Source organism: Amycolatopsis vastitatis, from assembly GCF_002234595.1.
GTDB lineage: Bacteria > Actinomycetota > Actinomycetes > Mycobacteriales > Pseudonocardiaceae > Amycolatopsis > Amycolatopsis vastitatis.
This window is the reverse complement of record NZ_NMUL01000078.1, coordinates 1-57,671: the sequence shown is the minus strand read 5'-3', so window position 1 is coordinate 57,671 and position 57,671 is coordinate 1. Positions and strand designations below refer to the sequence as shown.

41 protein-coding genes and 1 tRNA gene (1 of these 42 running past the window's edge) are annotated in these 57,671 nt (G+C 71.6%); 29 read left to right on the top strand and 13 right to left on the bottom strand.

Annotation, left to right across the window (positions count from 1 at the left end):
* Together CF165_RS46890 and CF165_RS46885 are read right to left on the bottom strand one after the other, a co-directional pair.
* Nucleotides 1–435, bottom strand: partial view of a DUF6423 family protein gene (locus CF165_RS46890; RefSeq protein WP_167441776.1) — the 5' portion only. 51 nt of this gene lie to the left of the window's left edge; the window shows 435 of its 486 coding nt (coding positions 1–435); it begins with the start codon at nt 433–435; the stop codon falls past the left edge of the window.
* Between the two features lie 232 nt (nt 436–667).
* Complete coding sequence (locus CF165_RS46885; protein WP_093954082.1) at nt 668–994, bottom strand: DUF6235 family protein; 327 nt, start codon at nt 992–994, stop codon at nt 668–670.
* 263 nt (nt 995–1,257) lie between these two features.
* On the opposite strand from CF165_RS46885, the gene CF165_RS46880 reads away from it, so the two are divergent.
* A complete protein-coding gene (locus tag CF165_RS46880; protein WP_240522155.1) occupies nt 1,258–1,515 on the top strand; it encodes a hypothetical protein in 258 nt (85 codons plus the stop codon).
* Nucleotides 1,516–1,553: 38 nt separating this feature from the next.
* Here the strand turns inward: CF165_RS46880 and CF165_RS46875 are convergent, their stop codons facing one another.
* Nucleotides 1,554–3,188, bottom strand: coding sequence for a (2,3-dihydroxybenzoyl)adenylate synthase (locus CF165_RS46875; protein ID WP_093954081.1), 1,635 nt, complete (start codon nt 3,186–3,188; stop codon nt 1,554–1,556).
* Nucleotides 3,189–3,502: 314 nt separating this feature from the next.
* On the opposite strand from CF165_RS46875, the gene CF165_RS46870 reads away from it, so the two are divergent.
* A complete protein-coding gene (locus CF165_RS46870; protein WP_093954080.1) occupies nt 3,503–8,821 on the top strand; it encodes a type I polyketide synthase in 5,319 nt (1,772 codons plus the stop codon).
* A 194-nt stretch (nt 8,822–9,015) separates the two neighbouring features.
* On the opposite strand, the gene CF165_RS46865 is transcribed toward CF165_RS46870, so the two are convergent.
* Nucleotides 9,016–10,251, bottom strand: coding sequence for a cytochrome P450 family protein (locus CF165_RS46865; protein ID WP_093954079.1), 1,236 nt, complete (start codon nt 10,249–10,251; stop codon nt 9,016–9,018).
* 175 nt (nt 10,252–10,426) lie between these two features.
* Between CF165_RS46865 and CF165_RS46860 the strand changes: the two genes are divergently transcribed.
* Both CF165_RS46860 and CF165_RS46855 read left to right on the top strand, forming a co-directional pair.
* Nucleotides 10,427–11,983, top strand: a complete 1,557-nt coding sequence (locus tag CF165_RS46860) for a GMC family oxidoreductase (protein ID WP_093954078.1) — start codon at nt 10,427–10,429, stop codon at nt 11,981–11,983.
* 133 nt (nt 11,984–12,116) lie between these two features.
* The gene (locus CF165_RS46855; RefSeq protein ID WP_093954077.1) at nt 12,117–13,385 is read left to right on the top strand and encodes a class I SAM-dependent methyltransferase; all 1,269 of its coding nucleotides are present in this window, start codon (nt 12,117–12,119) and stop codon (nt 13,383–13,385) included.
* 57 nt (nt 13,386–13,442) lie between these two features.
* Here CF165_RS46855 and CF165_RS46850 read toward each other — a convergent pair whose 3' ends face one another.
* Nucleotides 13,443–13,949 (bottom strand): pyridoxamine 5'-phosphate oxidase family protein, encoded by a 507-nt coding sequence (locus tag CF165_RS46850; RefSeq protein ID WP_093954076.1) that lies wholly within the window; start codon nt 13,947–13,949, stop codon nt 13,443–13,445.
* A 138-nt stretch (nt 13,950–14,087) separates the two neighbouring features.
* On the opposite strand from CF165_RS46850, the gene rfbD reads away from it, so the two are divergent.
* The 4 genes from rfbD to CF165_RS46830 all read left to right on the top strand — a co-directional run bounded on the left by rfbD (nt 14,088) and on the right by CF165_RS46830 (nt 18,223).
* Nucleotides 14,088–15,107, top strand: a complete 1,020-nt coding sequence (gene rfbD / locus CF165_RS46845; protein ID WP_093954075.1) for a dTDP-4-dehydrorhamnose reductase — start codon at nt 14,088–14,090, stop codon at nt 15,105–15,107.
* 60 nt (nt 15,108–15,167) lie between these two features.
* Nucleotides 15,168–15,953, top strand: coding sequence for a DUF2306 domain-containing protein (locus CF165_RS46840; RefSeq protein ID WP_143268873.1), 786 nt, complete (start codon nt 15,168–15,170; stop codon nt 15,951–15,953).
* 24 nt (nt 15,954–15,977) lie between these two features.
* A complete protein-coding gene (locus CF165_RS46835; RefSeq protein ID WP_093954073.1) occupies nt 15,978–17,117 on the top strand; it encodes a serine hydrolase domain-containing protein in 1,140 nt (379 codons plus the stop codon).
* Between the two features lie 185 nt (nt 17,118–17,302).
* Nucleotides 17,303–18,223 carry a putative sugar O-methyltransferase gene (locus CF165_RS46830; RefSeq protein WP_093954072.1) on the top strand — a complete coding sequence of 307 codons (921 nt, stop codon included), beginning with the start codon at nt 17,303–17,305 and terminating at the stop codon, nt 18,221–18,223.
* A 74-nt stretch (nt 18,224–18,297) separates the two neighbouring features.
* On the opposite strand, the gene CF165_RS46825 is transcribed toward CF165_RS46830, so the two are convergent.
* A complete protein-coding gene (locus tag CF165_RS46825) occupies nt 18,298–19,536 on the bottom strand; it encodes a class I SAM-dependent methyltransferase (RefSeq protein WP_143268872.1) in 1,239 nt (412 codons plus the stop codon).
* A 258-nt stretch (nt 19,537–19,794) separates the two neighbouring features.
* On the opposite strand from CF165_RS46825, the gene CF165_RS46820 reads away from it, so the two are divergent.
* From CF165_RS46820 to CF165_RS46800, 5 genes are all read left to right on the top strand, one after another.
* On the top strand, nt 19,795–19,974 hold the full coding sequence (locus tag CF165_RS46820) for a hypothetical protein (RefSeq protein WP_093954070.1): 180 nt from the start codon (nt 19,795–19,797) through the stop codon (nt 19,972–19,974).
* Between the two features lie 36 nt (nt 19,975–20,010).
* Entirely contained in the window at nt 20,011–21,999 is a 1,989-nt protein-coding gene (locus tag CF165_RS46815) for an acyltransferase family protein (RefSeq protein WP_093954069.1), read from the top strand.
* 152 nt (nt 22,000–22,151) lie between these two features.
* The gene (locus CF165_RS46810; RefSeq protein ID WP_240522154.1) at nt 22,152–23,336 is read left to right on the top strand and encodes an acyl-CoA dehydrogenase family protein; all 1,185 of its coding nucleotides are present in this window, start codon (nt 22,152–22,154) and stop codon (nt 23,334–23,336) included.
* A gap of 477 nt (nt 23,337–23,813) precedes the next feature.
* Nucleotides 23,814–25,277 carry an MDR family MFS transporter gene (locus CF165_RS46805; RefSeq protein WP_158226949.1) on the top strand — a complete coding sequence of 488 codons (1,464 nt, stop codon included), beginning with the start codon at nt 23,814–23,816 and terminating at the stop codon, nt 25,275–25,277.
* 96 nt (nt 25,278–25,373) lie between these two features.
* Nucleotides 25,374–27,677 (top strand): ATP-binding cassette domain-containing protein, encoded by a 2,304-nt coding sequence (locus tag CF165_RS46800; protein WP_093954066.1) that lies wholly within the window; start codon nt 25,374–25,376, stop codon nt 27,675–27,677.
* A gap of 57 nt (nt 27,678–27,734) precedes the next feature.
* On the opposite strand, the gene CF165_RS46795 is transcribed toward CF165_RS46800, so the two are convergent.
* Complete coding sequence (locus CF165_RS46795) at nt 27,735–28,607, bottom strand: class I SAM-dependent methyltransferase (protein ID WP_158226948.1); 873 nt, start codon at nt 28,605–28,607, stop codon at nt 27,735–27,737.
* A gap of 272 nt (nt 28,608–28,879) precedes the next feature.
* Here CF165_RS46795 and CF165_RS46790 point away from each other — a divergent pair, with 272 nt between their 5' ends.
* Genes CF165_RS46790 through CF165_RS46780 form a run of 3 tightly spaced genes read left to right on the top strand, consistent with a single transcriptional unit; the run spans nt 28,880 to nt 33,170 of the window.
* Nucleotides 28,880–30,433 (top strand): class I adenylate-forming enzyme family protein, encoded by a 1,554-nt coding sequence (locus tag CF165_RS46790; RefSeq protein WP_093954064.1) that lies wholly within the window; start codon nt 28,880–28,882, stop codon nt 30,431–30,433.
* Between the two features lie 8 nt (nt 30,434–30,441).
* A complete protein-coding gene (hemA, locus tag CF165_RS46785) occupies nt 30,442–31,662 on the top strand; it encodes a 5-aminolevulinate synthase (RefSeq protein ID WP_093954063.1) in 1,221 nt (406 codons plus the stop codon).
* The gene (locus CF165_RS46780; RefSeq protein ID WP_093954062.1) at nt 31,662–33,170 is read left to right on the top strand and encodes a long-chain-fatty-acid--CoA ligase; all 1,509 of its coding nucleotides are present in this window, start codon (nt 31,662–31,664) and stop codon (nt 33,168–33,170) included. Before hemA ends, CF165_RS46780 begins: the two co-directional genes overlap by 1 nt.
* Nucleotides 33,171–33,238: 68 nt before the next feature.
* Here CF165_RS46780 and CF165_RS46775 read toward each other — a convergent pair whose 3' ends face one another.
* Entirely contained in the window at nt 33,239–34,483 is a 1,245-nt protein-coding gene (locus CF165_RS46775) for a cytochrome P450 (protein ID WP_093954061.1), read from the bottom strand.
* Nucleotides 34,484–34,825: 342 nt separating this feature from the next.
* Here CF165_RS46775 and CF165_RS46770 point away from each other — a divergent pair, with 342 nt between their 5' ends.
* The 4 genes from CF165_RS46770 to CF165_RS46755 all read left to right on the top strand — a co-directional run bounded on the left by CF165_RS46770 (nt 34,826) and on the right by CF165_RS46755 (nt 38,364).
* Nucleotides 34,826–35,419, top strand: a complete 594-nt coding sequence (locus CF165_RS46770; RefSeq protein WP_093954060.1) for a dihydrofolate reductase family protein — start codon at nt 34,826–34,828, stop codon at nt 35,417–35,419.
* 116 nt (nt 35,420–35,535) lie between these two features.
* Nucleotides 35,536–36,741, top strand: a complete 1,206-nt coding sequence (locus tag CF165_RS46765; protein WP_093954059.1) for a cytochrome P450 — start codon at nt 35,536–35,538, stop codon at nt 36,739–36,741.
* Nucleotides 36,742–36,804: 63 nt separating this feature from the next.
* Nucleotides 36,805–37,917, top strand: coding sequence for a nucleotide disphospho-sugar-binding domain-containing protein (locus tag CF165_RS46760; protein WP_093954058.1), 1,113 nt, complete (start codon nt 36,805–36,807; stop codon nt 37,915–37,917).
* 27 nt (nt 37,918–37,944) lie between these two features.
* Nucleotides 37,945–38,364, top strand: a complete 420-nt coding sequence (locus CF165_RS46755) for a VOC family protein (RefSeq protein ID WP_093954057.1) — start codon at nt 37,945–37,947, stop codon at nt 38,362–38,364.
* Between the two features lie 39 nt (nt 38,365–38,403).
* On the opposite strand, the gene CF165_RS46750 is transcribed toward CF165_RS46755, so the two are convergent.
* From CF165_RS46750 to CF165_RS46735, 4 genes are all read right to left on the bottom strand, one after another.
* On the bottom strand, nt 38,404–39,501 hold the full coding sequence (locus CF165_RS46750) for a glycosyltransferase (protein WP_143268871.1): 1,098 nt from the start codon (nt 39,499–39,501) through the stop codon (nt 38,404–38,406).
* A 243-nt stretch (nt 39,502–39,744) separates the two neighbouring features.
* Nucleotides 39,745–40,023 (bottom strand): hypothetical protein, encoded by a 279-nt coding sequence (locus CF165_RS46745; RefSeq protein WP_093954055.1) that lies wholly within the window; start codon nt 40,021–40,023, stop codon nt 39,745–39,747.
* Between the two features lie 349 nt (nt 40,024–40,372).
* Nucleotides 40,373–40,449 (bottom strand) — tRNA-Arg (locus CF165_RS46740).
* Between the two features lie 322 nt (nt 40,450–40,771).
* On the bottom strand, nt 40,772–41,155 hold the full coding sequence (locus CF165_RS46735) for a peptidase inhibitor family I36 protein (RefSeq protein ID WP_093954054.1): 384 nt from the start codon (nt 41,153–41,155) through the stop codon (nt 40,772–40,774).
* Between the two features lie 218 nt (nt 41,156–41,373).
* Between CF165_RS46735 and CF165_RS46730 the strand changes: the two genes are divergently transcribed.
* Nucleotides 41,374–42,555, top strand: coding sequence for an MFS transporter (locus CF165_RS46730; RefSeq protein ID WP_093954053.1), 1,182 nt, complete (start codon nt 41,374–41,376; stop codon nt 42,553–42,555).
* 159 nt (nt 42,556–42,714) lie between these two features.
* Nucleotides 42,715–43,878 (top strand): sensor histidine kinase, encoded by a 1,164-nt coding sequence (locus CF165_RS46725; protein WP_205661197.1) that lies wholly within the window; start codon nt 42,715–42,717, stop codon nt 43,876–43,878.
* Here the strand turns inward: CF165_RS46725 and CF165_RS46720 are convergent.
* Nucleotides 43,852–44,490 (bottom strand): phosphoglycerate mutase family protein, encoded by a 639-nt coding sequence (locus CF165_RS46720; protein ID WP_093954052.1) that lies wholly within the window; start codon nt 44,488–44,490, stop codon nt 43,852–43,854. The two genes, CF165_RS46725 and CF165_RS46720, sit on opposite strands and share 27 nt — an antisense overlap.
* Before the next feature lie 56 nt (nt 44,491–44,546).
* Between CF165_RS46720 and CF165_RS46715 the strand changes: the two genes are divergently transcribed.
* The 7 genes from CF165_RS46715 to CF165_RS46685 all read left to right on the top strand — a co-directional run bounded on the left by CF165_RS46715 (nt 44,547) and on the right by CF165_RS46685 (nt 57,659).
* Entirely contained in the window at nt 44,547–46,556 is a 2,010-nt protein-coding gene (locus tag CF165_RS46715; protein WP_093954051.1) for a bifunctional copper resistance protein CopD/cytochrome c oxidase assembly protein, read from the top strand.
* A 148-nt stretch (nt 46,557–46,704) separates the two neighbouring features.
* Nucleotides 46,705–48,381, top strand: coding sequence for an energy-dependent translational throttle protein EttA (gene ettA / locus CF165_RS46710; RefSeq protein ID WP_093954050.1), 1,677 nt, complete (start codon nt 46,705–46,707; stop codon nt 48,379–48,381).
* A gap of 16 nt (nt 48,382–48,397) precedes the next feature.
* Entirely contained in the window at nt 48,398–50,842 is a 2,445-nt protein-coding gene (locus CF165_RS46705; RefSeq protein WP_093954049.1) for a hypothetical protein, read from the top strand.
* Between the two features lie 476 nt (nt 50,843–51,318).
* The gene (locus CF165_RS46700) at nt 51,319–56,307 is read left to right on the top strand and encodes an NAD-glutamate dehydrogenase (protein WP_093954048.1); all 4,989 of its coding nucleotides are present in this window, start codon (nt 51,319–51,321) and stop codon (nt 56,305–56,307) included.
* Nucleotides 56,304–56,723, top strand: a complete 420-nt coding sequence (locus CF165_RS46695; protein WP_093954047.1) for an acyl-CoA thioesterase — start codon at nt 56,304–56,306, stop codon at nt 56,721–56,723. The genes CF165_RS46700 and CF165_RS46695 overlap by 4 nt, the downstream gene beginning before the upstream one ends.
* A complete protein-coding gene (locus tag CF165_RS46690) occupies nt 56,716–57,351 on the top strand; it encodes a DUF8010 domain-containing protein (protein ID WP_093954046.1) in 636 nt (211 codons plus the stop codon). The genes CF165_RS46695 and CF165_RS46690 overlap by 8 nt, the downstream gene beginning before the upstream one ends.
* 53 nt (nt 57,352–57,404) lie before the next feature.
* Nucleotides 57,405–57,659, top strand: coding sequence for a hypothetical protein (locus tag CF165_RS46685; protein ID WP_093954045.1), 255 nt, complete (start codon nt 57,405–57,407; stop codon nt 57,657–57,659).
* Nucleotides 57,660–57,671: the final 12 nt, after the last annotated feature.

Here is a 57,671-nt window from a genome sequence, read left to right as displayed (position 1 = left end):
CATCCCGTTCGCCACCAGCTCTTCGAGCGTCTGCTCGGACTTCTCCAGGCTGTCGGTGGCGATGGGGCTGTAGCGTGAGTAGGAGTAGGCCGGCTTCCGGCCGGTGGTCTCCATCTCGTACACCTTGAGGACCGCTTCGCCCGGCCGCACCTCACCGCCGTAGAACGTCAGGCGGCGCTGGTCGGGGGTCATGAACGACTTCGAGAACTGCCGCGACATCACGAGCGATTCGGGATCGTTCACGAAGGTCGACTCCTCGTCCATGACCACCTGCATCGCGACCCACGTCTGCTCGGTCAGGTTCGTTTCGGACTTGATGACCTGCCAGCGCCCGGGTTCCGGCAGGTTCACCGTCACCGAGACGTCGTGGTCGGTCGTGTCGATCGCGCCGGAAATCATCAGTACCCGCCGCCGGAGATCGGCGACTCCCGCCATCTGGATGTCCTTCGCGCGCACGCGGCCGGAGACGTCCAGCCCGGCGAAATCCGGTGAAGACATGGTGCGTGGCCTCCTAGTTCCCCCGAGAACCCCCATTTGCCCACCCAGTACGGCCCGAGGATTCCAGAGCGGCCGGGGCACCGCAAGATGACGAATACATGATCACGACGGGTGTCCGGTCCGTGCGGCCGGGCCGCCGGTGCGGCATCCGGGCGGTGCGGACCCCCGCTCAAAGATCTTCGGAGTCGACGTCGACTTCGGCCGGCCTCGCCGGAGCGTCCGGAAGCGGCGTCTCGTCGTCGAGCACGCCGATGTCGCAGATCTCGAAGGACTCGCCGCGGTGGATGCACACCTTGATCATCAGGTCGGCCTTCACCAGAATGGCGAAGTTGTGGATCTGCTGGGGGTCGCCGAACACGTCGTAAATGAGGAAAGCCGAACCGTCGCCGATCGCGAAAAGCGCTTCGTAGACGATGTTCCGTTCGGCCTGGCTCGCGGCGGCCGACCATTCTTCGAGCACCTCGAGTCCCGCGCTGAGCTGGAGGCGCATAGCCATCCGCTGGCCTCCCAACGAGCGCACGCCGATGTCTGGAGCGGGCCCGGGCGTGCGCGTGACGGCCCGCCGATGGACGGCCGGAGGCTCCTCGTCCTCCCGGAGCGGTATCACTTCAAGTCTGGGGGCGGGCGCGACCCGCGGTCATCTTCGAAACTGCCATCGCCGCCGCGGGAGTCCGCAGCGCACGAGACGCGGAGCCGCCGGGCGGTGCGGTGAGCTGGAGAGGTGTGACGAACCCACGGACGACCCCACCGAGGTGCCCGATGAGCGAACACCTTGACTCCCGGCGGATCCGCTCCGGACGCCGGTGGCCGCCCCGGCGTGCTCGCGCGAGCAGGCCCCTGAGCGCGGCCGAGCGCCAGCGGACGTGCGCCGCCTGCGGCGGAGAGTTCGGCGCCGGTGAGCGGACGGACATCGAGGCCCTGCTGGACGGTGTCGTCCGTTACGTCGCCGTGCACGCGGGGCACAGCACGTTCCCGCCGCGCCCGTCCGATGCGGGCATGCGGAAGAACGCGGCCTGACGCGCACTCGCCCGGTGAGCGCGAAATCCCGTTCCCCATCAGCCCGCCCGTCGCTGCTCGGCCGCCAGGCGGGCGGCGATGTCGGCGCGCAGTGCCTTCTTGTCGACCTTGCCGACCGCGGTGAACGGCAGCGCGTCGACGTGGACGAGCCGCTCCGGCAGCTTGAACGTCGCGGCTCCCGCCTCGCGCATGGCCGCGCGCAGCCGCGGCAGCTCGAGCCGCGTTCCCGTGACGTACAGGCAGATCCGTTCACCGAGCTCCGCGTCCGGCATCGCCACCGCGGCCGCCTCCCGGGCACCGGCCGCGCGGCCGAAGGTTTCGATCTCCTCGGCGGAGATCTTTTCCCCGCCGCGGTTGATCACGTCCTTTTCGCGGCCCTCGACCACGAGGTTGCCGTCCGGGCGCAGCCGGACGACGTCCCCGGTGTTGTACCAGCCGTCGACGAAGGCCTGCGCGTTCTTCTCCGGTGCGCGGTAGTAGCCGCGCGGCGTGTAAGGACCGCGCGTCAGCAGGATTCCCGGTTCGCCGTCCGGGACCGGCCGGCCCCGGTCGTCGACCAGCCGCAGCTCGTCGGCGGGGGAGATGGGCCTGCCCTGCGTGCGGCAGACGACTTCGGCGGGGTCGTCCGGGCGGGTGAGGCAGAACAGGCCTTCGCCCATGCCGTACCCGTTCTGCAGGACGCCGCCGAGCACGGGCGTGACCCGCGCGGCGACGTCTTCGGGCAGCTTCGAGCCCGCGACCTGGATCAGGCGCAGCGAGCCGAGGTCGTGGCGGCGGTCGGCCGCACGGTGGTCGAGCCAGCGCTGGACGACCGCCGGGACGAGCGAGGTCATGGTCACGCGCTCGGCGTCGATGAGGGCGAACGCGCCCTCCGGCGCGGGCGAGCCGGCCAGCACCACCCGGCCACCGGCCAGCACCGTGCCGAGCGCCGCGGTCATCGGGAAGCCGTGGCCCAGCGGCAGCACCGCGAGGTAGGTGCTGTCCGGGCCGAGGCCGCAGATCTCGGCCGCCCGCCGCACCATGTACGCGAAGTCGTTGTGGGTGCGGGCGATCAGCTTCGGGGCGCCGGTGGTTCCGCCGGACAGCAGGAACAGCGCGACCGCCGTGCCGTCCGGTTCGGGCACCGGCGGCAGCGGCCCGGTGGCCGGCCGGCAGAGCGCCCGCAGGTCCAGGCTGCCCGCGGCGAGCTCGTCGGCGGTGACGAGCACGTGTTCGACGGTCGCCGACCCGGCGGCGACTTCGTGCGCCAGCGCCTCGTGGTCGAAGCCGCGGACCGTGCCCGCGGTGACGATCGCCCGCGCTTCGGCGTGCCCGGCGACGGCCGCGAGCTCCTGCTTCCGGTGTCCCTGCAGGGCCAGGACGGGAACGATCCCGAGGCGCAGGCAGGCCATCGTCACGACCAGGAACTCCCACCGGTTCGGCAGCTGGAGCACGACGCGGTCGTCGGGGCGCAGGCCGAGCGCGTGCAGCCGGGCGGCGGCGCCGTCCGCGCGGCACAGCAGCTCGCGGTGGCTGAGCCGCAGGCCGCGGTCGACGAGGCAGGGCGCGTCCGAGCCGGCCACCTCGCCCAGCAGCGCGCCGAGGGACCGGCCCGCCCAGTAGCCCTCGGCGGTGTACCGGGTGGCGAACTCCGGCGGCCACGGCGTGGTGCCCGCGCTCGTCCTCTCCGGCATCCCGGACCTCCTCTGGTGGTGGTGTTCCGGTTCGGAGGGTAGGCAGCGGGCCCCGCCGCCGCGTCTCTTCGGATGCGCCGCCGCGGAATCCCGCACGGGGTATGCGATTTCCATCCCGCCGGGTGTGAAATGCACGATCCTTCCACTTCGCACCGACGACGGGCAACCGAAGAGATGCCCGCGGCCGCACCGGTTCCGAAGAATGGCATCCGTTGGCGCCGCCCGCCCACGGGTCATGCGCGGAATCGAGAAGACCAGCGGACGACCGGACGCCGGTGCCGCTGCCGAGTCGTGATTTGCAGAGGAGCCGGGACTTGAGCCAGGACGTGGAATTCACAGAATCAGTGGCCGTCGTCGGCATGAGCTGCCGCTTCGCCCCGGATCTCGACTCGTTGGACAAGTTCTGGGAGTTCCTGGTCGACGGGCGTGATTCGGTGCGCGAAATGCCGGACAAGCGCTGGCAGCCGTATGCCGCCGTGAGCCCGCAGGCCACGAACATCCTCCGGAACACCACCCGCAAGGGCGCGTTCCTCGACGACATCGAGGGCTTCGACGCCGATTTCTTCGGGATTTCCCCCAAGGAGGCCGATTTCCTGGACCCGCAGCAGCGCATCGTGCTGGAGCTGGCCTGGGAGGCGCTGGTCAACGCCGGCCTGCCGCCGCACCTGCTGCGGGGCACCGAGGCCGGTGTGTTCGTCGCCGCCAACTCGAACGACTACGGACGGCGGCTGCTGGAGGACGTGGGCCGCACCGGCGCGTACGCGGTCAACGGCACGACCTACTACGGCATCGCCAACCGCATCTCGTACTTCCTCGACCTGCGCGGGCCGAGCCTCGCCGTCGACACCGCGTGCGCGGGCTCGCTGACCGCGCTGCACCTGGCGTGCCAGAGCCTGCGCGTCGGGGAGACGCCGGTCGCGATCGTCGGTGGCGTCAACATCATGGCCAGCCCGACGCTGAACATCGCGCTCGAGGGCGCCGGTGCGCTCGCCCCGGACGGCAAGTCCAAGGCGTTCGCCGCCGACGCCGACGGCTACGGCCGCGGTGAAGGCGCCGGCGTGGTCGTGCTGAAGCTGCTGTCCGACGCGCGGCGCGACGGCGACGACGTGCTCGCGATCGTCGCCGGTGGTGGCGTGTTCCAAGACGGCAGGTCCGACGGCATGATGGCGCCGAACAGCGACGCGCAGGAGCACATGCTGCGCCAGGCCTACCTGCGCGCCGGGATTTCGCCGCGGTCGGTCGGCTACGTCGAGGCGCACGGCACCGGCACCCCGGTCGGCGACCGGGAAGAGGCCCGCGCCTTGGCCGCCGTCTTCGGGGCGGGCCGGGCGGACGAGCCGTGCCTGATCGGCTCGGTGAAGCCGAACATCGGGCACGTCGAGGCGGGCTCCGGGATCGCGGGCGTGATCAAGACGATTCTCGCGCTGCGCAACGAAGAGCTGCCGCCGAGCCTGCACACCGCGCCGAACCCCGACTTCGACTGGGCGAACTCCGGCCTGCGGCTGGTCGACGGCCGCCGGGCGTGGCCGCGTGGCGGGCAGCCGCGCGTCGCGGGCGTCTCCAGCTACGGCGTCGGCGGCTCGATCGCCCACGTGATCCTGCGCGAGGCCCCGGCCGCGGTGCCGGCGGCGCTGCGGGCGGCGGTGCCCGAGCCGGTGGCTTCGGTCTTCCCGCTGTCGGCGGCGTCGGAGGCGGGCGTCCGGGCCCTCGCCGGCAAGACCGCGGACTGGCTCGCCGCCAACCCCGACGTTTCCCTCGCTTCGGTCGGCACCACGCTCTCGCGGCGCCGTTCCCACCTCGCGCAGCGCGGCGCGGTCGTCGCCGGCTCGGTCACCGAGCTCACCGAGCGGCTCCGGAACCTGGCCGAAGGCACACCCGGCCCGGGCGTCGTCAGCGCCCGCGTCCCGTCCGACGCCGGCGGCAAGGCCGTTTGGGTGTTCTCCGGTCACGGTGCGCAGTGGTCCGGCATGGGCCGCAAGCTCCTCGCCGAGGAGCCCGTGTTCGCCGACGCCGTCGACTCGCTCGCCGACGTCTTCCGCACCGAGCTGGGCTGGACCCCGCGTGAGGCCATTGTGGACGGTGGGCCCTGGAGTGCCTCGCACGTCCAGGCGATGACCTTCGCCATCCAGATCGCGCTCGCCGCGGTGTGGCGCCGCCACGGTGCCACGCCGGGCGCGGTGATCGGCCACTCGGTCGGCGAGATCGCGGCCGCCGTCGTGGCAGGCGCCCTCGACGTCCGGGAAGCCGCCCGGTTCGCCTGCCGCCGCGCCGCGGCCCTCCAGCCGCTGGCCGGCCGGGGCGGCATGGCGCTGGTGAGCCTCGGCTTCGACGAAGCCTCGGCGCGGCTGACCGGGCGCGCCGACATCGAGGCCGCCATCTCGGCGAGCCCGGGCTCCACCGTGATCTCGGGCGACCGCGCGGCGGTCGAGCGGCTCGCCGAGCAGTGGAAGGCCGACGGCGTCGGCGTCTGGACCGTCGACACCGACATCGCGTTCCACAGCAGGCACGTCGACGACGTCACCGCCCGGGTGGCCGCGGCGGCCGCCGAGCTGCACCCGCGCTCCCCCGCGGTACCGCTGTACAGCACCGCGCTGGCCGACCCGCGGGCGGCCGACGAACGCGGGAGCGGCTACTGGGTGGCGAACCTGCGCCAGCCGGTCCGCTGCGCGCAGGCGGTCGGCGCGGCGATCGAGGACGGTCACCGGCTGTTCCTGGAGGTTTCTTCGCACCCGGTGGTGGCCCACTCCATCAAGGAGACGCTGGAGCACCACGGCGTCGAAGAGGCCACCGTCGCGTGCACCCTGCGCCGCGACCAGGACGAGGTCGCGACGCTGCTGGCGAACTTCGCCGAGCTGCACTGCCACGGCGCCGAGTTCGACTGGTCCGCCGAGCACCCCGACGCGCCGCAGCTCCCGCTGCCGCCCGCCGCGTGGCAGCACCGTCCTTATTGGATCTTCGGCGACGGCGCGGTGGGCGCGGGCGGCCTCGGTGCCGGCCACGACCCCCAGCGGCACAGCCTGCTGGGCGGCAAGACCACCGTCAGCGGTTCGCCCACCCGGGTGGTGTGGCAGACGCACCTGGACATGGACGTGCGGCCGTACCCGCTCAGCCACGAGGTCGTCGGGGTCGAGATCACCCCGGCCGCGTCGATCATCAACACCTTCGCGGAGGCGGCCTCGCGCGACGGGCAGTCCGCGGCGATCACCGACATCGTCCTGCGGACGCCGCTTTCGGTGGTGCCGCCGCGGATCGTGCAGATCGTGGAGTCGGAGAACACGCTGCGGCTGTCCACCCGGCTGGCCGAGGACGACGACGGCGGCGACGAGCACGAGTGGATCACCCACACCACCGCGGTCGTCGACCCGGGCGTGCGGCTCACCGACGGCCACGTCGACGTCGCCGGGCTCCGCGAGCGACTGCCGGAAGCATCGTGGGAGCAGGTCGACACGATGTTCCGCCGGATGGGTGTCGGCGGCTACGCGTTCCCGTGGGACCTCGAAGAGCTGCGCCGCGGCGACACCGACCAGCTCGCGGTGATGACCATCGAGCCGGACGCCGACCACGCGACCAGCTGGGCGCACGTCATCGACGGCGCGCTGACCATCAGCGCGGTCGTGGTCACGCCGGAGGACGCGCCGGTGCTGTGGATGTCGCGGGGCATCGAGAAGGTCGTCTTCGACGGCCCGCCGCCGGCGCGGATCCAGGTGCACAGCCGCCGGTCGCCGCGCTCGCCGATCGACACCACCGACGTCCAGGTGGCCGACGAGACCGGCCGGATCGTCTGCGAGGTCACCGGCCTGCGGTTCGCCGCGGTCGAGCACCTCGGCGCCACCGCGGCGGGCCCGCGGGACCTCGTCCACGAGATCACGTGGAAACCGCTCGAGGCCGACCCGGAATCGGCGGAGTTCGAGCAGGTCGTCCTGGTCGGCGACCCCACCCTGACGCCGGACCTGGCCGAGCAGATCGAGGCATTGGGCGTGCCGGTGGTGCGGATCTGCACCCCCAACACGCACACCCACGTCCCGCACGAGTGCGGCTGCACCGTGGACCTCGGCGAGCAGCTGCTCGCCAAGCCGAGCGCGATCGTGGTCGCGCCGTCGGTCATCCGCGAGGGCGAGGTGCTGGAGACGGCGACCGAGCGCGCGAGCTGGACGCTCATCCGGACCATCCAGCGCGTCGGGGAGATCGTCTCGATCGGCGGCGACCGCGTGGCGCCGCAGCGGATCTGGTCGCTCTCGCGGGGAGTGCGGAAGGCCGGCGGCGAGCAGTCGCTGGTGCACGGCCCGTTGTGGGGCATCTCGCGGATCACCGCGGGCGAGCACCCCGAGCTGTGGGGCGGTGCGATCGACGTCGACGAGGTGGACGGCCGCACCGGCGAGCGGATCCTGGAGCTCCTGCGCCACGCCGCGGGCGCCGAGGACGTCATCTCGCTCAGCGGGGACGCCACCGAGGTCGCCCGGCTGACCACGATCGAGCGGCCTGCCGACGGGCCCGGGCTCCAGTGCCGCGCCACCGGGACGTACCTCGTCACCGGCGGGCTCGGCGGGCTCGGCCTGGAGGTCGCGCACTGGCTCGCCGACCGCGGCGCCCGGCGGCTCCTGCTCGCCGGACGGCGCGGCCTCCCGCCGCGCGCGGAGTGGGACGCGGTCACCGATTCGCAGACGCGGGCGCAGATCGACGGCGTGCTGGCGCTGGAGGCCGCGGGGGTGACGGTGCGCGCGGTCGCGGTGGACATCACCGACGCGGCCGACGTCGCCCGCGAACTCGACCCGGCGACGCACGGCCTGCCGCCGATCCGCGGCGTCATCCACGCCGCCGGCGTGGTCAACGACGCCCTCGTGGACAAGGTCGACCAGGACGGGCTGCGCGAGGTGCTGGCCCCGAAGGCCCGCGGCGGGCTGGTGCTGCACCGGCAGTTCCCGCCGGGGACGCTGGACTTCTTCGTCCTGTTCTCCTCGTGCGGCCAGTTCGCCCGGCTCACCGGGCAGACGAGCTACGCGGCGGCGAACTCGTTCCTCGACACGCTGGCCGCACACCGGAACGCCGGTGGCCACACGGAAACCACGAGCATCGGGTGGACGTCGTGGCGCGGGGTCGGCATGTCCGGGGACATCGCGAGCACGATGTTCGAGGCCAACGCGCGCGGCCTGGAGGCGATCACGGCGTCGGAGGCGTTCCGCGCCTGGGCGTTCGCGGAGCGGTACGACGCCCCGTACCAGGCGATCCTGCGCGTGCTGCCGCTGCCTTCGCACACGGCGAGGGTCCCGATGTTCCGCGACCTGGCGGCGATCGACGGCGCGGCGGGCGAAGGGGACGCGGCGGCCGAAGTGGACTGGACGGCGCTGTCCGAGCCGGAGGCGCGCGAGCTGGTCACCGACGGCGTCCGCGAGCAGGTCGGCGCGGAGCTGAACCTGGCCCCGGCCGACGTCGACCTGCGGCGCCCGCTGGTCGAGCTGGGCGTGGACTCGGTGATGACGGTGGGCCTGCGGGTCCGCCTGAGCCGCCGCTTCGGCCTCGACTTCCCGCCGACTATCCTCTGGGCGAAGCCGACGGTCGCGGCGCTGGCCGGCCACATCACCGGCATCCTCCGCGGCGAGGCGGAGGCAGGGGAAGAGCAAGCGGAAGCCGCCTGATCGAACGAAGGCCGATGGCCCTGCTCCGTCCACAAGGGACGGATCAGGGCCATCGGCCTTTCGCGGCACCGCCCGCGGCGAAGCCGTGGCCGGGTTTCCCTGCCGCGTCACGAGAGTGCGGCGTGACCCCGGACATGACAGGACCCTCCGCACCCGGGGGGTCGTCGGGTACGGAGGGTCCGGTCCGCGGGACGTTACTCGCCGTCGAAGGTCACGGGGAGCGCGCCGAGGCCTCGCATGATGTTCGGCCCGCCGATCTCCCAGCGGAGCTCGCGCGGCGGGATCGCCAGGGCCAGGCGGGGGAAGCGGGTCAGCAGCGTGTCGAACGCGATGCGGCTCTCCGCCCTGGCCAGCGGGGCGCCGAGGCAGTAGTGCACGCCGAAGCCGAACGCCAGGTGCTGGTTCTCCGCGCGGGTGATGTCGAGCTCGTCGGCGTCCGCGAACTGCGTCAGGTCGCGGTCGGCGGACCCGAGGACCACGTTCACCGCGCTGCCCCGGGGGATCGTCACGGTGCCGAGATCGACGTCCTCGGTGGTGAACCGCCAGGGCACCCGCTCGATCGGCCCGTCGAAGCGCAGCAGCTCCTCGACCGCCTTCGGCAGCAGCTCACGGCGGGCGCGGAGCAGCTCCAGCTGGTCCGGGCGCAGCAGCAGCGCCAGCACGCCGTTGCCGATGTGGTTGACCGTGGTCTCGTGCCCGGCCACCAGCAGCAGCTTGATCATGCCGAGCAGCTCGCGCTCGGACAGCCGGTCCTCCTGCCAGGGCACCATGAGCGCACTCAGCAGGTCGGGCTGGGCGTCGTAGTCCAGCGCCGGATCGACGCCGGGACGGATCCGCTCGATCAGGGCGGTGAGGTAGCCGTTCATGAGCTGATTGCCGCGGCGCCTGCTCTCCACCCCCTCCGGAGTGGACGGTGAGGCGAGCAGCATCCGCGTCCAGGTGGCGAACTCGTGGCGGTCGGCCACCGGGATTCCCAGCAGCTCGCAGATCACCGTGATCGGCAGCGGGTGCGCGAACTCGGCCATCAGGTCGGCCGTGGGCTTGCCCGCCATCGCGTCCGCCAGCTCCGCGGTGATCTCCGCGATCCGGGGCTTGAGCCGCTCGACCCGCTTGTTCGTGAACGCCATGCTGACCAGGCGCCGCTGCCGCGTGTGGTCGGGCGGGTCGCTGTTGAGCATGTTGCGGCCGAACGGCCCCTCGTCCGACGCCCCGCCGGCGAGCAGCCTGGCCCATTCGGGAGCGTGCTGGGGGTCCTTCGCGAACCGGGGGTCACCGAGGGCCTGCCGCGCGTCGGTGTACCGCGTGATCAGCCAGATTTCGGAGCCCATCGGCCCCGGGACCCGGTGGGCCGGCGCTTCCTTCCGCAGCTCGGCGTACGACGGGTACGGATTCGCCTTGAACTCCGGACTCGACAGATCGGTGCCCGCCATCTTCAGCTCCTCGCTTCCTACGACGCTGTTTTCACCGTACTTCCGGGCATTTCGCGGCACGTCTCCTCGATTGAGGCTTACGGCGTGCGCAGGCTCGAAGACGCCCGGCGCCCCCGCGGCCGGGAATCCTGGGGTCACCCATCGCTGGGCTATGGACCGTGTGAGGAGCGACCCCATGTACGACTACGTGATCGTCGGTGCCGGCTCGGCGGGCTGCGTACTCGCCGCGCGGCTGAGCGAGGATCCCGACGTGTCGGTGTGCCTCGTCGAAGCGGGGCCCTCGGACACCTCGCCGAACATCCACGTCCCGGCCGCGTTCGGGAAGCTGTTCCGGACCAGGATGGACTGGGACTACGACACCCACGACGAGCCGCGGCTCGGGCGGCGGCGTGTCTACCTGCCCCGCGGCAACGTGGTCGGCGGCACGAGCTCGATCAACACCATGATCTACATCCGCGGCAACCAGGCCGACTACGACGGCTGGAACCAGCCCGGCTGGAGCTACCGCGAGCTGCTGCCCTACTTCCTGCGCTCGGAGGACAACGAGCGCGGGGCGTCGGAGTACCACGGGGCAGGCGGTCCGCTGTCGGTCTCCGACGGCCGGTCGCGCAACCCGATGTCCAAGGCCTTCGTCGCCGCGGCGGTCCAGGCGGGACACCCGTACAACGACGACTTCAACGGTGCCTCGCAGGACGGGTTCGGCGCCTTCCAGCTGACGCAGAAGGACGGCATGCGCGCGAGCGCGGCGACCGCGTTCCTGCATCCGGCGATGGACCGCCCGAACCTCACCGTCGAGGCGAACCTGCAGGTGCACCAAGTCGTCGTCGAAGACGGCCGGGCGCGCGGCGTGCGCGGTTTCCGGCTGGAGGAGGAGATCGTCCTGCGCGCCGAGCGCGAGGTGATCGTCTCCGGGGGCGCGTACAACTCGCCGCAGCTGCTGATGCTGTCGGGCATCGGCCCGGCCTGGCAGCTGGAGGCACTCGGCATCCCGGTCGTCGCCGACCTGCCGCAGGTCGGCCAGAACCTGCAGGACCACCTGCTGGTACCGCTGATCTACGCGCACGACGAGCCGATCAGCCTGCTGGTGGCGGGGGAGCCGCGGTACCAGGAGCAGTTCGCCGGCTCGCGCAGCGGCCCGCTGACGTCGAACGGCCCGGAGGCGGGCGGCTTCGCCCGCACGGAAGCCGGCCTGGCGGCGCCGAACGTCGAGTTCCTCGCGGCGCCGGTGATGTTCGCCGACAACGGGCTCGGCACGCCGACCGCGCACGCGTTGTCCTACGGGCCGTCCATGCTCGCCGCGCGCAGCCGGGGCAGCGTGCAGCTGGCGTCGGACGACCCGACGGCGAAACCGAAGATCATCCACAACTACCTTTCGGAACCGGAGGACCTGGCCGAAGCGGTCGAGGGGGTGCGGCTCGGCCTGGCGATCGCCCGCCAGACCGCGCTCGGCGCGTACACCGCGAACCCCTACCGGCCGCCCGCGTCGGACTCCGACGACGACCTGCGCGACTACATCCGCGACTTCGCGCACTCGATCTACCACCCGGCCGCCACCTGCGCGATGGGAGCGGTCGTGGACCCGGAACTGCGGGTGCACGGCGTGGCGGGCCTGCGCGTGGTGGACGCGTCGGTGATGCCGACGCTGGTGCGCGGCAACCCGAACGCGCCGACGATCGCGATCGCGGAGAAGGCGGCGGACCTGGTGCGCGGGCTGCCCCCGCTGGCCGGGTGAACTCCGCGCCGAACCGCTTTCCCCGCCTCCGCCGCGTGGCCGAGGCGGGGAAAGCCCGCCCGGGGCCAGCCATCCCGGCCCGCACCCTTGCCGCGCCGGGCAAGGGATTTTTCGATTCCGAAGGGACACCACCGTGACGCTCGAAACGCCACCCGCCACCCGGACGTGCCGCCTCTGCGGCGGAGCCGTGTCGGAGATCTTCGATTTCGGGCGCCAGCCCGTCTCGAACGCCTTCGTGAAGGCCGAAGAGGCCGACGGCGAGGCCTTCCACCACCTCGCCGTCGGCATCTGCTCCTCGTGCAGCATGGTGCAGCTGTCCGATGAGCTCCCGCGCGAAGCGATGTTCCACGACGACTACCCGTACCGCTCCTCCGAGTCCGCGCTGATGCGACGGCACTTCGAGGAGTTCGCCGGGAACCTGGTGCGCACCGAGCTCACCGGGCCGGACCCGTTCGTCGTGGAGATCGGCTGCAACGACGGGATCATGCTGAAGACCATCAGCGACCACGGGGTCCGGCACCTCGGGGTCGACCCGTCGCGCGGGGCGGCGGAGACGGCCGCGGCCAAGGGAATCGACGTGCGCGTCGACTTCTTCGAGGAGTCCGTCGCCCGCGAGATCCGCCAGGCGCACGGCCGGGCCGACGTGATCTTCTCGGCGAACACGTTCAGCCACATCTCCTACATCGACTCGATCTTCCGCGGTATCGACGAGCTGCTCGCCGAAGACGGGCTGTTCGTGTTCGAGGACCGCTACCTCGGCGACATCGTCGAGAAGAACTACTTCGACCAGATCTACGACGAGCACTTCTACCTGTTCTCGCTGCACTCGGTGCGGGCGATGGTCGAGCGCTTCGGGTTCGAGCTCGTCGACGCGCAGCGGCTGGCGGTGCACGGCGGGGCGGTCCGGTACTCGGTCGCCCGCCCGGTCGCCCGCAAACCGGGCACCGCCCTGGCCCGGTTGTTCGCGCACGAGCGCGACCTCGGCCTGACCGACCGCGTCAAGCTGGCCCGGTTCGGCGTCAACATCCGGCGCATCCGGCACGACCTCGTCGCGCTGCTCACCGAGCTGAAGGCGAAAGGCTTCCGCGTCGCCGGCTACGGCGCGACTTCGAAGAGCGCCACCGTCCTGAACTACTGCGGGATCGGGATGGACCTGGTGGAGTGCGTTTACGACTCGACGCCGGAGAAGCAGGGCCGGCTCACCCCCGGCTCGCACCTGCCGGTGGTCGCGCCGGAGCGGTTCGCCGCGGACTACCCGGACTACGTAGTGCTCTTCGCGTGGAACCACGCCGAAGAGATCCTCGCCAAGGAGCAGGCGTTCACCGCGCAGGGCGGCCGCTGGATCCTCTACGTGCCCGACGTGCACGTGCTGGGCAACGGCGGGCTCGCCGCCGCGGCCTGACCGCGTTGAAGGGCGCCTCCGGGAGACGAGATCCTCCGGAGGCGCCCTTCACCGCTTTCAGGCGGCGTTTCCCTGCCCGCGGCCGGCGAAGTCGTCGGCGGTGCGCCCGCCGGAGAAGCGCGTCCGGAAGTCGAGCACGCCGACCCACGCCGGGCGGACGGCGATCCGCCACATCTTCGTGCCGGGGTGGTCCACCTCGGCGATCCGGCCGGCGCCGAACTCCGGGCCACCGTACCGGTAGTTCGCGAGCTTGAACTCCTCGGCGACCCCGTCCACGAGGGTGAGCTCCGCCTTGCCGCGGATGAGCAGGATTTCCGGCGGGTGCGACGAGGTGTCGATGGTGATCGCCACGTCCGGCCGCTTCTGCAGGGCGGGGATCTTGCGGGCCTCGTGGAACGACGCGATCACGACCTCGCTGCCGTTCCAGTGGAACATGACCGGTAGCACGCGCGGCGTGCCGTCCAGTGCCACGTAGGCGAGGCGGGCCAGCTCCTTCGACACCAGCAGACGCTGTGCCACCTCGTGTTCGATCAGCCGGACATCACCTTGTGGTAGCGCGTTCACCTGGGGCTCCCGGGGGTATCGACGACATCGGTGTTCCGGCTCCAGCGTAGGAAGTGCGCCCCCGCGGCGACTACTCCGAGCATGCGGTATCGCCCTTGGCACCGTTGTCCGGCAACGATGTTCGGTTATCGTGTCGGCATGCGACCGGTTTTGCTGGTGCCCGGGGGAACCGGGCAGCTGGGCCGTGAACTCGTGGCGCTGGCACCGCCGGGCACGGGCGTCCGCGCGCCCGGGCACGCGGAACTGGACCTCACCGACGGCGGTGCGGTGGCCGCGGCGGTGGCCGGGTTCGCCGCCGACGCGCGCGCGGAAGGCCGTTGCCCCATCGTGGTCAACGCCGCCGCGTACACCGCGGTCGACGCCGCCGAAACCGACGCCGCGGCCGCATTCGCGGTCAACGCGCGCGGGCCCGCGCTGCTGGCCGCCGCCTGCGCCGCCCACGACGTGCCGCTGCTGCACGTCTCGACCGACGCCGTCTTCGCCGGTGACGCATCCCGGCCGTACGAAGTGGACGATCCGGCCGGCCCGGCTTCGGTGTACGGCCGGAGCAAACTCGCCGGCGAACGGGCCGTGCTGGAGTCGGCCGCGGCGGCGTGGGTGATCCGCACCTCCTGGGTGTACGGCGCCCACGGCGAGAACTTCGTGCGGGCGATGCTCAGGCTCGCGGCCGGGGACGCCGAACTGTCCGTTGTGGACGATCAGTGCGCCGCGCCGACGTGGAGCGCGGACCTGGCGGCGGGGCTGCTCGAGCTGGCCGCCCGGGTGGCGGGCGGGACGCCACCGCGCGGGGTGGTGCTGCACTGCACGGGTGGCGGCGGCACTTCCCGGTTCGCGCTCGCCCGTGCCGTTTTCGAAGAGCTGGGCGCCGACCCGCGCCGTGTCCGGCCGTGTACCACGGCGGAATTCCCCCGGCCCGCGCCGCGCCCGGCGTATTCCGTGCTGTCCCGGGCTTCCTGGCGCGCGGCCGGGCTGACCCCGCCACGGCACTGGCGCCGGGCGCTGTCCGCCGCCGTGCCCGCGATCGCGTCGGGTGAAGCCGCGGATCGACGGGCGATGGGCTCGAAACCGACGTCCGCCTCGCGCGGAAATCGCGGCCGGAGCGAGGCCGCGAACGCATATTCGAAGAAGACACTTCCCAGCCCTGCGGATAGCGTTTGATCAAACGGAAGGTGTGAATGCGATCTGCCGGTGCGCCGCGCCGGCGGGGAGGGCCGATCTGTGACAATTTCCGCGCGGAACCCGTCCGACGTCCGCACCGGCGGGGACGACACCGCCGCCCACCGCTCCGCCACCGCGGGGCCGGGGCGGCGCCGAGCGCGCCGGAGTCCTTGGCCGGGCGTGCTCACGTTCCTCGTCGTCGCGTGGCTGCTGGTCTTCGTGATCCCGGCCTACGCGACACTCGACCCAGCGCACGCGCGGATCGCCCTCACCCCGGGCAATCCCTTCCACTACCCGCTGCTGATCGTCCACGTGGTCAGCGGCACCGTGGCGATGCTCAGCGGGTGCGTGCAGATCTGGCCGCGGTTCCGGCGCCGGCACCCCCGGGCGCACCGCGTCTCGGGCCGGGTCTACCTGGCGGCCGTGGTCGTCGGCGCGCCCGCGCTCGCCGCGTTGATCTTCTTCCGCGCGGAGAACCTCGGCAAGGAGCCGACCACGGTCGTGGTCGGGTTCGCGGTGCTGACGCTGCTGTGGGCGGGCACCGCGGTCGCCGGCTACGCCGCCGCGCGGCAGCGCCGCTTCGCCGACCACCGCAAGTGGATGCTCTACAGCTTCGCGTTCACGCTGTCGATCATCTGGAGCCGGACGGCCTTCGTCGCGGCCCTCCCGTTCCCCCGCCTCGACCCGCGGTGGCTCACGGAGAACGTCGGGTGGTTCCCGTGGGTGCTGAACCTCCTGATCGTGCAGTGGTGGCTGAACCGCACCGCCCGGCGCCCGGTCGTGGTGCCGGCGGGAGCGGGTGACCCGGAGCCGGCCGTTCCGGCAAGCCAGGACCCCCGGTCCTGAACTCCGACAGGAGGAGACGACGCCATGAAGCGAAACGACGCGCCGGACACGCTGTCCCGAGGTGCCGAGGCCGCGTTCCCCGGCGGCAGCGCGGGCGAGGATTCCCGGGGGAAGCGGCTGCAGGAGCTGCTCGACGCCGAGCGGGACGCCGGCCTGATCGGCGCGTTCGCGCAGGTCCGCGACGGGGACCTGACGCGGTCACTGGTGACCGGGGTGGCGGACGTCACCACCGGCGAGCCTCCGCGGGCGGACTTCCGCCACCGCGTGGGTGGTGTCATCAAGAGCTTCGTCGCGGTGGTCGTGCTGCGGCTGGCCGGCGAAGGGCGGCTGGACCTCGACGCGCCCGTGGGGCGGTACCTCCCCGAGGTGGTGCCCGGCGACCGGGGGCGACGGATCACCGTGCGCATGCTGCTCAACCACACCAGCGGAATCGGCGACTACCTGGAGCGGTTCTACGCGACCACGGAGAAGATGGCCGAGGCCGGGACCCGCACCTTCACGCCCCTCGAGCTGGTCCGCATGGGCCTGGCCATGCCGCCGACCGGGCCCGCCGGTGACAACTGGTCGTACGCGAACACGAACTACATCATCCTGGGGCTGCTGATCGAGCGGATCACCGGCCGGCCCTACGGGGACGAGCTGCGCGAGCGCGTTCTCGGGCCGCTCGGCCTCACCGGGACCTCCCTGCCCGGCACCGACCCCGGCATCCGCGGGCCGCACCAGCGCGCCTACCTTCCGATGGCCGACGGGAGCGTACGCGACTGCACGAGCTACCACATGTCGGCGTTCTGGGCGGCGGGCGAACTGATCTCGACCGCGGCCGACGTCAACACGTTCTACCGCGCGCTGCTCCGCGGCGAAGTCCTGGAGCCGGGCCTCCTGCGCGAAATGAAGGACACGGTCCCGTTCAGCCCGAAGGCCCCGGACGCCGGCGGCTACGGCCTCGGCATCCTCTGGTTCGGTTCCCGGCGCGGGCGGATGTGGGGGCACAACGGCCTGGCGGCCGGCCACACGACCTACTGCTCGAACTCCGAGGACGCCACGACCCAGGTGACCTTGGCGGAGACCTACAACCTCTACGAACCGCTCGGCTCCCACTCCCACCCGATCACCACGGCCCGGCAGGCGTTCACCGATGAGGTGATGAGCGGCTCCGAAGACTGACCGGCCACCGGTTTCCCGGGCCGCCGGCAGCGGCCCGGGACTTCGGTGCACCCGCACCGGGGCGGCGTTCCGCCGCCCGGACCACCGCGACCCGCGGACAGCCGCGGCCCGACCGGCCGCGCGAACACGAGTTCAGCCTCGTCAGCGCGACGCTGCCGGGGAGCCCAGTGACGACAGGACGAACCATGGATCCGGTTACGAAGCGCAAGTACGAACAGAGCCCGCAGTGGGCGCAGATCAACGACTCCGTGTTCGCGGACGAGTCGGCCACGGACATGGCCCGGTTCAAGTCCGACGGGATCAACTACAAGTTCACGATGTGGGACCCGCGCATCAACGGCGTCCGCTACCTCAAGACGCTGATCTACAACCTGGCCTGCACCCTCTCCCCGGAGAACCTCGCGCGGCTGCGCCGGATCGCCAACCGCGAAGTGGGCGCGCCCGTCACCGTCACCTACGGGGGTGACGCGATCTGCATGGACTACCTGCTGGCGGTCCAGGAGCTCGAGTTCGTCAGCGGGCACGTCGAGCTCGACGGCGGCCGGGTGCTGGAGATCGGCGCCGGGTACGGCCGGACCTGCCACGCCTTCCTGGCCAACCACGACCTCGCCGAATACTGGATCATCGACCTGCCGAAGTCGCTGGAGATGTCCGAGAAGTACCTGCGCGAGGTCCTGGACGAGCACCAGTTCGCCAAGGTGCGCTTCGTCGCGGTCGACGACATCGACGACGTCACCTGGCCCGGGTGGTTCGACCTCTGCGTCAACATCAACTCGTTCGCGGAGATGACCGCGGAAACCGTGCGCAACTACCTCGCGCTGATCGACGGCCGGTGCCGGGCCTTCTACACCAAGAACCCGGTGGGCAAGTACCTCGACGTCACCCTCGACGGCCACGTCCAGGGCGCGGACACCGTCGCCCTTGCGCTCAGCACGGGCCCGCTGACGGACGTCATCGACATCCACGACAGCGACGCGGTGGCCGGGGAGCGCGCGAAGTTCCTCGAGGCCTACCGGCCCGCCGCCGGCTGGGTGTGCGCCGAGGACGGCTGGGCGAAGCCATGGAGCTTCTACTGGCAGGCCCTCTACCTGGCCCCCGGGGCCTGACGGCCCGACGCGAACACCGTCCGCCCCCACCGGAACGCCCGGAGCGTTCCCGTGGGGGCGGACGGCGTCGCCGGTCACCGGCCTTCGCGCTGCCTGCGGGCGCGGAAGACGTCGGCCACGACGCTGCCTTCGGTGTTCGAGCCCTTCTCGATGACCGCGACGTTGTGGTACAGGTGCAGGCCCGAGACCGTCGTGTCCGTCGGGCGGGGCTCCCGGGCGTCCGGGCGCAGGAGCTCCTCGTGGTGCAGCCCGTCGACCAGTGCCTTGAGGAACCCGATCGTGTACCGCGGGTCGGCGAGGTCGGTGTCGTCGCCCTGGAACACCTCGGGCCAGTAGGACGTGCACAGGTCCTCGATGATGTACAGCCCGCCCGGCCGCAGGTGGCGGGCGAACAGCGTCCCGAACGTCTTGATGACGTGCTCGCTGATGTGGCTGCCGTCGTCGAGGATGAGGTCGAACGGCCCCCACTTCTCCGCGGCCTCGGTGACCTCCGCGGCGTTGGACTGGTCGGCGCGGAAGGTCGTCAGCCGGGGTTCGTCCACCAGGTGCTTGTCGAGGATGTCGATCCCGTAGACCAGGGCGCGCGGGAAGTAGTGCTTCCACGAGCGCAGCGACTTGCCGCCGCGCGCGGGGTCGTCGAACCCGCCGATGCCGATCTCGAGGACGTTCAGCCGCCGGTCGCGCAGCGGCCCGAGGTGCCGCTCGTAGTTGCGGGTGTACTGGTGCATCGCCGACCACTTGTCCGTGCCGTAGCGGACGGCGAGCTCGGTGAGGTCCACCTGCTCGGAGCGCTCCATCACCTGGACGACCCGGCGGGCGACGTCGTAGTAGGCCCGCGGCAGGTTCGGGCGCTCCGGGGTCGGGAACACGACCCCGGGACCGGGCCACCGGATCGTCCGGGTGACCGACGTGATGAGCTCGGCGGGGCCGTAGAGCGCGGTGGCGACCTCGGTCAGGTCCTGCGTCACGACCGGCGCGGGCAGGCTGCCGGCGCCGTTGCCCGCCGGGTCCGGCTCGTCGGTGACGTGCACGTGCCGCGGCGACACCGTCGCCGAGAACCGCTCGCCGCCGTGCTGCAGGACCACGTGGACCGAGGCGTTCTCGCCGTCGGCCAGGGGAACGTCGTCGAGGCAGGCGCGGAAGAGGATCTCGTCCAGCAGCACCCGTCCCACGCGCGCGACGCCGAACTCGCCGACGACGCCGCGGAGGTCGCCGTCGCGCGAGGCGGTGGCGGAAAGCAGCTTCGCGATGATTCCGGTGGATTCCCCGGCTCCCGGTGGCTGGGTGGCGTTCCGTTCCGTCAAAACAGTCATTGCGTCCCCCTGACAGCCCTGCTCGGCTTCAGCATGCCGGACCTCTCGGAAAGTACGTCGATTTCTCACCGAGCGTATCGGCGGACGGGCGCGGGCCCATCTCTTGCTGTGCTCCCCTCCGCGTCCTGTGTGGACGGTCCGGACCGGCTTCTCCGAGCGTGCGGTCCGTGTCCCCGCGGCGCAATCGGGAAGGCGAAACCCGGGCCCGGCGGTCCGACGATGGGGACATCGTGCGCACCCGAACAGAGGAGTCGTGCCATGCCCCGGATCACGGACAACGAAGACGGCAGCCAGACCTTCGCGGTGAACTCCCGCGAGCTCAAGGGGCTCGGCGAGGCGCTCGGGCACACCGTGCGCGACGTCGAGAAGGTGCTCGAGGTCGTCGACGGCCCCCGCTTCCGCGACGCGCTGAGCTTCGTCAAGTCCATCGTCGACTAGCGGCAGCCGAAGAACTCGCCGAGAAAGGGGCTCGCCGTGAGCCTGCACACCAAGCCGTCCGCCGGGGGCCGCACCCCCGCGATCGACGGGGTACGGGGGCTGGCCGCGCTCGCGCTCCTGACCGTGCACGTGGCCATGTTCTCCGGCTTGCTGGGTACCAAGGCGTTCGGCGAGCCCCGGCCGCCGAGCAACGGCGTGGGCGCCTTCTTCGTCAGCGGCATGCCGTCGTTCATCGGGGTGCTGTTCGTGCTCCCGGCGATGTACCTCTACCTGCCGCTGGCCAAGTCGATCATCGCCGGCGCACCGCTTCCCCCGCAGGGGCGCGGTTTCCTCCGGCGCCTGCTGCGCCTGCTGCCGGGCTACTACGTGATGTACCTGATCGTGCTGCTGACGCTGAACCGCGAGCACATCGACGGCCTCTGGTACGTGCTGCGGCCGATCCTGCTGCTGCAGGTGTTCGCGCAGGACCCGGCCCGGCCGCAGCTGATGAACGGCATGGAGATCACCTGGACCGTGCCGACCATGGTCATCTGGTACGCGGCGCTTCCGCTGATCGCCATGGCGGTGCGCCGGTTCGCGATGCGCGGCACGACCGTCGAGGCCAGGGCGCGGCGCCTGATGCTGCCGGTGCCGGTGCTGATCGCCGCCGGCGTCGCGTGGCTGTTCGTCGTCAAGGGCAACGGCTGGGACAACCGGATGGTGTTCTGGTGGCCGCAGGGCTTCGCCCCGACCATCGGGATCGGCATGGCGCTGGCCATCAAGCTGGCGGTGGCCCAGGTGAGTCCCGGGCGCACGCCGTCGCTGCTGCGCTCGGCCGCCGCGCGCCCGACGCTGTTCTGGCTCGCCGCCGTGGCGGTCTACCTGGTGAACTGCGCCCGGCCGTTCAGCGTGATCGGGATGGACGCCATCTACTCCACCAGCGGCCTGCTGGTGACCTACGTGATGGTCGCGCTGTTCGGCTTCTTCGCCGTGACGCCGCTGATCGCGCCGGGCGGTTCCGGCGGTGCCAGGCCGATCGTGGCGCTGCTGACCAGCCGTCCGGTCGTCCACTGCGGCAAGGTCGGGTTCGGCATCTACCTCTGGCACTTCGCGGTGATGCACTTCTTCTTCCAGCCCGGCGCGATCCTCGGCGGGGACTCCCGGCCGATCCGGGAGTTCTACGGCACCGTGGGGTTCTGGCGGCTCGAGCTCGTCACCGTGTTCGGCGCGGTGCTGATCGCGACGCTCAGCCATCACCTGATCGAGCAGCCGGCCCTGCGCTGGGGCGAGCAGTTCCTGCGCGGCCGGACCGGTCCGGCGAAGGAACGCGCGCCAGGCTCCCGGCCGGTGTTCGCCCCGGCACCTCCGGCCGGGGCCGCGACCGCCGTGACCGCCGCCCGTGCCGAACGCGACACCATCCGGGCGAACCTGGTGGCGGTGGAGTCCGCCCTCGCGGCACAGGTCCCGGCCGGCGCCGAGTTCACCGGCCGGACCCGGCGCCGGTTCGACGCGGACAGCGCGGAGCTCACCCGGCTGTGGGAGATCTTCACCGCGTATTCGTCCACAGTAGACGATCTGGACGCGGCGCTGGGTCGTCCCGATGACCTGGACGCGCTGCTGACCGGTCGCTCGGTACGGCTCGGCGGAGCGCCGAAACCGTTGCCGCAGCGGCACATCACCGACACCGGCGAGACGGTGTACACCCTGGGCGAAGCGGTCGCCGAGATGGAACGGCTGTTCCGGAAGGTCGTGGACCTCCTCGCGGCGCTGGAAGCGGTCCGCGCCGAGGTGCCGGACCGGCTGACGGCGATCACCGCCGACATCGGCCGGGCCCGCGACGGCGCCGACGGCACACTGCAGACCGAATTGGCCGCGGCCAAAGCCGACGTGCACCGCCTGTACCTCGCGGTGGGCACGGATCCGCTCGTCTTCTGGGACGGCGGCCGCGTCGACGTCACCGACGTCGAACGGCTGGCGGCGGACGTCGCCGACGCCGTCGGCCGCGCCCCCGGCCGGGCCGGGGAAGACCAGGAGCTCGCCGGCTGAGGCCGGCTCCCACGCCGATGCGAGTAGACCCGTGCGAGAGCGCGGGTCTACTCGCATCGTGCGGGCGGGAGGGCAATCGACAAGGCGAACGGGCCGCCGCCGGCTGTCACGATGAACCGGTGAAACCGGCCCATCTTCCCGAGGAGGCCAGGGTGGCCAGCACCTCCGCACTGCCAAGGACCGAACTCGTTCGCCGCGCGTCGAACCTGATCCCCCTGCTTCGCCAGAACGCGCACCGCACGGAACAGAACCGCAGCCTGCTCGACGAGACGGTCGAGGCGATGGCCGACGCCGGGTTCTTCAAGATGCGCGTCCCGGCTCGCTACGGCGGCTACGAAAGCGATACCGCCACCCAGGCGGCGGTGACCGCCGAGCTGGCCCGCGGCGACGGCGCGGCCGGCTGGACGATGTCCGTGTGGACGATCCCGGGCTGGATGGTCGGCATGTTCCCGGACGAGGTCCAGGACGAGGTCTACGCGACCGAGAACGTCCGCGTCTGCGGCACGTTGAGCCCGACCGCGGTCGCGACGCCGGTCGACGGCGGCTACACCGTCAACGGCCAGTGGGGGTTCATCAGCGGCGCGCCCCACAGTCACTGGCAGGAGATCATCGCGATGGCCCCCACGCCGGACGGGCAGGGCCAGTGGCCGGTGATGGCGCTGGTGCCGATGGCGGACCTGCGGCGCGTCGACGACTGGTATGCGTCCGGCCTGCGCGGTTCGGGCAGCATCACCACCGTCGCCGAGGACGTCTTCGTGCCCGAAGCGCGTGTCCTGCCGCTGGTCGCCGTCCTGCAGGAGCAGTACGCCTCCCGCCTCAACGCCGAGCTGCCGATGTACCGCGCGCCGCTGCTGGGGGTCGCCGCCGCGTCCTCGGTGGGCACGCTGGTCGGGCTGGCCAAGGCCGCGCAGGACGTCTTCATGGAACGCCTCGGCGGCCGGAAGATCACCTACAGCGACTACACCAGCCAGCGCGAAGCCCCGGTCACGCACCTGCAGGTCGGCCAGGCCGCGATGAAGATCGACCAGCTCGGCTTCCACGCCGACCGGGTCACCGCGCTGGCCGACGAGCGGTCCCGCACGGGCGAGCCGTGGAAGCTCGAGGAGCGGGCGCGCAGCCGCGCCGACGTGGCGGCCGCGTGCCAGCTGGCCAAGGAGGTCGTCGACGTCTTCGCCGGCGCCAGCGGCGGTTCCTCGATCTACGAGTCGGTGCCGATCCAGCGGATCCTGCGCGACGTCAACGCGGTGAACCTGCACGCGCTGATGGTGCCCAGCACCAACTACGAACTCTACGGCCGGATCCTCTGCGGCCTGGACCCCAACTCCACCTACATCTGAGCCGACTGTCCTCAGTGGATAGGGAGGGCACCCCCGGCAGGCCCGCCGCACGGGGGTGCGCTCCGGCGGTTTCCGGCCGGCGGCTGCGGTTCACCCGGGCGGCCCATGCGTTTCGCATGTCCCTGGCCTGGAAAGCGCACCCGCCAGAACGTCGAATCGGCACTACAGCGCGTGTCGGGTCCCGTGTTAGCGTTACTGTGCGTGCCCGAAGAGCGTGGTTCGAGCAACCGGCGGCCCCCGGCCGGCGGTGTGCGCCGGCACCGTGGCCGGCCCACGTGCGCTCGACGACCCGCTCGTCCCAGGCCGGAGACGAGGAAAGGCGGGACACACCACAGCCGTGGTCGCGTCGCAGGCCGGTGCCACCGCCGAAGGTTCGCCGCAGCGAGCCGGTGGTACCTCCGGAGGCGAACGGCCCGGGGTCTGTGCATGTCGTGTCACAACGAAGCAGTGAACCGTCCCCCTGAGAGAGTGATCGCAATGTCCGCAGAGACCAACCAGAGCGCCCGGCCGGCGGCGTCGCCGCCGGACGACATGAGCTTCTCGCCCGCGTTGAAGCGGGTGATGGTGGTGACCACGCTGGGAACGTTCATGGCGTTCCTGGACACCACCATCGTCAACCTGGCGCTGCACCCCCTCTCGGTCAGCATGCACGCCTCGCTGGACACCATCCAGTGGCTGGTCACCGCCTACCTGCTCGCCCTGGCGGCGTTCCTGCCCGCGACGAGCTGGCTGGCCGGCCGGTTCGGCGCCAAGAACATGTACGTGGTGAGCATCGCCTTGTTCACGCTCGCGTCGCTCGCCTGCGGCTTGGCCGACTCCGCCGCCCAGCTGATCGCCTTCCGCGTCGTCCAGGGCGCCACCGCGGGGATCGCGGTCCCGGTCGCGCAGATGCTGCTGGTCCGCACGTCCGGCCCGAAGCTCATGGCCCGGGCCATGAGCATGACCGGCGTACCCACGATCCTGGCGCCGGTCATCGGCCCGACGATCGGCGGGCTGCTGCTTGAACACGCCGGCTGGGAATGGATCTTCTACCTCAACGTCCCGATCGGCGTGCTGACCGTCGTGCTGTCGCTGCGGCTGCTTCCGCGCGACACCCGGGAGGACACCGGCCGGCTGGACGTCACCGGCCTGCTGCTCATCATCGCCGGCGGCGTCGCCCTGACCTACGGTCTCGCCGAGATCGGCAGGCAGGGCCGGGTCAGCTCGTCGGCACCGCTCATCTGGTGCGTGGTGGGGCTGGTCCTGGTGACCTCGTTCACGGTCTACGCGCTGCGCGCGCGCAAGCCGCTGGTCGATCTGCGGCTGTTCAAGCTCCCGGTCTACGCGGCCGGGGCGCTGACCAGCTTCTGCCTGGGTGCCGCGGTCTTCGGCGCCAGCATCCTGCTGCCGCTGTACTTCCAGATCGTGCGGCACGAGGGCGCGGTCGTCACCGGCCTGCTCCTCATCGCGCAGGGGATCGGTGTCGCCATCGCGATCTGGCGCTCCGCCCGGCTCATCGACAAGCTGGGCAGCGGGCTCACCGCGCTGATCGGCGGCACGATCAGCATCGTCGCGACCATTCCGTTCGCGTTCATCGGGGCGCACACGCCCTACTGGTACCTGTGCCTGCTCATGTTCGTCCGCGGGCTCGGCGTCGGCGGCACCACCGTCCCGGCCACCACGGCGATCTACCGGGCCATCCCGCCGGCGAAGATCGGAGACGCCACCGTCCAGCTCAACGTGCTGCAGCGGTTCGGTGGTTCGCTGGCCACGGCGGTGTTCATCGTGGTGCTGCAGAGCCAGCTGACCGGCGCGGCGGACCCGGTGCGGCAGGCCGCCGGCTTCGGCACCGCCTTCTGGTGGGTGGTCGCCATCGCGGTCGGCTGCACGCTGCCGACGTTCCTGCTGGTCTCGGCCGAGCGCAAGGCCGCCCGCGCCCCCGCGGCGGCTCCCGCCGCCTGACGTCGTGGTTCGCGCCGGAAGCCGGATTCGGTGGCCCCGTGCCCCCGGTCCGGCTTCCGGCGCTTTCCGCACCGAACCGAAAACCATGGAGACGCGATGACCAAAGCCAAGGGGAAGGCGGCGAAGCCGTCCGAAATCGACAGCCACGACGTGATCCGGGTGCAGGGCGCCCGCGAGAACAACCTGAAGGGCGTGGACGTCGACATCCCGAAACGCCGGCTGACGGTGTTCACGGGGGTGTCCGGGTCGGGCAAGAGCTCGCTCGTGTTCGGCACGATCGCCGCGGAGTCGCAACGGCTGATCAACGAGACCTACAGCGCCTACGTCCAGGGGTTCCTGCCGAGCGTGGCGCGGCCGGAGGTCGACGTGCTCGAAGGCCTGACGACGGCGATCGTCGTCGACCAGGAGCGGATGGGCTCGAACTCCCGCTCGACCGTCGGCACGGCCACGGACGTCAACGCGATGCTGCGGATCGTCTTCAGCAGGCTCGGTGAGCCGAGTGCCGGCCCGCCGTTCCACTACAGCTTCAATTCGCCCGCCGGCGCGTGCCCGGAGTGCGAAGGCACGGGCAGCAGCACCGATCTCGACCTCACCCAGCTGTACGACGCGTCCAAGTCGCTCGCCGAGGGCGCCATCACCGTTCCCGGCTTCACCGTGGACGGCTGGAAGGTGAAGACCTACCTGGCCGCGGAGTTCCTGGACGGGAACAAGCCGATCCGCAAGTACACCAAGGCCGAGCTGCAGAAGTTCCTCCACGGCGAGCCGACCAAGGTGAAGGTCGACAGCTTCAACATGACCTACGAGGGTCTGGTGACGCGGATCCAGAAGTCCTTCCTCTCCAAGGACCGCGACTCGCTGCAGCCCCACATCCGGGCGTTCGTCGACCGGGCGGTCACCACGACCACCTGCCCGGAGTGCGACGGCACCCGGCTGGGCAAGGCGGCCCGCGCGTCGAAGGTCGGCGGGATCACCATCGCCGACGCGTGCTCGATGCAGATCAGCGACCTCGGCGGCTGGGTCCGCAAGATCAAGAAGGCCTCGGTCGCGCCGCTGCTCGCGACGCTGCAGCGCACGCTCGACTCGTTCGTGGAGATCGGGCTGGGCTACCTCTCGCTCGACCGCCCGTCGGGCACGCTGTCCGGCGGCGAAGCCCAGCGCGTCAAGATGATCCGCCAGCTCGGGTCGTCGCTGACCGACACGACCTACGTCTTCGACGAGCCGACGACGGGGCTCCACCCGCACGACATCCAGAAGATGAACGAACTGCTGCTGCGCCTGCGGGACAAGAACAACACCGTGCTGGTCGTGGAGCACAAGCCGGAGACGATCGCGATCGCCGACCACGTCGTGGACCTCGGGCCGGGTGCGGGCACCGAGGGCGGCACGGTCTGCTTCGAAGGCACCGTGGCCGGGCTGCGTTCCAGCGACACCGTCACCGGCCGCCACTTCGACGACCGGGCCTCGCTGAAGGACGCGGTGCGCGAGCCGACCGGCGTGCTCGAGGTACGCGGTGCCGGTTCGCACAACCTCCAGGACGTCGACGTCGACATCCCGCTGGGCGTGCTGACCGTGGTGACCGGGGTGGCGGGTTCCGGCAAGAGCTCGCTGATCCACGGTTCGGTGGCCGGACAGGACGACGTGATCGCGGTCGACCAGACCGCCATCCGCGGCTCGCGCCGCAGCAACCCGGCGACCTACACCGGCCTGCTGGAGCCGATCCGCAAGGCGTTCGCCAAGGCCAACGGCGTCAAGCCGGCTCTGTTCAGCACGAACTCCGAGGGCGCCTGCCCCAACTGCAACGGCGTCGGCGTGACCTACACCGACCTCGCCATGATGGCCGGCGTGGCCACGACCTGCGAACAGTGCGAGGGCAAGCGGTTCCAGGCCGAAGTGCTGGAGTACACCTTCGGCGGCAAGGACATCAGCGAGGTGCTGGAGATGCCGGTCGCCGAAGCCGAGCGGTTCTTCGGCCGCGGGAAGGCGCAGCTACCGGCCGCGCACGCGATCCTCGAACGGCTCGTCGACGTCGGCCTCGGCTACCTCCGGCTCGGCCAGCCGCTCACGACGCTGTCCGGCGGCGAGCGGCAGCGGATCAAGCTGGCGACCAACATGGGCGAGAAGGCCGGCATCTTCGTCCTGGACGAGCCGACGACCGGCCTGCACCTGGCCGACGTCGAGCAGCTGCTCGGCCTGCTGGACCGGCTGGTCGACGCGGGCAAGTCGGTGATCGTCATCGAGCACCACCAGGCGGTGATGGCCCACGCGGACTGGATCATCGACCTCGGCCCGGGCGCCGGCCACGACGGCGGCAAGATCGTGTTCGAAGGCACCCCGGCGGACCTGGTCGCCGACGGCTCGACCCGCACCGGTGAGCACCTCGCCGCCTACGTGAAGGGCTGAGCACACACAGAATCCGAGGCCGGCAGCACGAGTGCTGCCGGCCTCGGACTGGTGGCGTCAGGCGGTGCGGAAGAAGGCGATGCGCCCGGCTTTGCCGTACTCCCGGTCGGCGAGCGGCAGCTTGATCCGGTAGCGCAGCGGCAGTTTCCGGCGCATCGCGCGCGGGGGCTTGGTGATCGTCGCCGAGTCGATCAGCTCCAGGCCGAGGTGTTCGAGTGCGCCCGGGTCGTCGCAGGCCCACGTCATCGCGGAGACGTTCCGGGCGGCGGCCATCGCCCGCTGGCGTTCGACCATCTGCCGGGAATACGTGTCGAGGGCGACGAACGAGCCGGGGAAGCGGCGCACGATGCGCGCCAGGAGCGCGTGGACGTCCTCTTCGGAGAAGTAGGCGAGCATCCCCTCGGTGACGAACAGGTGCGGGCCGGGGGAGCCGGCGACCACGTCCAGCCACTCTTCGTCCAAAGCGGACGCCGTGATCATCCGGCGCCGGCCGGTGTCCTCGAAGAACGCGCGGCGCAGTTCGATCGTGTCGGGCAGGTCCAGGTCGAACCAGTGCAGCCGGCCGTTGTCGACCCGTTCGAACCGGGTGTTCAGGCCCGTCCCGAGCTCCACCACGGTTCCGGCGGGGTGCCGGGCCAGGAACTCGCGGACGTAGGTGTCGAAGACCGCGGTGCGCAGCACCGGGCCCCAGCCGCCGGGCACCTCGGCGTACTTGGTGTCGTAGCCGATGGCCCGGACGAGCTCGACGGCCTTCGGGTCCCGCAGCACCGGGCCCCACCGGTTCGTCTCGCGCGCACGGGAAACCAGCGGGATGAACAACGTCTGCTGGACGGCGCCGAGGCGCACTTCGTGCTTGCCCGCCTCGCCGGCGTCGCCGGTCAGGGTTCCCGTGCTGTCCACCCTCGCGTCTCCTTCGTGCCTGTCGGGCATCGTTCCTCCTCGGTTTTCGCCAGCGGAGTCCCGGCCGCCCGCGTCGCGCCGAAGCGCTCGGCGGAGACGGAGGCTCTCGTCGATTCCACCCGAATCGGTGCGCGACTGCGCCTTCTGTATTGCTCGCGGGCCACGGCGCACCGCATTCCGGGAGACGCCGCGCCGGAGCGGAGAAAACAGGATGGACCAGGCACTGCGTGCGCGTCGGTTTGGTCCTTCCCCGCCGCGCACGCGGCCCGCCGCGAGTTTCGCGACAGAATCGAGGGTGGCACATGACGGTTCCGGAGGCATGGTGGTCGGGACACGCCGGATACGCGGCGCGGATCCTGTCGAGACTGGCCGAAACCCCCGGACGCACGGCCGTGCACTGGCGCGGGCGGGCGGTGTCCGCCGGCGCGCTGGCCGACGCGGTCGGCAGGACCGCGCGGGCGCTGCGGGAGCACGGAGTCGGTGCGGGGGAAATGCTGGGCGTCCTCGTCGCACCGAACGGCCCTGACACGCTTTCCGTGCGCTACGCGGCACATCTGCTGGGCGCGACGGTCTGCTACCTGCGTTCGGCCAATGCCGCCACGACGGCGGCGGAGCTGTCCACCGGCGACCAGCTGGACATGGCGCTGCGGATCTCCGCGAAACTGGTCGCCGACGCGGAAAACGAAGAACGTGCCACGCTCTTGAGCGAGCGCTCGGGCGGCCGGATCGCGGTGATCCGGACCGCCGGGCCGGCCGCGGGCGACCCCGGGCGGGCCGCCGCCTGGTCCCCGGACGCACCGGCGGTCGTCAGCCTGACGAGCGGGAGCACCGGGAAGCCGAAGGGCATCCAGCTGTCCGGCCGGGCCTGGGAAAGCCGGTTCACCTCGACCGGGGCGTCCCTGACCGAAGGGGCCGGGGCGAAGCTGCTGGTCGCCACCCCGCTCAGCCACACCGCCGGTCCGGTCGCCGACGCGGTGCTCGCGGCGGGCGGCACGCTGGTGCTGCACGACGAAGTGCGCCCGGCCGAGGTCCTGCGGGCCGTGGCCGCGCACGGCATCACCCGGATGTTCGTGGCCACTCCGCACCTGTACGAACTGCTGGACGCCTACCGGCGCGAAGAACCGGACCTCGGGTCGCTCCAGCGGCTGATCTACGGCGGCTCGCCCGCCTCCCCGGCCAAGATCGCCGAAGCCATCGAGGCGTTCGGGCCGATCCTCGTCCAGGGCTACGGGACCAACGAAAGCGGGCCGATCTCCTGCCTTACCCCGGCCGACCACGGCGACCCCGCCGCGCTCAGCACGGTCGGCCGCCCGTTCCCGGACGTCAAGGTCCGGGTGTGCCGCCCCGGCTCCCAGGAGGAGCTGCCGGTGGGCGAACTCGGCGAGGTGTGCGTGCACTCCACGCACCTCATGGACGGCTACTGGCAGGACCCGGAGCGCACCGCGCAGGCGCTGCGCGAGGGCTGGTACCGCACGGGCGACCTCGGCGTCCTCGACGCGGCCGGACGGCTCCGGCTGCTCGACCGGATCGCCGACGTCATCAAGGCCAACGGCATCAAGATCTACCCGACGTCGGTCGAGCGCGCGATCCTGGCGATCCCCGGGGTCGCCCAGGCCGCGGTGTACGGCGTGCGGGACGAGAACCGCAACGAGCACGTGCACGCCGCGATCGTCGCTCGTGAAGGAGCCCGGGTCGGCGCGGACCTGGTGCGTGCGCGGGTCACGACGGCGCTGTCCGCGCTGCACGCCCCCGAAGAAGTCCGGCTGCTCGACGCGATGCCGCTCAACCACACGGGCAAGCCGGACAAACCACAGCTACGACGGACCGCGCCGGCCGGGACGTCGGAAGGAAGGTGAACTCCGCAATGAACGCGCTCATCGACCACTTCACCCGCGAGATGGAAGAATTCGGGAACCGCAAACGGGATTTCCTCGAGATCGGCAGGCGTGCCGGCCGGTTCCCGAGCGCGGTGGCGAAGACGGGCGGCCGCGACCACGACATCAGTGTCTGGTGCAGCAACGACTACCTGAGCATGGGCCAGCACCCGGTCGTGCTCGCCGCGGTCAAGGAGGCGGTGGACGCCTTCGGGGCGGGCGCGGGCGGTTCCCGCAACATCGGCGGCACCAACCACTACCACGTCCTGCTCGAAAAGGAGCTCGCCGAGCTGCACGGCAAGGAGGCGGCGGCCATCTTCCCGTCCGGCTACACCGCCAACGACGGTGCGCTGTCGGTGCTGGCCGGGCGCGCCCCGGACACGATCGTCTTCTCCGACGAGCTGAACCACGCGTCGATCATCGACGGCCTGCGCCACAGCAAGGCGGAGAAGAAGATCTTCCGGCACAACGACACCGCGCACCTCGAAGAGCTGATCGCCGCCCACCCGGACCGGCCGAAGCTGATCGTGCTCGAATCGGTGTACTCGATGTCCGGCGACGTGGCGCCGCTGGCCGAGGTGGTCCGCATCGCCAAGGACCACGACGCCGTCCTGTACCTCGACGAGGTGCACGCGGTCGGCATGTACGGGCCGGAGGGCGCGGGCATCGCGGCGCGCGAGGGGCTCGCCGGGGACGTCGACGTCGTCATGGGCACCACCGGCAAGGGCTTCGGCACCGCAGGCGGGTACATCGCGGGCCCGGCGGTCCTGGTGGACGCCGTCCGCAGTTTCTCGCGCTCGTTCATCTTCACCACGTCCTTGCCGCCTTCGACGGCGGCCGGTGCGCTGGCCGCCGTCAAGCACCTGCGCGGCTCGGAACTCGAGCGCACCCGCCTGGCGCAGAACGCCCGCCTGCTGCAGCGACGGCTCACCGGGCTCGGCATCCCGTTCATCTCGGCCGACTCGCACATCGTGTCGGTGTTCGTCGGCGACGACGCCCGCTGCCGCCGGCTGTCGGCGCTCCTGCTGGAGCGCCACGGGATCTACGTCCAGCCGATCAACGCGCCCAGCGTGCGCACGGGCGAGGAGATCCTCCGGGCCGCGCCCTCGGCGACGCACACCACCGACGAGGTCGAACGCTTCGCCGCCGCGCTGGACGGGCTCTGGTCGGAGGTCGGGATGGCCCGTGAGACGGCGGTGCGTGCCGCGTGATGTCGCTCGCCGCCGTGCTCGCCGACGCGGCGGCACGGCGTCCCGGGCACCCCGCCGTCGTCTTCGGGCCGGAAACCTGGACGTACCGGCAGCTGTGGCTCGGGGCGCGGCGGTACGCAGCCGTGCTGGCCGCCCGCGGGGTCACCGCCGGCGGCACGGTGGCCCTGCTGCTGCCGAACTCGCCGCGGTTCCCGATGGCCTACTTCGGCGCGCTGGCGCTCGGCGCGACCGTCGTGCCGGTGCACGGGCTGCTGAAGGCGGGCGAGATCGAGTACGTCCTGCGCGACTCCGGGGCCGACGTGCTCGTCTGCGCCGACGAGTTGCTCGGCGAAGGCGCGGCCGGAGCCGGGCGGGCGGGCGTGGCCGTGCTGCCGGTGTCCGAGCTGGCCGAGCGGGCCGGGCGGGCCACGCCGATCGAGCGCTACGTGCCGCGCGCCCCCGGTGACGTCGCTGTGGTGCTCTACACCTCGGGGACCACGGGCCGGCCCAAAGGCGCCATGCTGACGCACGCCGGGCTCACCATGAACATCACCGTGACCATGCTTTCGCCGTTCCGGTTCGGGCCCGAGGACGTGCTGCTCGGGGCGCTGCCGCTGTTCCACACCTTCGGCCAGGTCTGCGGCATGGGCGTCTGCTTCCGGGCCGGCGCCACCCTGGTGCTGATGCCGTCGTTCACCGCCGCCGGGGCGGCCGAGCTGCTGGCAGCCCACCGGTGCACGGTGTTCATGGGCGTCCCGACGATGTTCCTCGCGCTCCTCGAAGCGGGGCCGCCGTCCGGCGGCGTGCTCGAGCGGGCGTACTCCGGCGGTGCCGCGCTGCCGGTCAAAGTGCTCGAGGACTTCGAAGCGGCGTTCGGCTGCCCGATCTACGAGGGCTACGGCATGACCGAGACCTCGCCGGTGATCGCCTACAACCAGCCGGGGCTGCCGCGCCGGCCGGGGACGGTCGGGCTGCCGGTGTGGGGGGTCGAAGCCGAGATCGCCCGGCCGGAGCCCGAAGACCGCGTCGACCTGGCCCCGGCCGGGGAGGTCGGCGAGATCGTCGTGCGCGGGCACAACCTGATGGCCGGCTATCTCGGGCGGCCGGCGGCGACCGCGGCCGCCGTGGTGGACGGGTGGTTCCGCACCGGCGACCTCGGCGTGAAGGACCAGGACGGCTACCTGACCCTGGTGGACCGCAAGAAGGACATGGTGGTGCGCGGCGGCTACAACGTCTACCCGCGCGAGGTCGAAGAGGTGCTGGCGCGGCACCCCGCCGTGGCGCAGGTGGCCGTGCTCGGGGTGCCGGACGCCCGCTACGGCGAAGAAGTCTGCGCAGTGGTCCGGGCCACCGAGGAGGCCGAGGCCGGGCCCGCGCTCGGCGCGGCGATTTCGGCGTGGAGCAGGGAACGCATGGCCGCGTACAAGTACCCGCGGCGGGTGGAGTTCGTCGACGAATTCCCGGTCGGCCCGAGCGGAAAGGTCCTCAAGCGCGAGCTCGCGGCGCGGTACGAGCGCCGGGCGGCGTAACGCACTTCCGTCCGCACGGCGGAAAACCGCGGGTGCCCCTTTTGAGGGGCACCCGCGGTTTTCGTGGTTCACCAAGCGACGGGCAGCGTTTCGATGCCGTAGACGTTGGTGTCCTTCTTGAATTCGAGGTCGTCGAGCGAAGCGGCGAGCTTGAGCCCGGGCAGCCGGTCGAAGAGCACGCGGAAGGTCGTGCACAGCACCTCGCGGGCGAGGTTCTGGCCGATGCACTGGTGGACTCCGTAGCCGAAGGCGATGTGACGGCGCGTGCCGTTTTCGACGTCCAGGACGTCGGGCTCGCCGAAGGCGTGGTGGTCGCGGTTCGCCGAGGCGAAGGAGACGATGACGCCTTCGCCGGCGCGGATCGTCGTCCCGGCGACCTCGATGTCCGCGGTGGCGACCCGGGGCATCGCGTCGATGACGCCGACGTGGCGCAGGAGCTCCTCCACGACCCGCTCGACGGCTTCCGGGTGACCGGTCAGGTAGGCGAGCTGGTCCGGGTGGGTGAGCAGGTCGGCGACGCCGAGGGTGATCATGCCGGTGGTCGTCTCGTACCCCGCCACGAGCAGCGTCATGGCGAGGCCCACGATCAGCTCGTGGTCGAACGCCCGCGTGGTGCGGTTGTTGACGACCAGCCTGCCGAGCAGGTCGTCGGTCGGTGCGTCCTCCTTGGCGGTGATGAGCTCGTCCATGTAGGCGCGCAGTTCGGCGGCGGCGCGCTGGCGTTGCCGCGGCTCGGTGTTCTGGCCGACCATGTCGGCGGTCCGTGCCTTGAACATCTCACGGTCGGCGTAGGGGATGCCCAGGAGCGTGCACAGCACCATGAGGGGCACCGGCATCGACACGGTGGCCACCAGGTCCGCCGGCGGCCCGGCGGCGACCAGCGCGTCGACGGAGTCGTCGGCCACCTGCCGGATGTAGGGCCGCAGCCGCTGGATGCGCCGGAAGGTGAACTCGGTGATCAGCATGCGGCGCCGGACGTTGTGCTCGGGCGGGTCCAGTCCCACGAGGGACTTGGCGACCGCGGCGATGTTGCGGCGAGACTGCGGCGTCACCGGTTCGAGCATGGGAAAGCCCGGATGGGTGCGGTCGGCGCTCAGCCGCGAGTCGACGAGTACCCGGCGGGCGTCCTCGAACCGGGTCACCAGCCAGGCGACGTGGCCGTCGGCCACCCGGACGCGGGAGACCGGTTCGTCCCGGCGCAACGCTTCGTAACCACGCGGTGGTCCGATCCCGTTCGCGCGGCCGAGCGGGAAGTCCGGGACCGCGTCACCGCCCCCGGCGCCCGCCGGGCAACTCGGACGTTCCACACTCATCGGCGAACTCCTTCCGGCGCCGCGGAAACCGGCGGCCGTGGTTGTCGAGCGGCACGCCGGTCGACACGAACACAAACGATCGACGCCGCCGAACCTATCCAGCCGGGCGCGCGGGGCGCTAATTCGTCATTGCTCTCCTGCGGACCCGCCTTCGACCGTGCGGTTGTTTCGCGCGGGCGAAAACCGGGAATAGCCGAAGAGTTGCCGGCGCAGTTTCCCCGGATCGGGGAAACGGTGGCGGTGACGGCGTGTTGACTGGGCCGGTGACCGGCCGATGGCCATCATGGCGTGGCCGGTACGCCACCAACACGCCCGGCGTATCACCGACTCATCGGGAGTGTCATGGACATCGTAGTCGTCAACCACGTCACTTTGGACGGCGTCATGCAGGGCCCCGGCTGGCCGGAGGAAGACACCCGCGGTGGGTTCACCCACGGCGGGTGGGCCGACGCCGACACCGACGACGTCATGCTGAAGGCCTGGGGCGAGGAGATGAACGACAGCAGCGGCTTCCTCTTCGGCCGCCGCACCTACGAAGGGATCATGAGCTACTGGAACAAGAAGGGGGGCGCGTTCCGCGACTCGCTCAACAGCGCCCGGAAGTACGTGGTTTCCGAATCCCTTTCCGAGCCCCTCGAGTGGCCCAACTCCACGCTCATCAGCGGCGACGTCCCGGCGAGGATCGCCGAACTGAAAGAAGAACCGGGCGACGACCTGCACATCATGGGCAGCGGCAAGCTGATCCAGTCACTCGGCGCGCACGACCTGATCGACAAGTACGTCCTTTCCATCCACGCCCTGGTGCTCGGCACCGGCCTGCGCCTGTTCGAAGAGGGGTTCGTCCCCACCGCGTTCAAGCTCGCCGGCACGACGACGACCACGACCGGCGTCGTCATCGCGACCTTCACCAACGGGACGCGGCCGAAGACGCCGTGATCCCCGCGCGGTGACCGCGCACTCGGAGAGAAGCCCCGGTGCCCCGGCGCTCGTATCGTTCACTGCGAGAGCGAGTGAAGGACGAACGGTCACATCCAGGGGAAGGTGCTTCAGGCATGACCGAGATCGAGGAACCGCTGGCGTACCCGTTCCCCCCTGCGTCCTCGGTGCACCACCCCTCGCCGGTTTTCGCGCGGCTGCGGGAGGAACGGCCCGTGGCGCGGATCAGGACGCCGGACGGCAACACCGCCTGGCTGGCGACGCGGTACGAAGACGTCCGCCAAGTGCTCTTGGACCCGCGCTTCAGCCGCGCCGCCGCGGCCGGCCCGGACGTGCCGCTGACCGGCATCGCCCGCCTGGCCAAGGAATCGATGCTCGGCATGGACCCGCCGGAGCACACGCGGCTGCGCCGGCTCGTGGCGAGCGCGTTCACCGCACGCCGGGTGAACGCGCTCCGCCCGCGGGTGGTCAAGCTCGTCGACGACCTGCTGACGGCGATGCAGCCGCTGCGGCGGCCGGCCGACCTGGTCGAGAACCTTTCGCTTCGCCTGCCGCTGCAGGTGATCGGCGACCTCATCGGCGTGCCCGAGCAGGAGCGCCGCATCCTGCACGACTGGGCCGACACGGTCATGGGCGGGTGGAGCGCCGACCCGGGTGCGCTCGACCCGACGATCGACCGCGTCGCCGGCTACTTCGGCGAGCTGATCGAGGCGAAGCGGAAGAACCCGGCGGACGACCTGATGTCGGTGCTCATCGCCGCCCGCGACGAAGAAGACCGGCTCACCGAACGGGAGCTGGTCGTGCTCTGCCTGGGCCTGCTGATCGTCGGGCACGCGACGACGGTCGGCCACATCAACATGTTCCTGCTGACCCTGCTGCGGTACCCCGGCGAGTTCGCGAAGCTGCGGGCGAGGCCGGAACTCGTGCCCCAGGCGGTCGAGGAGCTGCTGCGGTTCATCCAGCTCAGCGACGGCGGCGGTGCCCTGCCGCGGGTCACCACCGAAGAGGTCGAGCTCGGTGGCGTGCGGCTGCCCGCGGGCGCTGTCGTCATGCAGGCGATCAACTCCGGGAACCGGGATCCCCACCAGTTCCCCGAACCCGACCGGCTGGACCTCACCCGCACCGCCAATCAGCACCTCAGCTTCGGCGTCGGCGTGCACCACTGCATCGGCGCGTCGCTCGCCCGCATGGAATTGCAGGAAGCGTTGCACGGGCTCCTCCGGCACATGCCCGAAGTACGCGTGGCGGTGCCGGAGTCGGAGCTGAAGTTCAAGCAGGGCATGTTCATCAAGACGCTCGAGGAGCTTCCGGTCGAGTGGTGAGCGGTCGCCCCGTCCGCCCCGGCTTTCGCCCGCGCGCGCCGGGAACCAGAGAGGACACGGTCTGTGAAGGTGGTCTTCGTCCCGCTGCCCGGGATCAGCCACGCGTTCCACATGGTCCCGCTGGCCTGGGGGCTGCTGGCCGCCGGCCACGACGTCACTTTCCTCACCGGCGACGAAGCGATCGTGGTGCGTGACGCGGGGGTGCCGGTGGTCGACCCGATCCCGGACGTGGCGGCCGAGCGCCGTCCGCTGCGCAGCAGCGTGCCGCAGGTGTTCAAGCGGTCGGCGCACCTGAGCGCCGAAGAGCTGGTCGAGCTGCGCACAATGGTGGTGCGCCTGTGGGACAACCAGGTCGACGCCTTCGTCGCGGCCGCGAAACGGCTCGAGCCGGACCTGGTCGTCTACGATCCGGTGTTCAACGCGGGACTCGTGGCCGCCTCGGTGCTCGGCGTGCCGGCGGTCGGCCACGGCCTCGGGCCGGCGCGGTACGCCCCGGAGTTCCTGCGCGAGCACGCGCCGTCGGCGTTCGAGCGCCACGGGGTGGAGCTGCCGGAGCGGCTGGCGACGGTCGACATCGTCCCGGAAAGCCTGGCGGAGAGCGGGACACCGACCTGGCGCATGCGTTTCGTCCCCTACGGCGGCGCGGGGATCGCGCCGTTGTGGGCCTTCGACCCGCCGGCGCGTCCGAGGATCGCGGTAACGCTGGGCAAGGTGTCCGCGGCGACCGTCGGCGGCTCGCGGCTCGCCCGCGTCGTCGAGGCGGCCCACGAGATCGACGCGGAGTTCGTCCTGACGGTCGACGAGGCCACGGCGGAAACGCTCGGCCCGCTGCCGCCGAACATCCGGATCGCCGGCTGGGTCCCGCTCGCGACCCTGTTCCGCACTTGTGCCGCTGTCGTCCACCACGGGGGCAGCGGCAGCATGCTCACCGCGTGCGTGGCGGGAATCCCGCAGTTCGTGGTGCCGGAAGGTTTGGGGTACGAGGTGAACGCCCGCGCGGTGACGCGCCGCGGCTGCGGCTTTTCGGGCGCGGCCGAGGACATCACGGCGGAGTCGATCGGAAGGCTGCTGTCCGAAGACCGGCTGCGGGCGGCCGCGACCGACCTGCGTCACGAATTCGAAAAGCTGCCCGCACCCGCCGACATGGTGGCGGAGCTGACGGATTTCCCACGGTGAAGTGCGCGGTTGTGGTGGAATGAACCCATGCCAGAACTGACCCCGTTTCTGCTTTTCGACGGCAACTGCGCCGAAGCGATGCAGTTCTACCGGCAATGCCTGGGCGGCGAGCTGACGGTCGTCCGCGTCGCCGACACGCCGATGAAGGAACAGCTGCCGCAGGAACAGCACGGCAAAGTGACGTACGCCCAGCTGCGCAGCGGCGATCTGAGTTTTTCGGCCACGGACTGGCTCCACCCGACGAGGACCCCCAAACCGGGGAACACGGTGGCGCTTTACTTCACGGGCCGCGGTTACGCGGAATTGAGGCCGGTGTTCGACGAACTGGCCGCCGGAGCGGACCCGGACCTGCTCGACGAGCTCCGCGACGTCCCGTTCGGCATCTACGGGCACCTCGCCGACAAGTTCGGCGTGCACTGGTTCTTCCGCGGCGAAGCCGGAAACTGACGCGCGCCGATCGAGGCCGGCTGTTCCCGTTTCGCGCGTTCAGAACCAGTCTTCGAGTGTGGCGGCGACGTCGGCCGGGCTGGGCTGGGTGGCGATTTCCGCGGAGACCTGGGCCGCGGCGGTCCGGTACTCGGCCGACTCGAGGACGGTGCGGCACGCCCGGTAGATCGCTTCCGTGGTGGTTTCCTCGGGCAGCAACACGATTCCCGGGCCGCCCTTGGCCACGGTTTCGGCGTTGTCGAACTGGTCGTCGAACTGCGGGACCATCACCTGCGGGCACGCCGCGGCGAGCGCGGTCAGCGAGGTGCCCTGCCCGGCGTGGTTGACGGTCGCCGCGCACGTGTTCAGCACTTCGGCCAAGGGCAGCCGGCCGGCGTGGCGCACGTGACCGGGCAACGCCGGCCACGTCGCGGCCACCCGGTCGTCGATCGCCACGACGACCTCGACCCCCAGCGAACCGAGCCGGTGGAGCAGCGGGACCACGAGTCCCCCGATGTCCCGCGAACCGAGATGGGGCAGCAGCGTGCCGAACGTCAGGCACACCCGGCGCGGGTGCCGGCTGCCGGTCAGCCAGCCGGGAACGGACGCGTCGCCGTTGTAGCCCACGTGACGGATGCTCCGGTGGTTCTCGGCGTACGCCGCACGCAGGCTCGGCGGCCAGGGATTCAGGACGACGTCGGCGGCCCCGAAGGGGAGACCACCCCATTCGGCCTCCCAGGCGGCCTGGTATTCGGGCAGTTCGGCGGCACCCCAGTGCAGTTCGGCGCGCGGCACCCCGCCGGCGGAGGCCGCGAGCGGGCCGGCCAGCTCGGCACGTTCGCTGACCACCAGGTCGGGCCGCCAGTCCCGCAGGAGCGCTTCGGCACCGGGAAGACTCCGGCGCGCGATCTGCGCGAAAGCGAGGCCGTGCGCGAACCGCTTTTCCCCGGCCGGAACGCCGTCGGTCGCGGCGACGTCCGCGATGCCGCCGGAGCTGCTCCACGAGCACGCCGGCAGCCCGGCGCGCAGGACCGTGGGCCGGAAATCGTCGGTCGTGGCCACCAGGATCTGGTGCCCACGCGCCCGACAAGCCCAGGCGAGCGGCACCAAGGGGAAGAAGTGACCGGGCAAACCGACGGTGGTGAAGAGAATGCGCACGGCCACTCCCGGTTCGCGGATTCGGTGACGGCAAGGCTATCCCCGCCCGGCCTCCGCCCTTCTCCTGAATTGACCTTTCGTCACGTCGAATCCACGGTGGCGGTGGTGGGCCGCCGGTTCCTCCACAACGCCGCCGCCTGGCGGATTGCCTGATGGTCACCGCCGAGGACTGGCGCACCGTGGTGCCCTTGGCGCTGTCCGAATCGGACGCTCACCGGCCTGGGACAACTGAGTTCGGCCGCGTCAGGCTGCCTCCGAAGTGGACGGTCGCGAGCGATCGGCCGGGTCCGTTCCGGCCGGCTGGAACCTGTCCGGCGGCAGCCCGGCGGGTTCCGTCGTGGACGGACACGCGATGCCGGGCGCGGTGCCCGGCTGAGCCGTCGCCGGCCGGGTCGCCAGACGTCGCAGTTTGGTCAGGTGCCGCTGGACGAGGCCCGCGCGCCGGGCTTCGTCCAGGGCGGCGCGCGTGATGCTGTTGTCGCGACGGCGCCGGTGCCGTCCGCCGGTTTGGTTGTGGTCCACGGTGTGTCTCCGCCTCCTTGACGGGTGGGATGTCTCCCTCGATCGGGTCGGCGTGTCGCTGCGCCGGTGACGGTGTCATTGCTCGGTGTGATCGCCCGGTTGCGGGGAAGCGCGACCGGCGGATTTGCCGTCCGGATAACAAGGTTGTCTCGAGACGAACTCGGCCTGGGATCGTTGGGCCACCTGGCCGCTCGCACGGTGCGTCGTCTGGACCTGTCTGCCCAGCGGGGGAATGCGCGGCGGCCACCGTCCACTGTGGGAGCACGGCGGCGGGAAAAGCAGTTCCGGTGTGGGGCCGGTCACGTGGCCAGGGCGCGTCGTGCGCAGCCGCACACGACGTCTTCCCTGGTGGCGCCCCCGGCAGGACTCGAACCTGCGACCTAGAGATTAGAAGGCTCTTGCTCTATCCAGCTGAGCTACGAGGGCCCGCGCCGACGGCTGCTGCCGGTCGATGCCGGTCGCCCGGCACCGGCAGCTTAGTCGTCGCCATCCTCTCGATCGTTCGACACCGGCGAATCGTTTCAGGTCTCGTTCGACTTAATTGGGGGACTCGGTGGCGGCACCGTCACGGCGGGCGACGGGACCCGCCCGGGGACGGCTCCGGCTGGGGCCCGTGGGCGCGCCGTGCCGCGGAGGCGCGCCCACGGGGTGGGGCCGCTGTCGGGGAAGCGGCCCCGGACGGGCCCGTCCGCCGCCGCGAGCCGGCTCCCCCTTGGAGCGGACGGCGGTGCGGGCCCAGCTCATGGCGTCACTCCCAGATCTGGATCCCGCGGACCAGGAAGGGTGCGTCCGGCACGAACGTGCCGCCACCCGGGTAGGTGACGAAATCCCCCTCGGTCGAGCATTCCTCGCTCTGGTACACCGTGACGTCCCGGCTCAGGAGATTCGCGAACGACGATCCTTCGAATCCTGCGGGTAGCGGAATGCATTCCTCGGGATTGGCGGTGCGCAGGTCGAATCGCTGCGCATCGCCGCCGTAGCCGTCGGCCTGCCAGACGCAGAACTCCCCCTTCCGGCAGGGCGGATCCGGCTGCCCGGGAGCGGCTTGGGCGACTCCCGCGCTGGTCAGAAGCCCGATGGTGGCCAGGATCAGCAGGTGCGGCAGGCGGAAGCGGAGACGACGTGAAGACATGGTGGTTTCCCCTTTGCGGATTCTCGGCCTCGCGGGCCGCGGTGAACTGTGATTCCAGATTGGCGGGTGGCCGGGGAGTTGTCAGCCCGCGATTTCGTTTCTGTGGACAAGCCGGCGGAGCGGGCGCGGTTGTCCACAAGTCCGCGAACGGGGCTTGCGGCCGGGGCGTTCCGGTGTTATGCGCGTCGTGCCAAGCTGGGGTGACGGAAGGGGGAGCCATGCGGGACCGGATCGCGGTGTTCATCGTGTTCGCCCTCAACGGCCTCGCGGTGGGCTCCTGGGCGACGCGGACGCCCGCGCTGACCACGCAGGTGCACGCCTCGCCGGGCGTTTTCGGGCTCGCCCTGCTCGGGGCCAGCGTCGGTTTGCTGGGCGCCGCCTCGGTGTCGGGGCGGATCGTCGAACGGGCCGGGGCCAGGACGTCGGTGGCGGTGAGCACCGGCCTGGCCGCCGTCTCGCTGGTGCTGATCGGGTTCGCGCCCGCCGTCCCGCTCCTGGCCGGGGCGCTGTTCGTGATGGGCGTGAGCATCGGGATGCTGGACGTCGCGATGAACGTCGCCGCGGTGGCCGTCGAACGCCGGTCCGGCCGCCCGCTCCTGCCGGTGTTCCACGCGGGGTTCAGCTTCGGCGCGCTCGCCGGCTCGCTGGCCGCCGGCCTCGCCGCCGGGCACGGCTGGTCCCCGGCGCGTCACCTCACCGTCGCCGCCGTCGTGACGGTCGTGGTGCTGCTGTCGGTGATCCGCGCGGTCCCGGGCATCCGGCCTCGTCACACCACCGGCCCCGTCCTGACCACCGGCCGCCGGGCTCCGGCCCGCCGTCCGGTGCTGTGGCTGCTCGCCGCGGTCGCGTTGTGCTCGGCGATCGCCGAGGGCGCGGCGGGGGACTGGTCCGCGCTGCTGATGACGGCCGAACGCGGGGCCGGCCCGGGTGCCGCGGCCCTGGCGTTCGCCGGGTTCCAGCTGGTCATGACGCTGGTGCGGCTGGCGGGGCCGTGGGTGCAACGGCGGTTCGGGCCGACCCGCTGCCTCGCCGGGGGTGCGGCACTGGCCGCGGCCGGGTTGCTCGCCACGGCGACGATCCCGGTCGCCGCGGCCGGTTACGCAGGCTTCGCGCTGGCCGGCGCGGGACTCGCCGCGTCGTTCCCGCTCGCGCTCAGCCTGGCCGGGGACGCCGGGAAACGCGCCGACGGCACCGGCGGGGAACGCGAAATCGGCTTCGTCACGGCCATCGCGTACACCGGGTTCCTCGGCGGCCCGCCGCTGATCGGCGGGATCGCGCAGGCGGCGGGCTACGGGGTGGCGTTCCTGTTCGTCGCGCTGATCGCCGCGCTGATCCTGCCCGCGGCGCTGGCCGCCCGGCGGTCGCGCCGTCGTGAGGAGGCCCGGCAGGCGGTCGGCTGACTCCGCGGGAACCCCTGCCGCGCACCCGTTGACAGCGCCGAACCGCTCGGGGCAAGCTGATCCGGGGCGGTAAACTGAAATGAATACGGCGACGTTTCCATTTCAGGTCGGCTGATCAAGGCGGGGGCGCCTTGATCCGGGGAGGACGTCGTGAGGGTTGTGCTGCTCGGCGGAGCGGGGGCGCTCGCCGGCGGGAACGGCCGGTGGGGCGGGCTGTCGCTCGTGCAGAGCGCCGTGCCGCGGCTCGTGCTGGTGCCGGTCGCGTTCCGGCTGGCGCTGTTCCTGCAGGCGGTCTGGTCCACCGGGGCGCTCGACGCGCCGGAGCTTTGGCTCACCGTCGCGTTCTTCGTCGTGCCCAACCTCCTGGAGGTGGCCTGGGTCTTCCGCCGCGCCACCGGCATCCGGCCGGTTCTGGCCGCCGACACCGCGTACACCCTCGTCACGAGCCTGGCCGCGGCGGCGTTCGCGCCCGGCCTGCTGACCCTGACCTGGCCCAACATCATCGGCACGGTCATGGTCTGGACCCTGCTGCGCGGCGCGCCGTCCGGCGCGGTCGCGGTCCTCGGTGCCGTGCTCCTGCGGTACGGCATGGCCGCGGTGTCGGGCACCTCGGCTCCCGCGACGTGGATCCTGCTGGCCCTGGTCGCGGCCTCGGCGACGGCGCTGGCCATCGTGCTGCTGGTCGCCGGCTCGATGCGGTTCGCGCTCGGGCTGGGCGAACAACGCGGCCGCGCCGCCGAGCGGGAGCGGCACCGCCGGGACGTGCACGACACCGTGCTGCAGGTGATGGAGTCCCTCGCGCTGCCCGCGCCCGGCGACGCGCTCGACCCGCGGGGCAGCCTCGACCAGGTCCGCCGCACCGCCCGCGCGCACGCACTGCGCCTCCGGCTGAGTCTCGACGGCGACGCGCCCGCCGAGCCGGGCGGCCTCGAACACCGGCTCGGCGCGCTGGCGGTCGAGATGACGGCCGACGGCCTGCGAGTCGACATCGTCGTGCTCGCGAAGCCCGCCGACGTGCCCGAAGGAGTCGTCAACGCGCTGCACGACGCAGCCCGCGAAGCCCTCCGAAACACTTTGAAGCACGCCAAGACCGTGAAGGCCGTGATGTGCCTCGAAGCGCGCGAAGGTGTCATCACGGTGTCCGTGCGCGACCACGGGACGGGTTTCGACCCCGGCGCGCGCCACGTGGGGTTCGGCATCGAGAACTCGATCCGCGCGCGCATGGCGGAGGCCGGCGGCGCCGCGCGCATCGACTCGGCGCCCGGACAGGGCACCCGCGTCGTGCTGAGCGTGCCGCTAGAGCTGCGTTTCCCCGTCGGGTGAGTCCCGCCACTGGGCGAACGGGCGGTCCAGCGACCATTTGCCGTCGTGTTCTTCCAGGACCCGGTATTCGCACGTCGCCGGGTTGGACAGCGACTCGAACAGCTCGATGCTCCAGCCGAAGAGCCGGCGGCACAGCAGCCGCAGCGTCAGCCCGTGGGACACGATCAGCACCGTGTCCGGGTGAGCTTCGTCGCGTTGCCGCAGGTCCGACAGGAACGCCGCGACGCGGTCGTCGACGTCCGCGCCCGACTCGCCGAACGGCAGCCGGTAGAAGAAGTGGCCGAACTCGTTGCGCCGCGCCTTCTGGACCTCCTGGTCGGCCGGGTCCTGCAGGTTGCCCCAGTCCTGCTCGCGCAGCCGCGGTTCCTGCACCAGCCGTTCGCACGAAGCCTCGATGTCCAGCAGCCGCAACGTCTCCCGCGTGCGCAGGTACGGGCTGACGTAGACGGCGGGCCGCGCGCCGTCGAGCAGCCGCGCGATCTCCGGCGCCGCCGCGCGGGCCTCCTGCCGTCCGCGGCCGGTCAGCGGCAGGGCGTGGTCGGGGATCCGCGTGTAGGCGAGCTCGTCGACGTTGCCGAGCGACTCGGCGTGCCGCAGCAGGATCATCTTCACGGCCCCATCCTGCCCGTCACGCGGACCTGACCGGGGCGGGGCATACCCTCACTGGCGTGTCCGCGACGAAAACCGACGCCCGGGCCCAGCGCCGGGCCAGTGTGCTGCCCCTGCTCGCGGTCGGGGTCCTGCTGGCCGCCGTCGTCGCGATCGGCCTGATCGCGCTCACCGGCGGGACCGGCTACGTCATCGCCGGCCTGCCCGACCCGGGGCTGGTCACGAAGTACGGCATCACCGTCATGCGCGTGCTGTCCGAGGCGGCGTCGGTGATCTGCGTCGGCTCCCTGCTGCTGGCCGCGTTCCTGGTGCCGCCGCAGAAGTCCGGCACGCTCGGGCCCGAGGGCTACGCCGCCCTGCGCGCGGCCGGGGTCGCCGCCTGGGTGTGGTTCGGCGCCGCACTGCTGTCGGTCGCCTTCACCGCCGCCGACACCGCCGGGAAGCCGTTCGGCGAGGTCCTGGACCCGCAGACGCTGCTCGACCTCGTCGGCGCCATCGAGCAGCCGAAGGCCTGGCTGTGGACGGCGCTGATCGCGATGCTCGTCGCGCTCGGCTGCCGGCTGGCGCTGTCCTGGGGCTGGACGGCGGTGCTGTTCGTCCTGGCCGTCGCCGGCCTCGTGCCGGTCGCGGTCACCGGGCACTCCGCCAGCGGCGGCTCGCACGACGTCGCCACCAACAGCCTGCTGTTCCACCTGGTCGCCGCGTCCCTGTGGGTCGGCGGGCTGGTCGCGCTGCTGGCGCTCGGCTACCGGCGCGGGGACCACCTGAGCCTGGCCGCGCAGCGGTTTTCGAAGCTGGCCCTGGTCTGCTGGATCGTGATGGCGCTCTCCGGCGCGGTCAACGCGCTGGTCCGGATCGGCCTGAACGACCTGTTCACCACCGACTACGGCCTGCTCGTCGTGGCCAAGACGGTGGCTCTGCTGCTGCTCGGCGTCTTCGGCCACCAGCAGCGCCGGAAGGGTGTCGCCGACCTCGTCGACGGCAAGGGCGGCGGTCAGCTGCTGCGCCTGGCCGCGGTCGAGATCCTGATCATGTTCGTCACGATCGGCATCGCCACCGGGCTGGCCAGGACGCCGCCACCCGCCGACGCGATCACCCAGCCGTCCACCACCGAGCTGCTGATCGGCTACAACCTCGACGGCGCGCCGACGGTGTGGCGGCTGCTCTTCGACACCCGCTTCGACCTGGTCTACGGCACCCTCGCGCTCGTCGTGGGCGCGCTGTACCTGGCGGGGGTCCGGCGGCTGCTGCGCCGCGGTGACACCTGGCCGGTGGGCCGCACGGTCGCCTGGATCGCCGGCTGCGTGGTGCTGCTGCTCGCGACGTCGTCGGGCATCGGCCGCTACGCGCCCGCGATGTTCAGCGTCCACATGGGCAACCACATGCTGCTGTCGATGGTGGCGCCGGTGCTGTTCGTGCTCGGCGGCCCGGTGACGCTGGCGCTGCGCGCCCTGCCCGCCGCGGGCAAGGACGCCCCGCCCGGGCCGCGCGAGTGGCTCGTCGCTTTCGTGCACTCCCCGGTGTCGCGGTTCCTGACCCACCCGGTGGTCGCGCTGCTGCTGTTCGTCGGCTCGTTCTACGCGCTGTACTTCTCCGGCCTGTTCGACGACGCGCTGAGCTACCACTGGGCGCACCTGCTGATGAACGGGCACTTCCTGCTCGCCGGGTACGTCTTCTACTGGCCGGTGATCGGCGTCGACCCGGCGCCGAGGCGGATCCCGTACCTCGGCAGGCTCGGCATGATGTTCGCCGCGATGCCGTTCCACGCGTTCTTCGGCGTCATCCTGATGAGCAAGCAGACCGTGATCGGCCAGGCCTTCTACGGCCAGCTCCACCTGCCGTGGGTCGCCGACCTGCTCGCCGACCAGCGGCTCGGTGGCGGCATCGCGTGGGCCGCCGGCGAGGTCCCGGTGCTGCTGGTGCTGGTCGCGCTGCTGGTGCAGTGGTCGCGTCAGGACGAGCGCGAGGCGAAGCGGCGTGACCGGCGCGAAGCGGCGACCGGCGACGAAGAGCTGAACGCCTACAACGCGATGCTGAAGAACCTCGCCGAAGGCAAACGAGCGGACTGAGTCTCGACTTCTGGTTGAGCTTGAGACCGGGCCCGGATCCCGGGAAAACGGCGGTTTCGGTACTGTCGCCGTGATCTCGGGCTGACTTTCGGTAGTCCGACGGTGACCGGCGTCGAGCCGCGATCACGCGCGCTCTACGATCGTGGGTATGGCCGAGTTCATCTACACCATGAAGAAGGTGCGCAAGACCGTCGGGGACAAGGTCATCCTCGACGACGTCAGCACCGCGTTCTACCCCGGCGCCAAGATCGGCGTGGTCGGGCCGAACGGTGCCGGTAAGTCCACCGTTCTCAAGATCATGGCGGGGATCGAGCAGGCCAGCAACGGCGAAGCGTTCCTCCAGCCCGGCGCCTCGGTCGGCATCCTCATGCAGGAGCCGGAGCTCAACGAGGAGAAGACGGTCCGCGAGAACGTCGAAGAGGGCCTCGGCGAGGTCAAGGTCAAGCTCGACCGCTACAACGAGATCGCCGAGCTGATGGCGACCGACTACAGCGACGCGCTGATGGAGGAGATGGGCCAGCTCCAGGAGGAGCTGGACCACGCCGACGCCTGGGAGCTCGACTCGACCGTCGAGCAGGCGATGGACGCGCTGCGCTGCCCGCCGCCGGACGAAGGCGTCTCCCACCTCTCCGGCGGTGAGCGCCGCCGGGTCGCGCTGTGCAAGCTGCTGCTGTCGGCTCCCGACCTGCTGCTGCTCGACGAGCCCACCAACCACCTGGACGCCGAAAGTGTCCTGTGGCTGGAGCAGTTCCTCTCCCGCTACGCCGGCGCCGTCCTCGCCGTCACCCACGACCGGTACTTCCTGGACAACGTGGCCCAGTGGATCATGGAGATCGACCGCGGCCGCGTCGTCGGCTACGAGGGCAACTACTCGACGTACCTGGAGAAGAAGCGCGAGCGCCTCGAGGTCCAGGGCAAGAAGGACCAGAAGCTCGCGAAGCGCCTGAAGACCGAGCTCGAGTGGGTGCGGTCCAACGCCAAGGCCCGGCAGACGAAGTCCCGCTCGCGCCTCGACCGCTACGAGGAGATGGCGGCGGAGGCGGACAAGCACCGCAAGCTCGACTTCGAAGAGATCCAGATCCCGCCGGGGCCGCGGCTGGGCAACGTCGTGGTCGAGGTCGAGAAGCTCAAGAAGGGCTTCGACGACCGCGTCCTCATCGACGGCCTGTCGTTCGACCTGCCGCGCAACGGCATCGTCGGCGTGATCGGCCCGAACGGCGTCGGCAAGACCACGCTGTTCAAGACCATCGTCGGGCTCGAGGAGCCGGACGACGGCGTCGTCAAGATCGGCGAGACGGTCAAACTGTCCTATGTGGACCAGAACCGCGGCGGGATCGACCCGAAGAAGACCGTCTGGCAGGTCGTCTCCGACGAGCTGGACTACATCCACGTCGGCCAGACCGAAATGCCGTCGCGCGCGTACGTCAGCGCGTTCGGCTTCAAGGGCCCGGACCAGCAGAAGCCGGCGGGCGTGCTCTCCGGTGGTGAGCGCAACCGGCTCAACCTGGCGCTGACGCTCAAGCAGGGCGGGAACCTGATCCTGCTCGACGAGCCGACCAACGACCTGGACGTCGAGACCCTGGGCTCGCTGGAGAACGCGCTGGAGCAGTTCCCCGGCTGCGCCGTCGTGATCTCCCACGACCGGTGGTTCCTCGACCGGGTCGCGACGCACATCCTGGCCTGGGAAGGCACCGACGAGAACCCCGCTCAGTGGTTCTGGTTCGAGGGCAACTTCGAAGGGTACGAGAACAACAAGGTGGAGCGGATGGGCGCCGAGGCTGCTCGCCCGCACCGTGTCACCCATCGCAAGCTGACCCGCGACTGAGGGGGCGGGTTTCCCCGTGGAAGCCAGCAAACAGCACCGGACGGGCCCGTTCTCGCGCACTGAGAGCGGGCGCTCCGTCAATGCCGGGGGAACCCTCTCCGCAGTCGGACGGCTGATCGAGCGGGCGGACGCCCTGCACCTGCGGGCGCCCGAGCTCGCGCTCGTCCTCGGCGAGCGCGCGGCCGCGTTGTCGGAAGCGGCCGGCGCGGACGAGCAGTGGATCCGGGCCGAGAGCCTGGTCGTGTCCGCGCGCGTCCGGCTGGGCGAGCGGCCGGGCACGGTCGGGCGGGCGGTCGCGGCGTTGCGCGCGGCCGAGCACGCCGGCTACGGCGACATCGCCGCCCGGCTCCGCATCGACCTCGCCGTGTGCGCCCGCAGCCTGGGCGTGCCGCTGACCGGGCTCGCCGCGCTGCGGCCGGTCCTCACCGATCCCGTGGTCTCGCCGGTGCACCGGGCCGCCGCGTTGTGCCACCTGGTCGGCTGCCTGGCCCAGCTCGGCCGGAAGGCGGAGCTGGACCGGGTGCTCGTCGAGGCGGACAAGCTCGTCCTCGGCGACGACTCGCTGGGCGCCGACACCCAGCTGCTGGTGCGGGCGCTGCTGCGCGTCGGCACGGCCGCGCACCGGCGGCGCCACGGCGACCTCACCGCGGCGGCCGACGCCGCCCGGACCGGGCTCGGGTTCCTGGAGAAGCTCGACAACCCGGCCGACGACGGCGGGCTCGTCCGGATCCGGCTCGTGCTGTTGCTGGTGAGCACGCTGCTCGACCGCGGTGACGCCGAAATGGCGTACGAAATCGCCGAACCGGTGCTGGCCGAGCCCGTGCGGGCGGCCGGGGTCGCGCCGATGGGCTGGCTGCGGCTGGCCGTCGCGACCCGGATCCACCTGCCCGCCGGAGCGGGCGAGGCGGCGATCGAGCAGGTCCGCGAAGCCGTGGCGAGCACCGACCGGCACGGGCTGTGCGCGGTCACCGCCCGGTTGTGGCTGGAGCTGGCGCAGCTGCAGGAGCGGTTCGGGCAGGCCGAAGAGGCCATCGCGTGCCTGTACCGGTCGCGCGCGGCCGAGCAGCTGCACGCGCGGGCCCGGCGGCAGGCGTGCAGTGTGCTGGCCGGCGAGTTCGGGACCGGGGAACCGGCCTCGGTGGACCTGGACGAGGTGCTGAAGGCGGTGCCGTCCGGGGCTTCGCCCCGAGCCGGGGGCTCCGTCACCCGGACCCCCGAAAGCAGCGTGCCGTCGCGGCCGGTCCCGGTCGTCGCGGCCGAGCCGGTCCCGCCGGTTGCCCCACCGCCGCCGGCTGCCGCGCCGGCCCCCGAACCCGCGCCGCGGACGCCCGCCTGGTCGTTCGGCCGTGAGGAACCGCCGTCGCGGCCGCAGCAGGCGCCCGCGTGGTCGTTCGAACGGCCACGCGTGACGGCCGACGCGGCCGAGACGACGCTGATGCCGGCGGTGCGGGACGAACCCGCGCCCCCGCCGGTCCGGCCCCCGGAACCCCGGGTGCGCCCGGAGCCGGCCGCCGTCGAGCGCCGTCAAGAGCCGCCTCAGGCCCGGAAGCCCCTCGAGGAGCGTTCGGCACCCAAGCCGGAGGTGCGGCCGGCGCCGGCCGAGGTGCGGCCCACGGGGAAGCGCAGCCGCGAGCCGGAGTACTCGCCCGAGCCCGTGGTGCGGCAGGCGCCGCCCGAACGCCGTCCTGACGCGGCCGAGGCGCGCCCGCCGGAGCGCCGTCCCGAGCCGGAGCCCACGCCGGGCGGCGAGATCGGCAAGACCAAGTTCTCCTGGGCGGCGCTCGCCGAAGCGCGGCTGCGGGAGACGGCCGCCGAACGCGAGTCGGCGCCCACGCGCATCACACCGGCGTTGCCGCTCGCGCCCGAGCCGGCCGCCGAGCGTGAGCCGTGGGAGCCGGAGGAGCGACGTCGCCGCGAGCCGCAGCCCTCGACCCGGCACGACGCCGAGCACGGCTCGGAGGCCGCCCGGTCGGTGCTGGACCGCCTGGGCATCTCCGCCTCGGGCGGAGCGGGCGGGGGCCGTCGCCGCGCGGAGGACACCGAGCGGCCCCGCGCCGAAGAGCCGCCGGCCCGGCCCGAACCCGAGCTCGCCCCGCCGCCGCGGCCGGAGGACGAGCCGCCGTCGGTGCCGGACTACCGCGACGAGGTCGAACCGTGGCTGCCCCGGCTGCGGATGCCGCCGACGCTGGAGCCGATGGAGGACTTCGGCCACTGGACACCGGCGACGGCACCGTTCCCCGAGAGCTACGCGCGGGCGATCTCCGAGGACGAGCCGCCGCCGGACGCCGGCCTCGCGGACCTGCTCGCCCGCGCCCTCGCCGAGCACCAGGCGGGCACGGCCAGTGCGGCCGCGCTGGTCAAGCAGCTGGGCTCGCAGGACACGGGCCGCCGCAACGGCCACGGTCGCAACGGTCACGGCGCGGAGGTCTCGGACTCCCGCCGCCGAGGCACGGCCGACTGAAGCGGCGCCCGTCTCGACAGCCCGTCGGATGTCATGAACGAGTCGTTCATGACAGCGGCGCCGACTGGGTTCACCCTCGTCGGTGTCCGGTCGGTGAGACACCCCGATTCGTCGCCGACCCGCCGCGGCCCCGCGGGAGTGGGATCGGTCGCACTCCGACGTCGCCGACCGGCCGACAGCGTTCGCCGAGCGGCCCGCCGGCCTCCGGCGGACCGGTCGGCTGAACCGATCACGTTGGCCCGTCGCCGCGTAACGCCCGCCGGGCACGGCTGGTCAGCGCCGCGCGTACCCGCGGAACCGAACCCGTCAGTAGCTTGACCGATCACGCGAATCCGCTGCCCCGAAAGGGTTTCCGCACCTCGGGGAACCTCCGGGGCTTCGTGTGGAATGTCGGTGCCGCGCATTAGTGTGGGGTGGTCCGGTTCAACGCCGAACCGGCGCGGTGCCACCTCACGCAAACTGGAGAGTTGCCTCAAATGAGCTCGACCGGAGTCTCGTCCCTACCCGGAACCGGAGCCGCCGCCGAACCCGAGTTCGGCACCCCGCGCTCCTCGGCCAGCCCGGAGCAGATCAGGGACGACCTGATCGACTCCGCCGCCGGGCTGGCGCCGGAGATCGGTGAGCTCATCCGGCTCTACTACCGGCACATCCCGCCCGAGGAGATCGTCGGCGACGAGCCGGTCAACCTGGTCGGCGCGGTCCGGTCGCACCTGCAGCTGGCCAAGCACCGGATGCCCGGCCGCCCGGCCGTGCGGCTGCTGAACCCCACCGTCGCCGAAGACGGCTGGGCCCGCGAAGCCACCGTCGTGCAGGTCGTCACCGACGACATGCCGTACCTGGTCGACTCGATCGCCGCGGAGTTCGCCCGCGACGGCGTGCAGGTCCAGCGGATTGTTCACCCGATCGTGGTGGTCACCCGCGATCTCACCGGCGAGCTGCAGGAAGTCCACCCCGAAGCGGACCCGGCCGAGCCGCCCACCGGCGCGGCCGCCGAGTCGTGGATGTACATCGAGATCGACTTCGTCACCGACCGCAACCGCGCCCGTGAGCTCGACAACCGGCTCTCCAGCGTGCTGGGCGACGTCCGCGAGGTCGTCGAGGACGCCGAGAAGATGGCCCAGACGGCCTGCCAGCTGGCGAGCGAACTGGAGACCGACCCGCCGCGGCTGTCCGAGGAAGAGGTGGCCGAAGGCGCGCGGCTGCTGCGCTGGCTGGCCGACGGTCACTTCACGTTCCTCGGCTACCGCCGCTACGAACTGATCGAAAGCCCGCACCCGGACACCGACGAACCAGCCCTGCGCGCGGTCCTGGCCTCCGGCCTCGGCGTGCTGCGCCAGGACAGCCTGGCCGCCCGCGGCCTGACCGCGGGCCCGGACACGGCGGCGACCGCGCTGGCGCCGACGCTGCTGGTGCTGACCCAGGCGAGCGCGCCCTCGACGGTGCACCGGCCGGTCTACCCGTACTACGTCGGCGTGAAGACCTTCGACGCCGAGGGCAAGGTCACCGGCGAGCACCGCTTCCTCGGCATGTTCACCACCACCGCGCTGCACGAGAACGTCCTCGACATCCCGGTGGTGTGCAAGCGGGTGCGCGAGGTCATCCACCGCGCCGGCTTCCCGATCGAGTCGTTCTCCGGGCAGCGGATGCTCGAGATCCTGCAGAACTGGCCGCGCGCCGACCTGTTCTCCGCCGACACCGACTCGCTGTACTCGACGACGACCGGCGCGATCACGCTGTCGGACCGGCGGCGGCTGCGGCTGTTCCTGCGCCGCGACCCGTACGGCCGCTTCTACTCCTGCCTCGTCTACCTGCCGCGCGACCGCTACACGACGCGTTCGCGGCTGGCGATGCAGGAGGTCCTGCTCGAAGAGCTCGAAGGCACCCAGCTCGAGTACAGCGCGCGGATCGGCGAGACCGTGCTGGCGCAGGTGCACTTCGTCGTCCACACGGACCCGGCGCGCCGCCTCGAGCCGGACACGCTCAAGATCCAGGACCGGCTGAACGACGCCGTCCGCACCTGGGACGACCGGATGGTCGAGGCTGTCCTCGACGAACGCCGTGAACGCGCCGACGGCGGCGTCGCGGTCGGGATCGTCGGCGAGGAGTCGGCGACCGAGCAGGGCCAGCGCTTCGCGATGGTGTTCCCGGAGGGCTACAAGGAGGACTTCACCGCCGAAGAGGCCCTCTCCGACCTCCGCTCGCTCGACTCGCTCACCGACGAAGGCGACCTCGCGCTGTCGTTCTACCAGCCCGCCGACGCGGGGCCGTCGGAGCGGCGCTTCAAGCTCTACCTGCGCGGCGAGGGCGTGACGCTGTCGAAGGTGCTCCCCCTCCTGCAGGCGATGGGCGTGGAGGTGGTCGACGAGCGGCCGTACGAGCTGCACCGCGAGGACGGCGGCGCCTGCTGGATCTACGACTTCGGCCTGCACGTCGACCAGAAGATGCTCGACGAGTCCGACGACCACGCCGTCGCCGAGCTGCGCGGCCGGTTCCAGGACGCCTTCGAAGCCGCGTGGCGGGGTGACGCCGAGGTCGACGGCCTCAACGGGCTCGTCCTGCGGGCCGGTCTCACCTGGCGCCAGGCCGCCGTGCTGCGCGCGTACTCGAGGTACCTGCGCCAGGCCGGCAGCGCGTTCTCCCAGGACTACATCCAGAACACGCTGCTGCACCACACCCAGGTCGCCACCAGGCTCCTGCGGCTGTTCGAAACCCGGTTCGCGCCCGAGCTGTCCGACGCCGACCGCGCGGCCGCGACCGAGGCGCTGACCACCGAACTGAACGCGATGATCGACGAGGTCACCAGCCTCGACGAGGACCGCATCCTCCGCCGCCTGAAGGCCGTCATCGGGGCGACGCTGCGCACGAACTACCACGTCACCGACGCCGACGGGAAGCCGCGGCCGTACCTGGCGATCAAGCTCGACCCGGGCGGCGTGCCCGACCTGCCCGAGCCGCGGCCGAAGTTCGAGATCTTCGTGTACTCGCCGCGCGTCGAGGGCGTGCACCTGCGCTTCGGCGAGGTCGCGCGCGGAGGCCTGCGCTGGTCGGACCGCCGCGAGGACTTCCGCACCGAGATCCTCGGCCTGGTGAAGGCACAGGCGGTGAAGAACGCGGTGATCGTGCCGGTCGGCGCGAAGGGCGGCTTCGTCGTGAAGCGCCCGCCGGCCCCGAGCGGGGACGCGAGCATCGATCGCGACGCCCAGCTGAACGAGGGCATCGCCTGCTACCGCATGTTCATCTCCGGCCTGCTCGACCTGACTGACAACCGGATCGAGGGCAAGACCGTGCCCGCGCCCGGCGTCGTCCGGCACGACGCCGACGACTCCTACCTGGTCGTCGCGGCCGACAAGGGCACCGCGAAGTTCTCCGACATCGCCAACGAAGTCTCGGCGCAGTACGGCTTCTGGCTCGGCGACGCGTTCGCTTCCGGTGGTTCGGTCGGCTACGACCACAAGGCCATGGGCATCACGGCGAAGGGTGCCTGGGAGAGCGTCAAGCGGCACTTCCGCGAGCTGGGCAAGGACACCCAGACCGAGGACTTCACCGTGGTCGGCATCGGCGACATGATGGGTGACGTCTTCGGCAACGGCATGCTCCTGAGTGAGCACATCCGGCTGGTCGCCGCGTTCAACCACATGCACGTCTTCCTCGACCCGAACCCCGATGCCGCAGCGACATACGCCGAGCGCCGGCGGTTGTTCGACCTGCCGCGTTCTTCGTGGGACGACTACGACCGGTCGCTGATCAGCGAAGGCGGCGGGATCTACTCGCGCACGGCGAAGTCGGTTCCGATCAGCCCGCAGGTCCGCGAAGCGCTCGGCCTCGGCGAAAGCGTCACCGCGCTGGCGCCGATGGACCTCATCCAGGCCATCCTGCTGGCGCCGGTCGAGCTGCTGTGGAACGGCGGCATCGGCACCTACGTCAAGGCGGAGACCGAAAGCCACGCGGCCGCCGGTGACAAGGCCAACGACGCCATCCGCGTCGACGGCAAGCAGCTGCGCGTCAAGGTCTTCGGCGAGGGCGGCAACCTCGGCCTCACCCAGCTGGGCCGGATCGAGTTCGCCCGCAACGGCGGCAAGATCAACACGGACGCGCTGGACAACTCGGCCGGCGTCGACTGCTCCGACCACGAGGTCAACATCAAGATCCTGCTCGACCACCTGGTCCAGACCGGCAAGCTGGAGCGCGAACAGCGCAACGAGCTGCTGGAGGAGATGACCGACGAGGTCGGCGCGCTGGTGCTCAAGGACAACTACCGGCAGAACGCCGTCCTCGGCGTCAGCCGGGCGCACGCCGCGCCGATGCTCTCGGTGCACGCGCGCCAGGTGCAGGCGCTGGTGTCCGCGGGCGCGTTCGACCGCAAGCTCGAGGCGCTGCCCAGCAACTCGGAGTTCCGGGAGCTGGAGAAGGCGGGCAAGGGCCTCACGTCGCCGGAGCTCGCGACGCTGCTCGCGCACGTCAAGCTGGAGCTGAAGGACGAGCTGCTGGCCAGCGACCTGCCCGACTCGAAGGTGTTCGCGGCACGGCTGCCCGAATACTTCCCGAAGCCGCTGCGCGAGCGGTTCGGCTCCGCGATCGGCGAACACCCGCTGCGCCGCCAGATCATCACCACGCTGATCGCCAACGAGGTGGTCGACGGCGGCGGCATCTCCTTCGTCTACCGGCTGATGGAGGAGATGAACGCGACGGCGACCGACGCCGTGCGCGCGTACGCCGTGGTGACGCAGGTGTTCGACCTCCCCGCGCTGTGGCAGGAGATCGACGCGCTGGACAACGTCGTGTCCACCGAGGTCGCCGACAACATGGTGCTGGAGACGCGGCGGCTGCTCGACCGGGCCGCGCGCTGGTTCCTCACCAACCGGCCGCAGCCGCTCGCGCCGCTGTCGGAGATCAAGCGCTTCGGCCGGGTGCTGAACGACCTCGTCCCGAAGATCGGCGACCTGCTGCGCGGCCGGGAGGCCGAGTCGGTGCAGACGCACGCGGACGAGCTGATCGCCGCGAAGGTGCCGGCCGAGCTCGCCCGCCGGGTGTCGCTGCTGCTGCACACCTTCGGCCTGCTCGACGTCACCGAGGTGGCCGAGCTCGCCGAGCAGCAGGTCGGCCTGGACGCCACGCACAGCCCGGCCGAGACGGCGGAGCTGTACTACGCGCTCTCGGCGCACCTGGACATCGACTCGATGCTCACCGAGATCAGCAAGCTGGAACGCGGCAACCGCTGGCACGCGCTCGCCCGGCTTTCGCTGCGCGACGACGTCTACGGCTCACTGCGGGCGATCACGCTGGACGCGTTGCGGCACAGCGATCCCGGGTCGTCCGGGGACGCCAAGATCGCCCAGTGGGAGAAGACGAACGCGTCCCGGCTGCAGCGGGCGCGCGTCGCGCTCGACGAGATCACCAAGTCCGGCCGGCTCGACCTGGCGACACTGTCGGTGGCGGCCCGCCAGATCCGGAGCACAGTGCGGTGACCTACGTTTCGCTGGTCCGTCCACGGTGGACGGACATGGACGTCTACGGCCACATCAACCACGCGAAGATGGTGACGCTGCTCGAAGAGGCGCGCATCCCGCTGCTGTTCGAAGGAGCCGTCGAGGCCGGGCTGGAGCAGCTGCCGAAGGGCATCGTCGTGGTGCGGCTGGAGGTGGCGTACAAGGCACCGATCGTGGTGTCCGGGCAGCAGCTGCGCGTCGGCATCGACCTGACGGAGCTTCGCGCCGCGAGCTTCACGCTGGACTATCGAGTCCACAGCGGCCCGTCCGCGGACGACCCGGTGGCGGTGACGGCGGAGACGGTGCTGGCGCCGTACGACACGGCCGCGCTGCGGCCGCGTAGGCTCACCCCGGCCGAGTCGGAGTTTCTGAAGCAGGGGTTCGCGGATGCCTGAGTTGTTCGTGCCGGACGCGGCGGACCGGGAGACCCTCGGGGCGTTCGTCGCCCGCGCGGTCCGGCTGGACGGCCAGACGGCCGTCCGGCTGCGGCAGCGCGGCGACGGCGTGGTCGAGGCGTGGACCGCGACGCCGTTCGAATGCCTGGCGACCCGCGCGGTGGCCGGTGACGTCACTCCCGGCGACGTCACGGTGTCCGGAAACGAGCTGCTGGCGGCGCTGACGGTGGCGGGCGGCCCTCGGATGGACCCGGGCCCAGCCCGCGACCTGCTGTGGCACGGCGAGCTGCCGCCGTCCGGCCGCTGGCCGCTGATCGACGAACTCCCGGCGCGGGTGGTGTCCGACCTCGCCGACCGCGGCGTGACGCTGGCCAGGGACAACGCCGGCCCGCACGGCACGCCGCCGGCGTCGCTGATGGACCAGGCGGTGCTGACGGTGACCGGCGGCTCGGTCGAGGTCAAGGTCCAGATGCGGTGCCTGTTCGCGATGTCCGGCATGGGCTTCGTGGACTCGGACGTCGAGGGTGACGTGGTCCGCGTGACGGCGACGGACTCGTGGCTGCGCCTGGACGCGCGGTACGGAGCGATCGTCCGGCGCCGCCACGCGCTGCTGCCGCTGCTGTTCTGACGAAGTGCTTACGGCGGCCACCGTTCGACGCCGGACGGTGGCACGCTGGAGGCATGAGCCCGGACGAAGACCCGACCGCGGACTTCCTCGAAGGTGTGCGCACCGAGGAGACGCCGTGGCGGACGGACCGTCCGGCGGGCGAGCAGGCGCCGGAGCGCGCCGAAAGACCTGAGAGGTGGGGCCGCACGCGTGCGGCGGGCCGGGCGGCCGCCCAGGCGGCGCCCTACCTCCAGGCCGCGGCTTTGGTGGCGTGGCTGGCCAGCGGCACCTTCGACGACGGTTCCGGTTCGGGCGACCAGTCCAGCTGAAAGCGCCCCAAT

Excerpts from the sequence above, each read along its gene's own strand:
- CF165_RS46690 (WP_093954046.1), top strand. The coding sequence starts at position 56,716 with ATGCCTGAGTTGTTCGTGCCGGACGCGGCGGACCGGGAGACCCTCGGG.
- CF165_RS46730 (WP_093954053.1), top strand. The coding sequence starts at position 41,374 with ATGCGGGACCGGATCGCGGTGTTCATCGTGTTCGCCCTCAACGGCCTC.
- rfbD (WP_093954075.1), top strand. The coding sequence starts at position 14,088 with ATGCGACCGGTTTTGCTGGTGCCCGGGGGAACCGGGCAGCTGGGCCGT.
- CF165_RS46835 (WP_093954073.1), top strand. The coding sequence starts at position 15,978 with ATGAAGCGAAACGACGCGCCGGACACGCTGTCCCGAGGTGCCGAGGCC.
- CF165_RS46770 (WP_093954060.1), top strand. The coding sequence starts at position 34,826 with ATGGACATCGTAGTCGTCAACCACGTCACTTTGGACGGCGTCATGCAG.
- CF165_RS46765 (WP_093954059.1), top strand. The coding sequence starts at position 35,536 with ATGACCGAGATCGAGGAACCGCTGGCGTACCCGTTCCCCCCTGCGTCC.
- CF165_RS46735 (WP_093954054.1), bottom strand. The coding sequence starts at position 41,155 with ATGTCTTCACGTCGTCTCCGCTTCCGCCTGCCGCACCTGCTGATCCTG.
- CF165_RS46805 (WP_158226949.1), top strand. The coding sequence starts at position 23,814 with ATGTCCGCAGAGACCAACCAGAGCGCCCGGCCGGCGGCGTCGCCGCCG.
- CF165_RS46800 (WP_093954066.1), top strand. The coding sequence starts at position 25,374 with ATGACCAAAGCCAAGGGGAAGGCGGCGAAGCCGTCCGAAATCGACAGC.
- CF165_RS46885 (WP_093954082.1), bottom strand. The coding sequence starts at position 994 with ATGGCTATGCGCCTCCAGCTCAGCGCGGGACTCGAGGTGCTCGAAGAA.
- CF165_RS46795 (WP_158226948.1), bottom strand. The coding sequence starts at position 28,607 with ATGCCCGACAGGCACGAAGGAGACGCGAGGGTGGACAGCACGGGAACC.
- CF165_RS46755 (WP_093954057.1), top strand. The coding sequence starts at position 37,945 with ATGCCAGAACTGACCCCGTTTCTGCTTTTCGACGGCAACTGCGCCGAA.
- CF165_RS46875 (WP_093954081.1), bottom strand. The coding sequence starts at position 3,188 with ATGCCGGAGAGGACGAGCGCGGGCACCACGCCGTGGCCGCCGGAGTTC.
- CF165_RS46790 (WP_093954064.1), top strand. The coding sequence starts at position 28,880 with ATGACGGTTCCGGAGGCATGGTGGTCGGGACACGCCGGATACGCGGCG.
- CF165_RS46700 (WP_093954048.1), top strand. The coding sequence starts at position 51,319 with ATGAGCTCGACCGGAGTCTCGTCCCTACCCGGAACCGGAGCCGCCGCC.
- CF165_RS46780 (WP_093954062.1), top strand. The coding sequence starts at position 31,662 with ATGTCGCTCGCCGCCGTGCTCGCCGACGCGGCGGCACGGCGTCCCGGG.
- ettA (WP_093954050.1), top strand. The coding sequence starts at position 46,705 with ATGGCCGAGTTCATCTACACCATGAAGAAGGTGCGCAAGACCGTCGGG.
- hemA (WP_093954063.1), top strand. The coding sequence starts at position 30,442 with ATGAACGCGCTCATCGACCACTTCACCCGCGAGATGGAAGAATTCGGG.
- CF165_RS46820 (WP_093954070.1), top strand. The coding sequence starts at position 19,795 with ATGCCCCGGATCACGGACAACGAAGACGGCAGCCAGACCTTCGCGGTG.
- CF165_RS46775 (WP_093954061.1), bottom strand. The coding sequence starts at position 34,483 with ATGAGTGTGGAACGTCCGAGTTGCCCGGCGGGCGCCGGGGGCGGTGAC.
- CF165_RS46830 (WP_093954072.1), top strand. The coding sequence starts at position 17,303 with ATGGATCCGGTTACGAAGCGCAAGTACGAACAGAGCCCGCAGTGGGCG.
- CF165_RS46865 (WP_093954079.1), bottom strand. The coding sequence starts at position 10,251 with ATGGCGGGCACCGATCTGTCGAGTCCGGAGTTCAAGGCGAATCCGTAC.
- CF165_RS46880 (WP_240522155.1), top strand. The coding sequence starts at position 1,258 with ATGAGCGAACACCTTGACTCCCGGCGGATCCGCTCCGGACGCCGGTGG.
- CF165_RS46825 (WP_143268872.1), bottom strand. The coding sequence starts at position 19,536 with ATGACTGTTTTGACGGAACGGAACGCCACCCAGCCACCGGGAGCCGGG.
- CF165_RS46685 (WP_093954045.1), top strand. The coding sequence starts at position 57,405 with ATGAGCCCGGACGAAGACCCGACCGCGGACTTCCTCGAAGGTGTGCGC.
- CF165_RS46860 (WP_093954078.1), top strand. The coding sequence starts at position 10,427 with ATGTACGACTACGTGATCGTCGGTGCCGGCTCGGCGGGCTGCGTACTC.